Here is a 57,671-nt window from a genome sequence, read left to right as displayed (position 1 = left end):
GAAGTCAGGCCAGTGAAGTGTTCCCTCACCATATCCGTTAACTCGAAAATACAATCGAGATGTGTACTATCTGCCACAACCCGACTGCTTACATTCGGATTGCCGCAGTTCCTGAAAAATTCTTCCATACGGCTTACATCAAACAGTTCATCATGCTCAGCAAGCATGATTGTTACTGGAATAGAGATTTCTTTAAGTTGCCTTTCAGGATTACGAGGGGTAAGAGCGTTAGCCATATTAACGCTGTATGTCTGAACAAAGTCAGGCCTTGCATTAATAACCTCACAGGGGAAATTAAGCCTTACTCCTGCACGACGTCCATATAGAAAACCTGCACTCATAGCATTGATTATGAAGCTCAAACGGTTTATCGATGCAAAGGGAGAGGAAAACTCGCGGTTCAGAGCAGGAGGTGAAAAAGGACCTAATGCTGGGGCTAGCAAGATCAGGCTTTCAACAACCCTCGATAGAGAGTATCGGGTAAAGTAATTTATCAGCATACCGCCTCCACTGGAGTGCCCAATCAAGTGAATTCTGGCATCAGGAAAAGAGGTTCGGACATAATCAATGACGACATCCACATCACGCCAGATTTGAACAGGACTGGAAGCTTCTCCCCGGACACCTACCGAACGACCGTGCCCACGGATATCGACGAGACAAACACAGACGGGCAGATCGTAACTCAACTGTCGTGCAAGAATGTCGTAGCCAGCGTCAGAGTTGACCCCGCCACCATGGTAGACAATAAGAACCTCATCAAGGGCTGCCATTGGCCTGTATACCCGGATATATAAATCATTGATCCGGCTTTCGGTGATGTTATCAGAAGGGAGTAATGAAGCGTTAAATTGCTCATAGCGTTCGACAAAACGGGTGAAGTCAATCACGTCCTGAATTCCTTATTCAATCGGATTCACTACCTGTGAATTTGTGTCATGAAGCATGCACGATTTACTGTATGCATGAGAGTCTTTTTTACATAAAAGTGCCTGATGCACCGCCTGAAAAGCCCTCAGCGCGGTTCTGCAGCCCGAAGGCTGTTTTCGGTATTTTTCCTGTCCGAAATACTGACAAATGCCCCTGATAATTCCTGTATATCTGTATGGTTATGCAGTGAAAGCTATTCTCCACGGCTTAGTGCATGCAGATGCCGGAAACGTCCACTTCTGGCACAAAGCGGACAGTGTTTCCTGCCTCACGTATCGTGTTCCGATTAGCCAGAAATATCAGTTTCATTTTCCGGTACGCCAGCTCTGACACGGGTTGCCACCAGACTGGCTGCGAGTATAAAGACGAGGCATAACAGCGCCTGCACCCGAAGGGCAATATGGTTATCAATCAGAACGCCCATGATGACCGGAGAGGCACCACTGGCAAGCACGGTACCCGCCTCAACAGCCGAGCGCACCTTTGCCAGTTGCGCGGGGCCAAACAGCTGTACCCATAGCGCAGTCGCCAGTGTGGACGCAATGGCTGACGATATACCGGTCATGATGAGATAAAACGGCGTGACCCACACGCTGTTACTGAGCCACAGCGCCAGCATGCCAGCGCCCTGCGGCAGCAGAAACCACGGCAACAGACGGCGTGGCGTCAGCCGGTCTATCAGCGGACCAAATGATAACAGGGAAACCGCCTGCGTTATCGCGTAAGCAATAAACCACCCTGCAACCCACGACAGCGCCCATCCTTTCTCCTCTGCCAGACGCGCCTGATGGAAAAAGAACCCTGTGGTGATGAAAGGTGACGCCAGCACTGCGGGCAGAGCAAAAAGCAGATTCCGGTTCTTCCATACTGACGCTTCGCGAACCTTCTCTGCGCCCCGCTTTCTGAACGTCCGCAGCGGCTTTTCGGCAGCGCGCGGAAGGCAGCTGACAGCCAGCGCAACGCCGGCCACCAGAACCGCAGCGTTTATCAGCCAGGCAGTGCGCCATCCCGTCAGAGCGTTAATCTGCACGGCAGCCAACGGAAACAGCGCCTGTGCGAGCGACAGGCCCAGTGCGATAGCACCCAGTGCCTTGCCAGCATCAAGCGGAAACTGGCGCGCAGTCGCCGTCAGGGCGGTATGCACCATCAGGCCTTGTCCGCCGAGGCGAAGCAGGTAAAAGCCTGCACAGAGCGTCCATGCCGCCTGCGCACCGGAGACGAGCAGGCACGCCGTTATCAGCAGCAGGGTAACGGCCAGGGTGAATCGACGGGTAGTGGTGTAGTCAATCAGCCGGCCCGCCCATGTCAGGGTGACGGCACTCATCACGGTGCCCGCGGCATAAAGGCCGCCCAGTCCGCCGTCGCTGAGCCCGAATGCCTGACGCAGGTCCTGCCCGTAAAGCGATACGAAGTAAGTCTGTCCAAAACTCGACATGGCCATCAGTATCGCGCCAAAGGCGAGATGACTGCCGTGCTGATACATAAAGCGAAACAGCTGACGCATGGTATTCCCTGAGCACGGCTGACAAAGGCGCCGCACAAATGAACTGCTCCGGGACTTGTGTTCCGGAGGCTCGTTATGAAAAGGGTCTGCGATTGCAGGCCCGTAACGTTTACCGCAGCATCAGCAGCGGATAACGGCTTTCAGCCAGCATCGCCGTGGTGTGACTGCCGATAAAGAAGCAGCGCAGCCGGGAGTGTCCCCAGGCTCCCATCACGATCAGGTCCGTTCCGTTCTCCTGCGCGTAACGGCACAGCCCGCGCGAGACGGATTCATCCTGTATCAGCCGTGACTCTGCATCAATGCCGGCTGCCTGCAGGATGTGCTGCGCATCATGGAGTGAAGCATCGTCGCCGTTCACCATCACAACATGGCAGGCCAGGCCGCGAAGCAGCGGGCTCACGGTCAGCCGGGTCAGGTTTCGGCGGCTGGCCTCGCTGCCATCCCAGGCAAAAAGTACCCGGGATGGCGCAATAAACGTTTCCGGCACAACCAGCACGGGCGCTTTCTGCAGGCGGATGACGCTTTCCAGCTGGCTGCCCACCGTATGTTCTGCGCCCCGTCGTCCGATCACCATCAGCCTGACGTCATCCAGCCCGGCAAGGATTTCGTCCAGTGCGCCGTGCATCTGCAGCTGGCGTACCTCCGGGCGTCCCGCCCGGGCCAGCCGTTCAGCACAGCCGGCCAGAATAGTTTTCCCCTGCGCCATAAGCAGGCGGCTGCGCTCACCCTCTACGCGCACAAGCGCTTCGGTCAGCAGCTCTTTGCTGTCGATGCCAATGCTGCCGCTCAGGTCAGAGACGGCCGGATGACCGTCTTTTTCCAGCACGTGCAGCAGGGCCAGCGGCGCGGAAAGGCCGGCGGCGGCCCACGCCGCGTAGTCACAGACTGGCCCGGTTGACGGCGAACCATCCACGCAGGCCACAACGGTATTGTTCATAGCTGTAACTCCTGTCAGTTAGTGACCGCCCATCAGTTTTTCCGCTTCTTCCGGCTTGTCATGCACGCCGAAGCGGTCAACGAGGGTACGGGTGGCGTCGTTCATGCCCGGTATTTCTACCTCAGCGCCTTCGCGGCGGAACTTAATTACCGCCCTGTCCAGTGCGCTAACGGCGGTGATGTCCCAGAAGTGGGCGTGCGTGACGTCAATGACCACGCGCTCTGCCGCTTCCCTGAAGTCAAAGTGGCTCATAAAGCGATCGGCGGAGGCAAAAAAGACCTGGCCGGTCACGGTATAGATCCGTGTCTCACCCTCCCGTGACGATCTGACCGTCATAAAGCGTGCTACCTTAGTGGCAAAGTTCAGCGAAGCAATCAGCACCCCGGTCAGCACGCCGAAGGCCAGGTTGTCGGTGGCCACCACCACGACCACGGTTGCCAGCATGACCACGCTGGTCGAGAGCGGATGGCGGCGCAGGTCGGTGATGGATCGCCAGGAGAAGGTGCCGATGGAGACCATGATCATCACCGCGACCAGCGCCGCCATCGGGATCTGCGACACCTGATCGCGGAGGAAAATAATCAGACAGAGCAGCACCAGCCCGGCCGTCAGGGTGGAGAGGCGCCCGCGCCCGCCGGATTTTACGTTAATCACCGACTGACCAATCATGGCGCAGCCCGCCATGCCGCCGATAAACGCCGTGCAGACGTTGGCGATGCCCTGCGCCTTGCACTCGCGGTTTTTATCGCTCGGGGTATCGGTCATGTCGTCCACGATAGTGGCGGTCATCATTGACTCCAGCAGTCCCACCACGGCGAGACCGGCAGAGTAAGGCAGGATAATCAGCAGCGTATCCAGGTTCAGCGGAATGTCCGGAATGAGGAACACCGGCAGGCTGTCGGGCAGTTTGCCCATGTCGCCCACGGTACGCACATCCAGGTGCAGCCACATGGAGATGGCCGTCAGCACCACGATGCAGACCAGCGGGGAGGGAATGGTTTTATTGAGGTATGGAAAAAGATAGATGATGGCCAGGCCGGCGGCGGTAAGCGCATAAACGTGCCAGGTCACGTTGGTCAGCTCCGGCAGCTGCGCCATGAATATCAGAATAGCCAGCGCATTGACGAAGCCCGTCACGACCGAGCGCGACACGTAGCGCATCAGACTGCCAAGCCTCAGGTAGCCGGCAGCCAGCTGCAGCAGGCCGGTTAGCACTGATGCCGCCAGCAGATACTGCAGGCCGTGATCTTTCACCAGGGTTATCATCAGCAGCGCCATGGCACCGGTGGCCGATGAAATCATGGCGGGACGTCCGCCAAAGATGGCCATCACCACGGGAATACAGAACGCCGAGTAGAGGCCGACCTGCGGGTCGACTCCGGCAATGATGGAAAACGCGATCGCTTCAGGAATGAGCGCGAGCGCGACGACAATACCGGCGAGCACGTCACCACGGACGTTGCCCAGCCAGTCCTTACGCGTCGAGGACAGCAGCATAGTAATTTCTCAGATTTTAGATACAGTCAGCCCGTGAGGGCAAAAAATTCAGGGACGAAAAAGCACATCCGCAGACGGGATGTTTTTGAGTGCGCGACTGAAACTACTCAGTGCGACAGGGGAGGATGACGACTCAGGGTGGCGTAAGACGCATGATTTTTGAGTTCTCCTTTACGGCAAAAGGATGCCTTCAGGACTGCAATAAGCCAGCGAAACCCGGCGCGGGGCACTGACGGCGAAGCCTGTCCCTCTCAGGACAGGCACTAAACTATAAACAAAAACGGTGAGAGGTCAACGTTTCAGTAAGCGGAACAGGGCTGCGAACAGCGGTACCAGCGCGTATATTAACCATGTCTGCGCATGTCACCGCAGAAACACATGGAATCAGCCTGGTATTTATATATGAATTTATGCATATGTATTGACGGCATTTGCGCGTAAAGTCACACTGGCTTTTTACGCCAGCTACCCGGAGTTATCATGCCTCAGCTTTTTCCTCTTCAGCTTTTTAAGGGGCTGTCTGACGAAACGCGTTTAAAGCTTGTCCTGCTTTTGCGTGAAAAAGGTGAACTCTGTGTATGCGAGCTGACGCTGATACTGAAAGAGAGCCAGCCCAAAGTATCCCGGCATCTTGCGCTACTCAGAGACAGCGGCCTGCTTATCGACAGGCGTGACGGCAAATGGATCCATTACCGGCTGTCCCCTCACATGCCCGCCTGGGCTGCAGCCGTGATTGAACAGGCTTATCTGTGTCAGCAGGATGACATCCAGCATCTTAGCCGGCAGGCTGAGCGGGACAACGCTACGACCAATGGCAAACCTGTCTGCATTTAAAAATTTACCTATACATATATGCTTTTCCATATTTAACGTTTCTGGTTGCGCTGTGCTTATTCTGTGAGGTGCAGTAGTGAAGGAGGGACTATGTTTCTGGCAGGTGCAATTTTTGTTCTGACGCTGGTGCTGGTTATCTGGCAGCCGAAAGGACTCAGTATTGGCTGGAGTGCTGTTATCGGGGCTGCGCTGGCGCTGCTGACGGGCGTGGTGCATATCGGGGATATTCCAGCGGTCTGGCAGATTGTCTGGAACGCCACGGCCACGTTTATCGCGGTTATCATCATCAGCCTGCTGCTGGATGCATCCGGCTTTTTTGAGTGGGCGGCACTGCATGTTTCCCGCTGGGGAGGCGGCAGAGGCAGGCTGCTGTTCACGTATATTGTTCTGCTGGGCGCGGCGGTGGCGGCGCTGTTCGCCAATGACGGCGCGGCGCTTATCCTCACGCCGATTGTCATCGCCATGCTGCTGGCGCTGGGCTTCAGCCCAGGTGCCACGCTGGCATTTGTGATGGCGGCTGGGTTTATCGCGGACACGTCCAGCCTGCCGCTCATCGTATCGAACCTGGTCAACATCGTAACGGCGGATTTCTTTACGCTGGGCTTTAGCGAATATGCGTCCGTTATGGTGCCGGTGAATATTGCTTCCGTAGTGGCTACGCTGGTAATGCTGCACCTGTTTTTCCGCAAAGATATTCCGGCAGGTTATGACCTGACAAAGCTAAAAATGCCCCGTGACGCTATCCGTGACAGGCGGACCTTCAAAACCGGCTGGCTGGTGCTGATTCTGCTGCTGGCCGGTTTTTTTGCGCTGGAGCCGCTTGGCGTACCGGTCAGCCTGGTTGCGGCAGCGGCGGCCTTCATTCTCTGGCTGGTTGCACGCAAAGGACACGTTATCGATACCCGTAAGGTGCTGAAAGGTGCACCCTGGCAAATCGTTATCTTCTCGCTGGGCATGTATCTGGTGGTATATGGTCTGCGTAATGCCGGCCTGACGGATGATCTCTCAGCCATTCTGAACCGCTTTGCAGAGCACGGCGTCTGGGGGGCAACGCTGGGTACGGGCTTTGTGACGGCCTTTCTGTCATCGGTCATGAACAACATGCCCACCGTGCTGGTCGGGGCGCTCTCTATTGACGGCAGTACCGCTCAGGGCACGGTAAAAGAGGCAATGATTTACGCGAACATCATTGGCTGCGACCTCGGCCCGAAAATTACCCCGATTGGCAGCCTGGCAACCCTGCTGTGGCTGCACGTTCTGGCGCAAAAAAATATCACTGTTAGCTGGGGCTATTACTTTCGTGTTGGCATCGTGATGACCCTGCCGGTGCTTTTTGTGACGCTGGCCGCGCTGGCCCTGCGCCTGTCTGTTTAAACGTGATCCGGGCTGCGTGCATGCAGCGCCTGTATGGAGTATGACTGATGACTGACATTACTATTTACCACAACCCGGCCTGCGGCACGTCCCGTAACACCCTGGCGCTTATCCGCAATAGTGGCGTGGAGCCAGCAGTGATTTTATATCTGGAGACGCCGCCGACACGCGCTGAGCTGCAGACGCTGATTGCAGATATGGGAATCAGCGTGCGCGCACTGCTGCGCAAAAATACGGAACCGTTTGAGCAGCTGGGTCTGGCAGAGGATCGGTTCAGCGATGACGAACTGCTGGATGCTATGCTGGCTCACCCCATTCTCATTAACCGTCCGGTGGTGGTAACGCCGCTCGGTACAGCGCTCTGTCGTCCGTCTGAAGCCGTTCTGGATATTCTGCCTGATCCACAGAAAGGGGCATTGATGAAAGAAGATGGTGAACAGATTATCGATGAGCACGGAAACCGTATCGGCCACTGACACCCTGGCATTCCGCCAACAGAGCGGGAGAGGCAAAAACAGCTGGCCTTAAACGACGGCGGGAAGGGGTCAGTCTGTGCCTTCATCTTGCTTCCGACCAGAGCACCCGCACGCGCAGTTCTGCAACGGTCGGAGACATGTCCGGAGCGTTATCAGCGTCAGAAGTTGGTTTTATCAATAACGGCGACGTTATGCTTTCGGATTAATTTCCGTCATCAGCCATTGCTCAAAAGCATGCAGCGCCGTTTCATTTATGCCTGTTGAAGCCGGTTTTATTAAATGAAAGTTTTTGCTGAGTGAAGCAGACTCAGGCCAGGGAGCAATAAGCTCGCCGTTAGTTAACTCTTTTTCGACATATATCCGCGGCACCAGTGCAACGCCCTGTACTGACAGCGCTGCGGCGATAGACATTTCGTGCAGATCATAGCGGACTCCCTGCGCCGGGTTATCAAGTTCAATTCCGGTTTCCTGCGCATAGTACTGCCATGCCTGCGGATTCTGAAGACGGTGAATGCGAGGCAGCTCATTAAGCGGCACGCTCTCTTTTTTGTTCTTCAGAAGTGCCGGATGGCATACAGGCAGCAGCGTTTCCTGAAAAAGAAACTGCATATGCATACCTGCCCATGCCGGATGATCGAAATGTATTACCGCGTCAAAACCACTGCCAGCGAGAATAAAAGGATCTGTTCTGGCGGCGATGTTCACACTAATTTCCGGATACAGGGTATAAAAGCTTTTCAGACGCGGGATTAGCCAGCGGCATGAAAACGTTGGCAGGGCAGCAATCTCCAGAGTCTTACCGCCTTCTGGCACACCTATGACCGATTGCGTATCTCTTTCCAGCCGGTCAAGCGATTCGCGTATTTGATCTGCATAGCGGGCGCCAACTGAATTGAGCGTAACGCGACTTCCGCTGCGATCAAACAATCTGCAGTTTAACATGGACTCAAGGCGGGCTATTTGTCGACTGATTGCGCCTTCGGTAAGTGATAACTCCTGCGCTGCCCGCGCAAAATTTCCATGCCTTGCTGCGGCTTCAAAGGCAAGCATGGCTCGACTGCTGGGAATTTTTCTTAGCATTAATACGGCCTGATTATTGATACAAAATTCTTTACAGTGACAAAATATCATTAATCAGTGAATTAATTTCGATTTAAATCAGGAAAACAGTTGCTTAGCATGATGAAAACACATCAGGCAAGCGGGCGCCTGCCAGCACTATTATGAGGTATGTATGCACGGTGATAGTTTCCCGACCTGTCAGGTTGGCGGTTATCAGGTTATTGCGCTGAGCGATGGCACTATGGCGGCCACGCTTGATCTTCTTTCAGGTATTGACGTCGCAAAGGCTGCAAGTATCCAGTGCGCTGCCGGGATTGAGAGACAGGGTGATATCCATATTAACGGTTATCTCATCCGTGGATATGGACACACTATTCTGGTAGATGCGGGCGCTGGCGGGCAAAACAACGTGGGTGGGAGGCTTAAGGAGAAGCTGACGATGCTCGGCATTCTGCCTGATGTCGTAGACAGGATATTACTGACGCACGGTCATCCCGATCATATCGGCGGTCTGCTGCATGAAAACGGAGAGCCGGTATATAAAAAAGCTGATCTCTATATTCATCCCCTTGAAATTGCGCACTGGCAGGATAATGAAAAACTACAGAGAGCCAGTGAGCGCGGCAAACATAATTTTGCACTGTTCCGAAAAGTCCTGGCCGCCTATGCCGGGAAGATACGCCTGCTTGATGAAAATGAAGTTGTGCAGGGCATTCGCCCTGTATGGCTACCAGGCCATACCCCAGGACACACCGGATTTCATATTCATTCCGATAAAAAAGCGGTGTTAATATGGGGAGATGTCGTTCATTTTCCCTATATTCAGTCAGCAGTTCCCGCTGTTTCAATCATGTTTGATGTCAATCCTCTACAGGCTGAAGAGACAAGGAAAAAAGCGCTGCAACAGGCCGTGGATGACAAACTGATTATTGCCGGTATGCATCTGAACCAGACAGGATTCTGCTTTTTCCAGCGGTCTGGAGATGGGTATCTGCTTTGCAGGTTACATCAGGAATAAAAATACAGGTCACTCCCTGTCCGCTTTAAGCAAAAATCGGACGTTGACGTTGTTTATATAAATCTGGTTGGTGTTTTTTTGCATTAGTTCAGAGACGAAAAATAGTGTGTCGGCGATTTCCCCAGTGCTTTTCTGAACATTGTGATAAATGCGCTGACCGAATCATATCCCAGCGTTCCAGCTACGCGCTGCACGGACTGACCTTCTGCCAGATGGCTTAGAGCAATCATTAAGTGCAACTGCTGACGCCAGCGACCAAAGCTCATTCCTGTCACGTCTCTGACCAGTCTGGCAAGAGATCGTTCGCTGGTTGCAAGATCCGCAGCCCACTGTTTTAACGTTCTCCGGTCATCAGGCACATTAAAAAGTGCCTCAGCCATATACCGGATTTTAGGATGGTCGGATACAGGCAGGTGAAGCGCTTTAACCGGCACATCCGGTATATGTTCCAGCAGTACCGCTGCAAGCCTCGCGGTTTTATCGTCAGGTAAATAAGCATGTTCCTGCTCTGCCAGAAACAGAATCAGCTCGCGGACCAGAGGGGTAATGGCAAGGGTACAGCAGGTTTCCGGCATCGCTGCCGCGCCGGGTTCGATAAACAAAAAGCAGGTGGCCGCATTCTTCGTAACCCGGCAACTGTGAGGTATTTCTCCCGGTACCCAGACAGCATGTCCCGGCGGAACAATCCATAGCGCATCCTGAACCTCACAGCTTACTGCACCGCGTAAAGCGAGAATAAGTTGTCCTTTACGGTGAGCGTGTGGACTCTGCCCGGCATACTCGCCAGACGATAATACATGCAGGGCGACCGCAGCCTGACTGAAAGCATCAGCATCAAACTCATCCGGTGAGGTCACCGGTTTTTTATTAACTGGCATGATTTAGTTATATGTTGTCAGGTTATCTATATTCTGTAACTTATACCTCCTTTAAAGTCTTTCTTTTTTTAGAGAAAGCAGAATCTATGTCCCGCATTACGAACAAGTGGTCTTTTGTCATACTTGTGACCGGCATCCTCTTTATCGCCATTAACCTGCGTGTTCCTTTTACCGCTATCGCACCCGTTTTAGAGTCCATTCGCCATGATTTTGGGCTAAGTATCACAGCCATTGGGTTACTTAACTCGCTGCCTTTGCTGGCCTTTGCCGCTTTTTCCCCCCTGAGCGCATCCATTTCCCGCAAGTACGGCCTGGAACGAACCCTTTTTGGTGCCCTGATCGTGATTTCAGCGGGCATTCTGCTTCGCTCCACAGCCAGTGTCTGGGCGCTTTATGCCGGAACAGTATTGATAGGTATCGGGATTGCCCTGGGCAATGTCCTGCTGCCTGGCCTTATCAAGCGTGACTTTTCTGACAGGATGGCTTCCGTAACAGGGGCCTATTCCATCACCATGGGCGCGGCTGGTGCCATTGGCTCTGCCATTGTCATTCCTCTGACGCAGCGCTGGGGCTGGAACATCGCGTTAGCCATGCTGGTTTTTGCACCACTCTTTGCGCTGTTTTTATGGTTGCCCCAGTTAGCGAAGAAGCATCAGCTGCCAGCAGCGGGTGAGAAAAAAGCAGCGACCGTCGCGGTCTGGCGCTCGCCTCTGGCATGGCAGGTCACCCTGTTTATGGGCCTGAATGCGATGCCGTTTTATGTGGCGGTCGGCTGGCTGCCTGCCATTCTGACGGACAGTGGACTCTCTTCCGTTCAGGCTGGTGAGGTACACGGCATCCTTCAGCTGACCACTGCCATACCCGGCCTGATTCTGGCAGCCACGCTGCGTCGTCTTAACGATCAGAAATTAGCTGCTGCTGGCGTCAGCCTGTTAACCGCGGTGTCCTTTATCGGCATCCTGTATCTGCCGAATCTGGCCATGCTGTGGGCGGGGCTTCTCGGCTTCGGCTCAGGTGCCAGCATGATGCTGGGTCTGACCTTCATCGGACTGCGTACTAAAAACGTCGATGATGCTGCCGCGTTGTCAGGCATGGCACAGAGTGTCGGTTATCTGATGGCGGCGATGGGACCGCTGTTGCTGGGCAAAGTGCAGGAGCTGTCCGGAGGCTGGACGATGCCATTACTGATGACCGCAGCAATCGCAGTCGCAGGCGCCTGCACCGGAATGGCTGCCGGACGCAACGCTCACCTGGAACCTGCACAGCAGCCGGGCTAAATTCACCGATACAGCAGGGGAAACGATCGGGTCCTCTGCTGAGGGTGCTGTTGATTATTGTTCTAAAGGCGCTTCCTGTTACCGGCGCCCTCTTTTACCGGAAAGATTGCTTCTCACCTGCGCCTTCGTTAAAAAGTCCGGAAACCCAGTCAGCAAAAGCACGCACGGCGGGAGAAAGAAAACGCTGATGCGGATAGAGCATCGTCACCGGCACGGAGGGGGGCTGCCAGTCCGCCAGAACTTCGACCAGTTTGCCTTGCTGCAGATCCTTCGAAATCACATTCTCAGCAAGCTGTGCCAGCCCAAATCCCTCAAGACACAGTCTAATGTAGAGTCCCGTTTCGTTGACGGCTGCATTCCCCTCCACCGGAACAGAGAGGGTCTCAGCGCCTTGTGTAAAACGCAGTTCATTAGTGCGTCTTCCCGAACCGGAAAAGTAATGAATCGCCCGATGCTGTGACAACGTTTCAGGCGTTTCAGGAACACCGAACTCCCTGAGATAGTCCGGTGAGGCACAGGTCACCCAGCGAAACCGGCCAAGCGGACGGGCAACCAATGTAGAGTCAGTTAATTCACCGGTTCGTATGACGCAATCCACCCCTTCCTGCACAAGATCGACCTGCCGATCGCTCACACCAATCATCAGGTAAATATCCGGATAAAGCCGGTAAAAGTTTTTCAGGTTTGGCATGACGATGAAATGGGCGATCCCACCAGGCATATCAACCCGCAGCCGCCCCCGGGGACGGCTGATGGAATCACTCAGGCTGGATTCGCTATGTTCAATCAGCGACAGGATTTCCCGGCATTGCGCCAGATACTGCAGACCTTCAGGAGTAAGGCTGACCCGTCTTGTCGTGCGGTTCAGCAGACGTACCTGCAGGTACTTCTCCAGGTTTTTGATCGTGCTGGTAACAGTCGAAGAAGGCAGTGACAGCGTTTCTGCCGCGCGCACAAAACTTCCGGCTTCAGCAATCCGCATGAAAATCTGCATAGCCTGAATCCGATCCATCATCCTTTCCCTGAGTAAAAACTGAGTCTGATTATTCGCGAATTATGAATGATAAAAACGGTTTAGACATCTTTTTAAGGTTAATAGCGTCGCGTATCGTTTCCTTATTGATTAGGAAAGAGGCGGGTTAATGACCGATTACATCAGAAATATTGTTAACAATCAGAATGTCACGTTACAGGCTACGTTGATTCGTGGCGCGACGATACTGAGTATGGACGAGAGCGTCGGCAACATGGAGCGCGGTGACATCCTCATCAACGGCTCAACGATTACCGCCGTGGGTCAGAACCTTGACGCACCAGGTGCTCACGTCATTGATGCCACAAATATGATTGCCATGCCGGGGATGGTCGATTCTCATCGTCACGCCTGGGAAGGTCAGCTGCGTCGCATCAACCCTAACGCAACCTGTCTGGACGACTATAGCAATGCGACGCACTTTTCATTCGCCAGATATTACCGCCCGGAAGATATCTATGTCGGTAATCTTCTGACGGCGCTGGGCGCGATTGATGCGGGTATCACCACGATGATTGATAACTCACACAACAGCCGGACCGCAGCACACGCCGATGCCGCCGTTGAAGCCCTGCTTGATGCCGGTATTCGCGCTATCCATGCTTCCGGCGCGCCGGTGGCCGGTGAATGGGATAAGGCGCACTGGCCTGGCAACTGGCAGCGTCTGCAGGAAAAATATTTCAGGGATAATCCTGAGAGTCTTGTGACGCTGGGCGTCATGGCCCAGCTGGAGCCGGAATTGTGGGCTGAGGCCCGCAGGCTGGGGCTGCCGATTGTCACCGAGTTCTTTGGTGCTGAAATGGCCTCCGAACTCGATTCACTGCATCAGCAGGGTCTGCTTGGCCCGGACAATATTTTCAACCACTGCACAGCCCTGCCTGATAAGGGATGGGAGATTCTGCGCGCCGCCGGTGTCCGGGTCAACGTCTGCCCGCGCTCAGATTCGCACTATGGGATCGAAAGCGGGATGTTCGCCATTGAAGCCGCGCAGCGTCATGGCATCAATCCTGGCCTTAGCGTGGACAATGAAACGTCTTACAGCACCGACATGTTTATGGAAATGCGAGTGGCGTTCTATTTGCAGCGTGTGATGGGTATGCATAAGCAGCACTGCTGTGATTCCGGACATTCGCTGACAACGCTTCCGGCTGCGCAGCTGCTTAAATCGGCAACCGTTGATGGCGCGGTTTGTGCCGGGCTGCAGGATAAAATCGGGAGCCTGACGCCAGGCAAACAGGCAGATTTGATCTTGATTAACGCGGCTGACCTCAACCTTTATCCCAACGGAAATGCGTTTGGCACGGTGGTACATGCTGCTGAACGCAGCAACATTGATACCGTGATGATTGGCGGGCGCATCGTCAAGCAAAACGGCAAAGTGCTGGGTGTGGACAGCAAGCACCTTCGCGCCGCCATCGATGAATCACGTGAGCACCTTTTTGCCGCAGCAGGGTATCAGCCAGACATCTTTGCGGAAAAATTCCTGCCGCTGGTTCAGGCAAACTGACAGAGACAGACAGCATGAGCGCGATTTATTACGTGATAGCGTTTGCGGCAGGTCTGGGGATTACGCTTCAGACGACCCTGAACAGTCAGCTCGCAAAAGGGCTCGGCGGGGATCCTGTCACCGCCGCGTGGTTTTCCTTTACGGTCGGAGCGTTCAGCCTCGGAATATACTCGCTGCTGCGTGGGGGGCTCTTCATCTCCCTTGCAGCTATTCCTTCGCAGCCTGTGTGGAGCCTGGCGGGCGGACTGATCGGTGCCTGTGCATTATTCAGCTATGTCGTGCTCGCACCCAAAATTGGTTTTTCAGCCCTGCTTGGACTGGCGATTGTCGGACAGCTACTCTCATCGCAGATCATCGACCATTTTGCCCTGATGGGCGCGGTAAGGCGGCCAGTCTCGTTGCTGAAGCTGGGAGGAGTGCTGGTCATGCTGACCGGGCTCGCCATCATGCTTTTCGGCGACCGGCTCTCTGCACGTTTTCTGCAGTAATGCCTTTATTCACGTTTAGCAACCCGCAGTGGAATGCTGAATGGGGAGGGAACCGTGTTATCCGTTACCACCCGGATGGGACCACCGACACTATTCTGACCTCACCTGGGATCCAGTGCACCTGCCCGACACTTGCCGGTGAGAGGTTTACCCGTCTCTATTGCACCACTGCTTCTGTGGGACTTACTGTGCAGTCTGAATATGACGGTGTACTGCTCAAAGCTAAATCTGATGTCAGCCCCGGATTATCTGAAAACCGCTTTGCTGCACATACATTCCATCAGCTTTGATACTGATAAAACTTTGACAGTTCAGGCTCAAAGGCAATATCCGCTTCTGGCACAAAGCGGACGGGCGGCATTAAAAAACTCGCTTTGAGCGAGAAGCGGACGTCAGGATCGTGACAAACGGGTAGCTTTGCCCTATTAAATATAATCATGCTGTTATGAATCGGCCTCTGAGTCCCGCCTCATGAGAAACCCGTTAACGTATAGCGAAGCGGTGTCCGCTGCCTGTTTGCTGAACCCGCAGCTTTCAGCGCCGCCGCCTCTCATCCCGATTCGAACATACATTACGCAGCTATATTATAGCTTGCTAACTATATCCATACAGCGCAGATCTGTCCGGGTAAGACCTGATGGGAAGAGACTTTTTCTGACAAGAGTAAGGCCGCGTTTTTATAAAAAGATTGTGCATTCGACGCTGAAAATAAGGCTAATGTCTCCAACGCCTGTCTGCGTGCCTCATTTTAGATAGCGTTGATAACCAGGCTGCCAAAACCGTTACCAAAGTACTCTGTCAAAGTGAACACAGCGTCAACGCTTCAGCAGAAGCGGCGAGTCTGTCCTTCAGGGCTGTTGCTTACTGGTCTTGTACAAGCCTGTTATCCAAACTTAACTTAACGTCTCTGTTGCGAATCGAAGAGTTCTCAAAGTATAACAACTCATCAGGTCGGAAATTCTTAAGCGAGCAACAGGTAATAATCCATGATTTCTAAGTCTAATGCTGAGCATTATGTATGGGGTGATAAGTGCGATGGTTGGTATCTGGTAAACAGACAAGATATGCTGGTTATTCATGAAAAGATGCCCCAAAAACGTGTGAAAAGCGACACTAACACTCCATATCCAGGCAGTTTTTTTTCGTTCTGGATGGGGTTCTGACCATGGAACTGGAAGGGAAAGAGCATCGTATCGTTGCTCAGCAGGGCATTGAGATTCCCCCTGGCTCAAAACATCAGGCCAGAAATGGCACTGATGCTGCGGTCGAGTTTATCGTCATCTCCCATCCAACACTGCGTGGAGATCGTACAGACCTTACCGGGCAGTAATTTAACGAAGAGTGTCTGGCTGCGTTGCTCAAAACACCGCCGAGCCATTTCTTCAAACCCTTTTGCCGCACTTTTTTCATTTCAGCCAGAATAGTGAATTGCCAGGTCAATCATGGTTTTTTCTTACTGTGTATATCCAGTGGAGCAATAGCCTGTTGCAGATGTTCCAGAAACGCCTTTACTTTTATCTGCAGGTATTTTTTGCCGGAATAGAGCGCATATAGCACCAAATCTTCGGGCTGGCGGTTGCAGGTGATTTTAACGAGGGAACCGTTATTCACTTCTGACTCACAGGCATGATGAGGCAAAATGGCAAAACCCACTCCTTTCATTGCAGCGGCTTTAGCCATCTGTCCGCTGTTCACCTTGTAGCCGGACTGCACCTGAACGGTATGGCCGTGTTCAAATCTCCACGGCATTCCCTGAAGTACCGACATACTGGTAATGCAGGGGAGTTTGGTCAGTTCATCAATAGATTGCGGTAAGGGATAACGTTCCAGAAGTGTCGGGGCCGCGACCACACAGCTCGGCCAGCGAAGGATCTCCCTCGCAACCCAGCTGGAGTCCTTCAGTGGCCCACGCCCAAAGCGTAATATCAGATCAAAGCCGTCCAGCAGGCCTTCTGTTGGATCCAATTGCGTGTCACAGCTGAGCTGGATTTGAGGATGCCTGATGCAGAAGTCAGCGAGGATATCTGCCATGAATGGCAGATCTGGTGTAATGATCTTCAGGTGCCCTGTCAGTGAATCACCAGACAGGGCAGCTTCTTGCAAAGCATGATCTAATCCGTGAGTCAGCGGAGTAATGGATTGATATAGCTGTCTGCCGGCTGCGGTTGGCATTATTCTGCGCGTTGTACGCTCCAGCAGACGCACATGAAGGAGTTGTTCCAGTAAAGCCACATGTCGGCTGACATTAGACGATGGCAACTGAAGCTGCTCTGACGCGCGCTTAAAACTCAGCTTTTCATAAACAACCTGAAAGCTGATCAACCACTGCAATTCACATTTTTCAATCATCAATTATCCCGGAAAATGAGATTAACAAAGCTATAGCTTTGTATTTATCAACAATCAGAAGGTCATTACAATTTTTATTCCGTTTCGTACAAGGAGAATATTGATGACCAGACCTAAGAAAATTGCCATCGTCGGTGCCGGCATTGCAGGAATGGCACTTGGCATACTCGCGACCCGACAGGGCCATCAGGTCAGCCTGTTTGAGCGTGGAAGAAACGTGTCTGACATGGGCGCAGGCGTGACATTATGGCCCAATGCCATGTTCGTCATGCATAAGATGGGTCTGGACGAAAAAATTAAACAGACAGGAGGTGTACCGTGCATGATGCGCCAGTTTGATAGAAATGGTTGCCTCCAGACGCAATTCGACATTTCAGCAGTAAATTCACTTTGTGGTTTTCCGAGTGTGACAGTGTTACGGCGTGAGCTGATGGGCTTACTGGCCAGTGCGTTTGCGAGTCTGGGCAGAGAGATTACGTTCAATCGAGCAATCAGTGCAGCGGACGTAATGAAGCTAAGCCAGGCGTTTGATCTGGTCGTCGGCGCGGACGGTCGCATGAATTCGGTTGTCCGCCAGGCATTATATTCGGAAGAAGTCACACCTCGTTATCATGGTTTTGTGAATGTAATCGGGGTGGCAAGACAGCCAAAGTGCCTCCTGAACAATGCGATCGATGATTTCCGTGGTCAGGGTGAGCGTTTTGGAATCGTTCCGGTAAAGAATGAGTGGTGCTATTGGGCAGGGGCCTGGAACACGCCTGCTGATAATAAATTTTCTCAGGCATACTGGTACGATGAGCTAAATCAGCGCTTTCAGGACTGGCCTGAGCCGGTGCGGAAGGTGTTACTGTCATGCGACAGAGCATCTGTGAAGGGTATATTGGTGCATGATGTCGATCCGCTTCCTTTTTGGCATAAAGATAATGTCTTACTCATCGGGGATGCGGCTCATGCTTCTCTGCCCACCTCCGGGCAGGGAGCGTGTCAGGCGCTGGAAGATGCATGGCGTCTGACATGTATACTGGAAGAGATAGAGGATCCGGTCATTGCTCTGCAACACTTTTACCACCAGAGACACAGTAAAACTGCCGCAGCGCAGCTGGTGGGAAGGCAATTAGCGAAGAAAATTTTTTCTGAACAACCCGAACCCCTGCTGCCTGCATCCACTGTTTCCGTTGCACAACTCAGTCAGTTCTGGATGCAGGGTTTAAACCTATAGCCCTCTGAAACCAGATCAAAGAGAGGCGGTAGGGTTGCAGGTCAGGCTAAGAGCAAACGGGCGAAGTTATACCGTCATAACGCCGCAATGATTGCCGCTTCTATTTTTTCCGGTGAGGTGATGGGGGCAAAACGTCTTAACGGCTGGCCGTCGCGTCCGACGAGAAACTTCGTAAAGTTCCACTTGATTCGCCTGCCCGCGAGGCCAGGTAATTCCGTCTTAAGATAATCAAACAGCGGATGTGCTGCGGCTCCGTTAACCTCGGTTTTTTCAAACATCGGGAAGCTTACCCCGTAGTTAATATGGCACGTCTGCGCAATCTCACTGGCAGTGCCGGGCTCCTGCTTGCCAAACTGGTTGCAGGGGAAACCGAGTATCACCAGCCCCTGTGCCGCGTACTTCTGCCAGAGCGCTTCAAGGCCCGCATACTGGCGCGTAAACCCGCAGTGGCTGGCGGTATTCACCACCAGAACCAGCTTACCGGCGTAGTCAGACATTGAAACCGGCTCACCCTGCAGGCGGGTTGCGGAGAATTGGTAAAAAACGGTCATGCGGGTGGCCTCAGATCTCAACAGATTCTGCGATGATATCATCAACATCCTGCAGGGTTTACTGCTGTTAATGATAATCAGACGCCGCAACAGTAAAACAGGCATACTTCAGGTGCATTGTTGCACGAGGTGAGTGAATGGACAGGATCACAGCGCTTATCGTCTTTGCAGAGACGGCAAAGCGAGGCAGCATAACGGCGGCGGCAGAGCATCTGGGCCTGTCGCGGGCTATGGCATCACGCTACATTGCGCTGATGGAGGAGTGGACAGGTTCGCGTCTGCTGCACCGCACGACACGCAAACTCAGCCTGACCGTCGCCGGCGAGCAGGCACTGCTGCTGTGTCAGGAGATCAGGACGCTCGTCGACGGACTTACCGCGATGGGGCCGGGGATCACTGCCGTACCGAGAGGTAAACTGAAAGTCACCGCTGACGCCCTGCTGGCCGAGTGCTGCCTGACGGGCATGCTGATCGATTTTCTGCAAATCTACCCGGAAATAGAGGTTACTCTGCAGGTTACAGGCAGGTCGCTTGATCTGGCAGAAGAGGGGATCGATCTGGCTATCCGCATCGCCGCCACACTCGCCCCGGCGCTTTACGCGCGTCACCTCGGATACTGCTCCTCAGTGCTGTGCGCCAGCAAAGCCTATCTGGATAAACAGGGCACCCCCGGCAGCCTGCGCGAGCTGCAGGCTCATAACTGTCTGACCTATAGCTGTTTTGGTCATGCGTGGCGGTTTCATCATGAAAATGAAGTTATCGACCTGCCCGTAACAGGCAGTATCAGCACCAATGAAGCAGCGATTTTGCTGAAAGCGGTAAAAATGGGGGGCGGAATGGCTGTGCTCCCGCTGTTTGCCGTGCAGGAGGAGATTGCAGCGGGCAGGTTAGTCAGGCTGCTGCCGGAATATGAACCCAATCGGCTGGCGGTCAGTGCAGTCTATCTCACGCAGAAAAAGATGCCGCAGGCGCAGCGCGTACTGATCGACTATCTGGTCAAGCACCTCAGGCTGCCCTGAGGTGCGTCTCTGCGCTTCGACCATTAATAACCCACGGTAAAGCGCTGGTTAGCGTGCGCCGGGGTTTCAATCTCATCAGCCATCGCAATGGCGTAATCTTCAAACGAAATGCTGCTACCCTGCTCATTGGTCAGCAGCGTATCTTTCCCCAGGCGAAATTTACCGGTGCGTTCGCCCGCCGTGAACAGGGCGGATGGCGAAAGAAAGGTCCAGGTAAGGTCATGCTGCGCACGCAGTTTTTCCAGAAAGCGCACGCCCGCCTCAGCTTCCGTTTTGTACATTTCCGGGAAGGTGGGGGTATCGATCACTTTTACGCCTGGCGCAACTTCCAGGCTGCCTGCGCCGCCAACAACGTAATAGCGTTTTACACCTGACGCTTTTACCGCGTCTATCAGTTTATCGGGATCGCTGGCGCTGAAGTGTACTGAGCTGATCACGGCATCGTGCCCGGCCAGCACCTCTGCCAGCGCCTGCGGATCGTTGATATCACCCGCGGCCGGAATAACGCCTTCAGCTGGCGCAATCTTATCCGCATTGCGCGCAATAGCCGTTACGGTATGGCCGCGTGCAGTCAGTTCGTGAAGAATGCGGGAACCCGCCTGTCCGGATGCGCCAATCAATGCAATTTTCATTTTGCTGCTCCTGAGTGTTATCGGGCCTCTGAGGCCGTTGCTGATAACACACACTCTATCTGTACGCTGCAAAGGGATAAACAGCACTACAGGGGACAAACTGTTGCATAAAATGAGCGAATCACCTGTTTACGCTTAAGCCGGGGCAGGGCGTTGCGGGCGATTAAACGAGAGTGTGAAATATCTGAAATTATCGAATCTGGTGACGATGTCTCAGGATAGTGATGCTGACGCCGCATAATTTGGTCAGCCGTTGCCAGCCGGGTTGAGGTCTGTCAGCTATGATTGTTTCACCGGTTTAAAAAGGGAGAAATAGCATGAAATGTCCGGCATGTGGCTCAGAAGCTTTTGTTTACGACACGCGAGATGTACCGCTCAATACAGGTAATCCCGATGACATCGTACCCGATGTTAAAGGCAGCCATTGCATGGCCTGCGCCCAGGTGATTATGGATAAGGCTGAGGCTGATTCATATCTGGAAAAGGTTAATGCGCGGGAAGCTGCGGCAGCTGATACAAAGTGACAGAAGAGCCCGCACGCTGCGGGCGCTTCATGCCTTACAATCCTGTCAGCGTAATATGCTTTTTTATTGTCAGCGCTTTATAGAGGGCTGCAGCCAGGCCGCAGGGTTCAATTACGATAGTGCCAGCCAGCTTCTGTTCAGACGCCGTACTAAATGATTTGATGCGCAGCAGAGTATTAATCCCATTCACGCGCTCCAGCTCTAGCACAGCCAGCACCCGATGCTGCATTTCGCTTACCTCCGCCACTATTACGCTGACGCTGGGTGCCACGCTGTTATAGATGATGTGGCAGCGTACGCCGTTCAGATTAACGGTATCAATGATCTCATGATACAACGGCATGACTTCTTTGGTGCAGGGTACGGACGCAGCAAACATAACAGATCCCTCTAACGTGGAATTTTATTGTGCAGCCAGCATAGGCTATCTCTCCGGTGCGTAAAGGTACTGTTTTTGCAGGCAAAAAAAGCGTGCAGGCGTGATGATCACAAACGTTATCGCCGCCTTCATATTAGAGTGGCACTGATAAAAAGCGAAGCGTGGTGGCTTTATCGGGGATTAGTGCAAATTTGACTTAAAAAAACCCGCGCAGGGCGGGCAAATTATTCCAGAAATTACCATCTTCGTACGCGCGTGCATCGCATGTGCAGTGCGCACTCAACAGATTACAGTCTTAGTCTTAAGCTAACTTTAAGATTATTCTTTGCCCGAAACGATCGTGACTTTTATTGCGGCGCGTTTCTGAACGTTTCAGATATCAACGCAGAAGTGACGTAACCGCATCGCTCTGCCGCCATTGCCCGTCGTCGCGGGCAGGCGCCAGAGGAGATGAACAGGGCGCGCATCCGATCGCTGCAGAAACGGTTGCGCCGGTTTGCTCCCGTATTATGAAAAGGCGAATGCCGGTGCTGCGGCTGAGTCGCCGGTCGCTGCCGGGGCGGTTTCAGGCTCGGCGGTGAGAATAAATTTCGCCGCCAGCTGGCTGAGCATCTCTGCCTGATCCTGCAGGGACTGCGAGGCGGCAGAAGCCTGCTCCACCAGCGCGGCGTTCTGCTGCGTTACGTCATCCATCTGATTGACGGCCTGCTGAACCTGCATTATGCCCTGACTCTGCTCAACGGCGGCGGCGGCAATCTCGCCCATCAGAGCGCTGACCTGATGAATGGCATCATTCATTATCTGCATATTCTGGCTGACGTGGCTGGCCTGTGCGGCCCCGGCTTCAGTCAGGCGATGTGCGTTTTCAATCAGCACTTTAATTTCCCGTGCCGCAGACGTTGAACGCTGCGACAGGTTCCGCACTTCACCGGCAACAACGGCAAAGCCTTTGCCGTGTTCGCCGGCGCGAGCGGCTTCAACAGCAGCGTTCAGCGCCAGAATATTGGTCTGAAAAGCGATCCCTTCTATCAGCGAGACAATCTCGGTGACGCTGCGTGAGCTGCTGCGGATATCACCCATGGTGGTGAGCAGGGTAGTGAGTGACTGGCTACTCTGTTCCGACAGCGTACTGGCATGTTCTGCCAGACTGCTGGCCTGACGGGTGTTATCAGCCGTCTGGCGTACGGTTTCGCCCAGCTCGGTCATGCTGGCAGAGGTCTGCTCCAGCGAAGCCGCCTGCTCTTCTGAACGTGCCGAGAGATCCTGATTACCGGCGCTGATTTCTGCCGCTGCTCCGCTGACCGAACGGGACGCGTGCTGCACCGCCGACAGTGAGGTGGCCACGTTACCTATCAGCGTGTTGAATGCCTGAGCCATATTACCCACCTCATCGCGGCGCGTAGCGTCAGCATTCAGAGTCAGATCGAGATTATCACTGGCGCGCAGCATGACCTGACCGGCGTGGCTCAGGCTGCGACGAATGCGCAGCACTGTCAGGGTCGCGAAGATACCAAAAACAACGACCGTCGCGACCACGCCGGCGATGGTGGCCCACAGGACATTATGGAATGTTGCGCGGTTGGCAGCGCGCAGCGTATTGCTGATAGTGATGTTCAGTTCCAGCTGCTGCTGATAGCCGCGGATAAGCTCCCGGATAGCGGCGCCGATCCCCTGTTCGCCTTCAATCAACGCCAGGCTGACCGCGTTTTGATGCTGACGGGAGGCGCTGAGAAATGCCGGAAGGTGGTCGTTAACGCGTTGCAGGCTGGCGTAGGCGACTTCAGTAAGGCGCTTATCCTCCTCGCTCGATATCTCATGCGCGAGATAATAATCGGTATGCGTTTTCAGCAGCCCGAGCTGTTGATGAATGCTGCTTTCCACTACCGGGAGCGCGCGCTCATCAGGCTGAGACTGATGCTTATAGAGCAGCAACGCCAGCTGATTGCTCTGATCCACCAGCTCACTGAGATCTTTTATTGAAGGGATGGCATTGTCCTGGACGAATTCAAAGCGCTCCTGAAAGCCTGAGAGCAGGGAGATAGCCAGAAGAGCCTGTAGAATAATCGCGCCGAACAGCATAGAAAACGTGAGCAGCAGGCGTTGCGAGATGGTCATATTATTATCCTTAATAGCGTTACACCCCGGCGCAAAGGCACACAAAAAGCAGGGTCGATGGAGGTTCATCGGCAGCAGGATAAAATAGTTAAGGATTTTTTCGTGACGGCGTTAACAGTTAGTGCATCAGGCGGGTAAAAATGCGGAGCCGGCGATCGGCTCCGCGGGGGAATGGGTTACGGACGGCGGAACAGCGCCAGGCTGCGCCCTTCCAGTTCGAAATCCTGCTCCTGAGTGATGACCAGGCCCTCATTGGCGGTCTCTGACGTGGTCAGCTCCAGCACCCAGCCGCCTTCACCAAACTGCGGAATGCGGAACGGCACATTGCCTTCAAACGGGTTAAACAGCATCAGCACGTCGTGCCAGATGCCTTCTTCCGGCTGCAGATCGGGACGGCCAATATAGACGCCCAGCGTGGAGCCTTCTTCCCACTGCTCCGACTGCTGGAAACCACCGCCGGCGTTAAACCATTTGATGTCCATGCCGTCGCGCCAGCTTTCGCGGCGCAGCAGCGGCTGTTTAGCACGCAGGGCAATGACGCGTTTGGTAAATTCACGCAGCGCGTCAGCCGACGGCGGCAGGTTTTCCCAGTGGAGCCAGGAGATATCACTATCCTGACAGTAGCCATTGTTATTGCCCATCTGGCTGCGACCAAACTCATCGCCTGCAAGCAGCATCGGCGTACCGTGGGAGAAGAGCAGCGTGGCGAGGAAGTTGCGTTTCTGACGTTCGCGCACGGCGACAATTCCCTCATCTTCGGTTGCGCCTTCAGCACCGTAGTTATATGAGCGGTTATCGTTATGACCGTCGTTGTTATCCTCGCCGTTATCGTCGTTGTGTTTCTCGTTGTAGGAAACCAGGTCATTCAGCGTGAACCCGTCATGGGCGGTAATAAAGTTGACGCTGGCCCACGGACGACGACCGCGCTGATCGTAGAGATCGCCGGAACCGAGCAGGCGCGCGGCGAAGTCCGTCGAGACGTTGTCACCTTTCCAGTATTCACGCACCGTATCGCGATATTTATCGTTCCACTCCGCCCAGCCCGGCGGGAAGCCACCAACCTGATAGCCGCCAGGGCCGATGTCCCACGGCTCACCAATCAGCTTGAGTTTAGACAGCACCGGATCCTGCGTTACCGCGTCAAAGAAACCGCCGCGCTGATCGAAGCCCTCCGGCTCACGGCCGAGGATGGTGCCGAGATCGAAGCGGAAGCCATCAATATGCATCGATTCTGCCCAGTAGCGCAGCGAATCAGTCACCAGCTGCAGTACCCGCGGATGCGAGGTATTTACCGTGTTTCCGGTACCGGTGTCATTGATATAGTAACGATGCTGGTCCGGCAGGGTGCGATAGTAAGAGAAGTTATCGATACCCTTAAAGGAGAGCGTCGGGCCAAGCTCGTTACCTTCAGCGGTATGGTTGTAGACCACATCGAGGATCACTTCGATGCCGGCATCATGGAAGCTGCGCACCATATCGCGAAAGCCCTGAATGCCGCGCGGACCAAAATAACGTGTAGCGGGTGCAAAAAACGCCAGCGAATTGTAGCCCCAGAAGTTTTTCAGGCCTCTGTCCAGCAGATGCTGATCGTCCGGGAACCAGTGTACCGGCAGCAGTTCTACTGACGTGATACCCAGGCTTTTGATGTAATCCACCGTGGCTTTATTACCCATGCCATCGTAGGTGCCGCGCATGTTTTCCGGGATTAGCGGGTTGAGCTGTGTGAAGCCCTTAACGTGGGTTTCATAGATCAGCGTCTGAGACCAGGGAATGGAAGGCCGGTTCTGATCCTGCCAGTCAAACTCATTCGGGTTTACCACCCGGCATTTAGGCGTAAACGGACCGCTGTCGCGGCTGTCAAAGGTCAGATCTTTATCTTCATGCAACAGTTCGTAAGCAAAATGCGCTTCGTTCCAGTCGATATCGCCCTGCAGTTCCCGCGCATACGGATCGATCAGAAGTTTGTTCGGGTTAAAGCGATGACCGTTTTCCGGATCATAAGGGCCGTGCACGCGATAGCCATACAGCGCACCCGGCTGCAGGCCGGGCACATAGCCGTGCCATACTTCATGCGTATATTCCGGCAGATCAAAGCGGGCAATCTCATGCTGACCGCTCGGATCATACAGGCAGAGTTCAACCCGCTCAGCGTGTGCGGAGAAAAGGGCGAAGTTAACGCCTTCCCCATCAAAGTTAGCGCCGAGCTGATACCCTGTACCAGCCGTAATCTCAACAGGCTTACCGTTTGACATTTAATCCTCTCCATTCAGTGAACAGATATGCAGGCATAACTTCAGTTCCATCAGTCAGGGTTAGCTGCTGAGCAGGACCAGCGGTGCGCTGTAATTCAGGTTTTCCAGCGCGATACTGTCGGTGATAGCGTAGGTTTCTCCATTCAGGACGTTCAGCCACTTGCGGTGCGACAGCGTTTCGCTCAGCGCAACCGAGACGTCTGCCCACTGGGCATCAGCAAAGATCAGGCGCGGAGCAATTACAATCAGTGCACCCGTTTCAGACTGACGGGCATAGGCCACCACTTTTTCTGCATGTTCACCGCTGGCGTCCAGCGCTTCATAGTCGCCAAAACGAAAGAGCGCGGCGTGGTCGCGGCGCAGGTGAAGCAGGCGCATAACCATCTGCTGTTTCAGGCTGCCGCTCAGCCAGCCCTGCTGACTGGTAAAGTCAGGGAAGGCGTCAGCATCAAGCTGGCTGACCAGAGTTGCAAAATCGGGTTCGCGGCGGTTGTCCGGATCGACCAGGCTGAAATCGAGCGCTTCACAGCCCTGATAGATATCAGGCACGCCGGGTGCGGTAAGTTTGATCACCGTCTGGGTAAAGCTGTTCACCAGGCCGGCGCGGATAAACGGCTGCAGCGCCTGGGCAAAATCCGTGAGAAATGCAGCGTTTTCTGCAGCGAACAGGTGACGTACGTAATCCAGTACCGCATTTTCATAGGCTTCATTACTGTCTGCCCAGTCGGTGCGCAGCTTCGCTTCGCGCAGCGCCTTTTCCACAAACGGAATAAAGCGTTCGCACAGCGCGTCCAGTCCGGTGCGATCGTCCGGCTGCAGCGTCGCAGGCCAGACACCGGCCAGCGCCTGATAGAGCATCCACTCAACGGCGGGTTCCGGCGCGGGGCCATCCGCCAGCTCCTGAACGCGCTCCTGATTAAGCTGCTGCCAGCGCGTCACGTTCTCTGCCCACTCATCCGGCGCTTCGCTCAGGGTATAGAGCCGCGCGCGCGCATCCTCTCCGCGTTTGGTATCGTGCGTGGAAGTGCTGGAGATAGCGTCAGGCTGGTGCTGAAGACGGGTCTGCATCTCCTGATGAAAATGTGCCAGTGAGAACGCGTGCGGCAGCGGCTCTGCACCCACTTCATTAATCGCAAGCGCCACGTGATTGCGGAAAAACAGCGTATCTTCAACCGATTTCGCCATCAGCGGTCCGGTCAGCTGCTGGAAACGGGCGCGGAACTCCGCCGCCAGCGCTTCACCCTCTTCGCTGACTGCACCCAGCAGCAGCGCCTGCAGGAAACTGAGGGTAGCAGGGAACGCGCTATGCTTTACGCCCTCAAGCACGCTGAGCAGACGCTCTTCGCCCACCAGCGGCATACCCGCTGCCCGACCATAAGTGCGATAGACCGGGAAAGCAATCAGCAGCTCGCGCAGCGCCACGTGCAGCTCCGCCTCACCAAAATTGCGATGCTCCAGTCCGGCAGCATCGGTTGCCAGCGAGAGCAGCCGGCTGAATTCGCCGGCAAAATTACGGTCAACCATCAGCTCGCGCGCCGCGCGCAGACCGGCTTCAACGTCATTGCGCTCGCGCGTGGCTGACTCATAGGCGAGACGCAGCGTGTCGATTTTTGTATCGTCAATCAGCACATGCGAGAGCGCCGCAATAAACTCATAGCCGGTTGTACCGGAGACGGACCACTCTTCCGGCAGCTGTTCACCGTCGGCCAGAATTTTCTCTACGGTGATGTAACACCCTTCACCGGCCGCCGTGCGGAGCTGCTGCAGATAACCCAGCGGATCGGCGAGGCCATCAACGTGATCGACACGCAGGCCGCTAACCGCGCCGCTGCGCACCAGCGACAGGATAAGTCGGTGCGAATCCTCAAAGACCACCGGATCTTCGACGCGTACGCCTGCCAGCCCGGTGATCTCAAAAAAGCGGCGATAGGAGAGGGCGCTACGCGCTTCACGCCAGTTCATAAGCTGCCACGGCTGCTCCTCGTGCAGCTGAGTAATGGCGGCGGGGTCCGTCAGCGCCAGCAGTTCTGCTTCACGTCCCTGCCAGCTCGCAGGCGTCAGCGGATAGTAGCTGTCGAAATACGCCAGCGCCGGTTTACCGCTCTGCGGATCGGCTTTAATCGTGATCTCACCTTTTTCCAGTACGCGATCGAAATCGTCACCGAGAAACGGCAGCGTCAGTCTGCGCGACCAGTCGATATCAAAATAGCGCGCATACTGGCTCTCCTGTCCATGCTCAATCACATCACGCCACCAGGCATTCTCCAGTGAAGCCGCCATATGGTTAGGCACAATATCCAGGATCAGCTCCATGCCGGCGGCCTGCAGCGCTGCGCTCAGTCGATCAAAGCCCGCTCTGCCGCCGATAGCCGGATCGATTTCGTTGGCATCGGTGACGTCGTAGCCGTGCGTTGACTCTTTCGTCGCGGTAAAAATGGGTGAAGCATACAGATGGCTGATGCCCAGCTTCTGCAGGTAAGGCACCAGTTCCGTGGCACGATCAAAGGTCATGCCGTTGCGAAACTGAATGCGATAAGTGGAGGTCGGGATAGTCATGCTGCTGCTCCTGGTGCCAGACGGACAATAATGGCGTTCTGCGCGAGTTCATGTTGCTCCTGCGGCCAGGCAAACAGCGTTTCGCCTGGCATATCAGGAAGTGCCTGAGCAGTATTGCCCAGATTAAAAGCCATAGAGAGCGTGCCCTGCGGGAAGCGCCACTGCACGGCGACGTAGCCATCACCGGTCGCCAGTACCTGACCGCTGTGACCCCCGGCCGTCGCCAGCAGCGGAACCAGATGCTGCTGACGCAGCGACAGCAGCGTGCGCGTCAGCGCCAGCCAGGCTTTGCCCTCGCAGCTGGTCGTCTTCGCCCAGTCGAGCTTTGAACGCCGGAATGTCTCTTCCGCGTTGGGATCCGGCACCTCATCGTCATGTCCGGCATGGCCGGTAAACTCGCGTGCACGACCTTCACGCACCGCTTTCGCCAGATCGCCGTGAAAGTCGGTAAAAAACAGAAACGGATTAGTTTCACCATATTCTTCGCCCATAAACAGCAGCGGGATATGCGGTGACAGCAGCAGAGCCGAGTAGAGCACTTTGGTACGCGCCTCTCCGGCCAGCGTGATCAGGCGATCGCCCTGTGCCCGGTTGCCCACCTGATCGTGATTCTGAATAAAATCAACAAACGCCACCGGGGGCTGGCCTGCACTCGGTACGCCGCGCGTCTCACCGCTCTGGGCCGAGACCTCACCCTGATAGGCAAATCCCTCGGTCAGAATACGCGCGACTTTTTTCTCCGGCGCATCGGCAAAATCCTGGTAGTAGGCGTGAGTTTCACCGGTTGCCAGCACATGAATAGCGTTATGGAAATCGTCGTTCCACTCTCCGCTGAAGAGCGGAGTATTGCCCTGTTCATCGCGCGGATGCAGGAAGATCACGTTTCGTGAATCTTCCGTGGTGAGGTGTGCCGGACGGTCCGGGATTTCATGACGAATGCGCTCTGCAATTTCAATCAGCACATGTTTATCTGAGCTGTCTTCAATCTGATCGATAGCGTCAAAACGCAGGCCGTCGAGGCGATACTCTTTCAGCCAGTAGAGCGGCGCCTCAGAGATGTAGCGGCGGGCCGCATCCACATCGTAGGCGATACCGGCCCCCCAGGGGGTCTGGCGCTCTTCATGGAAAAACTGCGGGGCCAGCAGCGGCAGATAGTTGCCTTCAGGACCGAAGTGATTCAGCACAATGTCCAGCACCACGGAGAGGTTAAGCGCATGCGCCGCGTCAACAAACGCTTTGAAATCATCCGGGCTGCCGTAAGCGGTGTGTGGCGCATAGAGCAGGACGCCGTCATAGCCCCAGCCGCGATTACCGCCAAACTGCGACACCGGCAGCACCTCAATCATGGTGATACCCAGCTCAGCCAGCTGCGGCAGTTTTTCAATAGCTGCACGAAAGGTCCCTTCAGGCGTAAAGGTTCCGATATGCAGCTCATACACCACCGTCTCCTGCCATGGACGTCCGCGCCACTCGGTCTGCTGCCAGCGGTAGCTTTGCGGATCGATGACCAGTGACGGACCGTTAACCTCTGCTTTTTGCGCCCGCGAAGCCGGGTCAGGCACCACGCTGCCATCGGCCAGCACGTAGTGATATTCTGCACCTGGCGTCACCCCTGACTGTGACAGGGTAAACCAGCCATCTTTTTCCGCCTGCATAGGATAATCAGTACCGTTCAGGCGCAGGGCTACCTGCTGCTGACCCGGTGCCCAGAGACGAAAACGCACGGTGCCGTCAGCCAGGATTTCAGCACCCCAGGATTTTTCCAACGTTGTGGATTCCATTCTATTGCCTCGTTAAGCCCCGCGCGGGGCAATGGACGACATCAAGCGATTCGCATTCCCGAAATCATTTACTCTATGAAATAAAAGGCTAATCACCCCGGTAATGAAGAAAGGTCTCAGGTAAAGTGCTGAGTACCCTGAAAATCATAGCCTATATTTGGAAATATAAGTCCGGGCGCGCCGTAAAGTCGTTGCAGAAGTAAATTTTCCGATTTGTGCGGCAAAACATTTATTTTTTGCCGTCATAGGCTACGGTTATGGTTACGCATGTAAGCGATGCGCCAATAAAGCCAGACGGCTTTCACCGTCAAACAGGAGAGCACTTATGAACGAAGATCGCATCAGTGGAAACTGGAAGCAGTTCAAAGGAAAAGTGAAAGAGAAATGGGGTCAGCTGACTGACGACGATATGGACGTTGCCGACGGCAAACGCGATCAGCTGCTGGGCCGCATTCAGGAACGCTACGGCTACGGTAAAGACCAGGCAGAAAAAGAGCTGAAAGACTGGGAAGATAGCAACAAGTATCACTGGTAAGTCTCAGCTTCCCGGCACGTTCGTGCCGGGATATTTTGTTTCAGCACATCGCCTTTTCCCGCTACGTTTATTCCTCTCCCGCTGCTATTTCTGCGCTGGCACTCATCAGTCGTTATTATAATGGCCGCTTATGGTCGTCTTTATTTAAACTCAGCAGCGCGACAAAACTAATCAGTGCGGTAATCATCACGTACCATGCCGGAATATCCGAATTTCCGGTTTGTTTGATCAGCCCTGAAATAATCAGCCCGGCGCAGCCGGAAAATAACGCGTTTGAGAGGGCATAGGCGAAACCCAGGCCGGTGTACCGCACCCGCGTGGGAAACATCTCTGCCAGCATGGCGGGTCCCGGGCCTGCCAGCATGCCGACCAGCGCACCAGCCACAAAGACCACCAGCGCTTTCGTTAACAGCCCGGAAGCGGGATTTTGCAACACCCCAAGCAGCGGAAGGGCGAAGATCAGCAGCATAAAGGTGGCAACCAGCATAATGGTACGCCTGCCGATGCGATCGCTCAGCCAGCCGGCGGGCAGAATAGTGGCGGCAAAACCGAGGTTTGAGATCACGGCAATCAGCAGCGCCTGATTAAAGCCGGTATGCAGCGTGGTTTGCAGATAGGTTGGCATAATCACCAGATAGGTGTAGCCCGCCGCTGACCAGACCATCAGGCGGCTGATGGCAAGCGCAATGGCGCGCAATGTGGCGGTGAAAGAAGCGCGTTCCGGCGCCGGAGCCTGCCGCGCAGCGTTAAACTGCGGCGACTCATCCAGCCCGGCCCGCAGCCAGAGTGCAGCGCCTCCCAGCGGCAGCGCCAGCAAAAACGGCAGTCGCCATCCCCAGGCGAACATCGCCTCTTCACCGATAAGCAGCGGGATCAGCGCGACGGTCGCCGCACCGGCCAGCAGGCCGCACGCCACCGTTAGCGACTGCCACGCACCATACAGGCCCCGTTTGCCTGGCGGGGCGGCTTCCGTCATCAGCGACACCGCGCCGCCATACTCGCCACCGGCAAACAGGCCCTGCAGAATACGCAACAGCGTCAGCATTAACGGCGCGGCAAGACCGATAGCCGCATAGTCCGGCACCAGCCCGATAGCAGCCGTCACCAGCGTCATCATGATCAGTACGCCGATAAGCACCGGTTTACGTCCGTGACGATCGCCCAGCCGGCCAAAAATAATCGCGCCGAGCGGACGGAAAAAGAACGCCACGGCGAAGGCGGCCCAGGTCAGGATGATACTGGTGCCGGCACGCTCATCCGGCAGCTGGAAAAAGTGCCTGGCAATAATCGGGGCCATAAAGCCATAAACGGCAAATTCATACCATTCGATAAAATTGCCAACCGAACCGGCGACGATAATACGTCGATGCGCTGGCATCATCTGAGCAGGCATAGCCTATCCTTATAGACAGAAGCGTAGAGAAGAGAGCTGTAAAGCGGCATTAAGGCATAGATTTCAATGCGGTGTCTGTGAGGCGCACGCAATTGCAGGCAAAAAAAAGGCCACCCGAAGGTGGCCAGCGTGACAGCGTATCAGGCAGTTTTTTGCTGCTTTTTGTGTTTGCGCTGCCGGCGCAGTTTATCAATCAGGCGATGCGCTTCCGCACGGGTGGCGACCGCAGGCGATGACCCCTTCAGTGGTTTACGCGCCGTTTCGCTCAGCGTCAGCACCGTCAGCAGGCCAATAACTGCGGCGCCCATCATGTAGTAAGCAGGCATCATTTTGTTGTGCGTGGTATCCACCAGCCAGGCTGTGATTAGCGGCGTGGTGCCACCAAACAGTGAGACCGAAAGGTTGAAGCCAATCGCCAGCGCGCTATAACGGATATCGGTGACAAACAGTGCCGGCAGGGTGGCAGGCATGGTGCCGCTAAAGCAGGTATGCAGCAGACCCAGAATCGCCAGTCCGGCAAAAACCCAGTACATATTGCCGGTACCCAGCAGCATAAACGCAGGGATAGCCAGCACAATCAGGCCCAGCGCGCCAAAGCCGATAACCGGCTTGCGGCCGAGACGATCGGTAAAGTAGCCCCACATCAGCGTCAGTGGCATCATGATAAACATCACCACCATCACCAGCAGCAGGCCGGAGAGTTCGCTCAGGCCGAGGATCCCGGTAAGGTAGCTTGGCATATATGCGGTCAGCATATAGTTGGAGACGTTGAACAGCAGCACCAGCCCGATACACTTCAGCAGCGGTTTGCTCTGGGTACGCAGCATCTGCCACAGCGTCAGCGGCGGCTTGTTATGCTCCATCTCTTCACGCTGATCCATATGGTCTTTAAATGCCGGCGTCTCTTCCAGCTTCAGGCGAATATAGAGACCAAACAGACCGAGTGGTGCCGCGAGAAAGAACGGAATACGCCAGCCCCACGACATCATCTCATCATGCGGCAGGTACGCAATCATCCCGGTTACCAGGCTGGCACCCAGCAGATAGCCCGCCAGCGTGCCGAACTCCAGGAAGCTGCCCATAAAACCGCGGCGCTTATCAGTTGAATACTCGGCAATAAAGGTTGCTGCACCGCCATATTCGCCGCCGGTTGAGAAGCCCTGAACCAGACGGGCTACCAGCAGCAGAATCGGCGCCGCAATGCCGATACTGGCATAGCTCGGGATAAGACCAATACAGAAGGTGCCGATGGACATCATTACCATGGTAAAAGCGAGGACTTTCTGACGGCCAAAGCGATCGCCCAGCGGTCCGAACACCATACCGCCAATCGGACGCACGAGGAACGCGGCGGCAAAGGTACCAAATGAAGCGATAAGCTGCGCGGTATTACTGGCATCGGGGAAGAAGACCTGACCAATAATCACGGCCAGATAGCTGTATACGCCAAAATCGAACCACTCCATGGTATTACCAAGAGCAGCTGCGCCGACGGCGCGTTTTAAAAGTTTATTGTCGATGACGGTAATATCATCAACGGTCAGATCGGGTTTATTTACTGTTTCAGTGCTCATAGGCTTCCTTTGACAATGAAATAAAAGCGATCTTATAGCTTTCGCAGCCGGTTATTGCAGGGTGGAAAAGAAAGCTATAAGAGGCCGAAAGGCGAACACCTTAGGAGATAATTTTTCTTTACGCAACTTTGTGATGTATATCACTGGCAATAAGCGTAGCGCTGAAGTAAAGAACTGTCAAAAAGCGCGACGGCGGGATAACAGGTTATCGCGTTAATTGAGATTACAGAGAGATAAGACGCGATATTATGCTGGTCACCGAGCCTGTCTGGGCAGAAATATCGTAAACCAGAGATATTACTCTGTGATATACCGGTGGGCAAAAAAACGTCATTGGTTGACAGCTGCGTCAACTGCTGTCAGCTAATGTCAGGATAATTATCCTGGCCCTTCGCTTGCTGCCGCCAGCAGTGGCACAATAATGTCACTCAATGGCGTAGGCACGCCTTTGCTGCGTCCATACCGCTGTATAACCCCGTTGCGGCACTGCCACTCCAGCGGTCGACCCGCCTGCCGGTCAGCGAGAATAGAGGTGCTCAGATCGGCTGGTGCGCTCTGCAACCCTGCCAATATTTCGTGTGTGACATTGTCACTTAGAGTTGCCCCGCAGGCGCGCGCCACGTTAAGTGCTTCACTGAGATAAGCCAGCGCCAGTTCAGCAATATCTCTCCGGTTAAACATGCCTGCCCGGCGATTTGCCAGCACCATCAGGCCCGCTACCGCATTCTGTAACAGCTTGCGCCATGCCACAGAGTGAAAATCAGCGCTGAGATCGGTGCTGCAGCGCGTGCCCGCCAGAGCAGCAACGATGCGTGCTGCGCCTGGCGTATCGGGCAGCGTCAGCCGCGGCCGGGCGCGCAGCCAGACAGAGGCGTCCGCTTCGCGCTGAGCCGGAAACCAGACCACCGAAGGAATAATTTGCGCGCCATTCACCAGCGGCTGCAGCTGCGTCTGCTGTTCAATGCCGTTTTGCAGCGCGCACACCACGGTATTCTCATTGCATAATGCCCGCAGCCAGCCTGCACACTGCGCCACCTGAGTGGTTTTGACCGCAACAAACAGTAGCGTAACCGCATGACGGATAGCGACAGGATCGGTCAGCACCGGACCCGGCACCCGGATTTCGCCGTCGTCATGACGCAGCCTCAGGCATGCATGGGGCGTACGGCCACAGAGCAGCGGCGGGCGCCCGGCTTCATACAGGGCAGCTGCAACGGTGGTGCCGATAGCGCCAGGGCCGAGCAGTGCGACAGAGGAGTAATCTGACATATAAAGACTCCGGTTCAGGCTGATATTCTGCTGATAACAGAAGAGGGAAGTGCTAAGTATTATTCACGTTCGCGCAGTTGGCCGCCTGAAGCGTAATAAAACAGGTTTCTAAATAATTCTCTATGGCGGTCGCCTTTTTTTATCGGACAATCAGTAACGTAATTGTTTCCGCCGCTGCGCTGGCATCCTGATTCATATTAACTATGTTTATGACTCAAAGAATAAAAGGATGCTCTATGCGTAATCTTATATTGAGTGGATTCACCGTATTGTTGCTGTCAGGATGCGGCGCGAATAACAGTGCGTCACCGGTCAACGCTCCCGGTGCGCCCGTGGCGGGTAAAACCGCGCTGCTGGAGAGCGGCGCGGCCGCACTGCAGTCGCGCCCGCCGATTGATGCCATTAACACCTATCTGGATGGATTTCACTACTACTGTGGTGATAAACAGGGACAGATGGAAGCGCATCACTATGTTACCATTCTCAACGATGATGTGATGCAGGCAGTGATCTTCGACGGCAATAAAAAAGATGCCAAGCTGATGGGCGTTGAATATATCATCAGCGAGCGGCTGTTTAAGCAGCTTCCGGCGGGCGAGAAGAAGTACTGGCACAGCCACCGCTATGAAGTGAAATCAGGCTCTCTGATTGCGCCGGGCATCCCGGACGCCGCTGAACATGCGCTGATGGGCAAAATCGTCAATACCTACGGAAAAACCTGGCACACCTGGCATACTGACCGCGACAAAACCCTGCCGCTGGGCGAGCCAGCGCTGATGATGGGCTTTACCGCCGACGGAGAGATGAACCCGGCGCTGCTGCGCGATCGTGACCAGCGCTTTGCCGTCGACACGCAGAAAATTCGTGCGGCGCGCGCCGATCTCGACGCGCATCCGGTGGCCGCAGGCGCTGATAACTGCCAGCGCGTACATCAGGCGCACTGATCGCCACAAAATCTATCCGCAGCGTTCGCCCTGCGGATTTTTTTCGCCTGCCGCCCCCGAACCAGGTTAAAAAGAGAGATCGTTTTTCTCTGCCGTAAGGAACCAGACGTATTATGACGCTCAAACGTTATTTCACCAGCGACCAGCTGACGCTTACCACCCGGGTATTACGCTGTGAACCGCAGGATGATGGCCGCTTTCGTCTCATACTCAGTGAAACGCTGTTTCATCCGCAGGGTGGCGGACAGCCCTCCGATCGCGGAACCCTTGCCGGCGCGGCGATGCTGCAGGCGCTGCAGGAGGGCGACAATGTCGCACACTATACCGATCGGCCGGTTGAACCAGGCGAGGTGGAGCTGGTGGTGGATGGCGAGCTGCGCGAGCTGCACTCGCGTTACCACTCCGCGGGTCATTTGATCGCTTATGCCGGAGAGTCATTTGGCTGGCGTGGATATAAAGCCAACCACCGGCCAGGGGAAGGTCGCATTGTTTTTACCGCGCTGGATCAGACTCAGCCGGTTACGGCAGAGGCGCTGATGCAGCGGGCTGCAGCGCTGGTGGCGGGCAACTACCCCCGCGTGCTGGGTGAAGAGGCGGGAAAACGTATGGTGAGCTGGGGTGAACTGACCCCCTATGCCTGCGGCGGCACGCATGTGCTCAGTACCGGGGAGATCGGTGACATTGTGATTGGCAAAGTAAAAGAAAAGAAGGGTGAGCTCACGGTACAGTATAGCTTGAGCCACTAAGCGGCATCAGGGGGGACTCCGTTCCCGCCCTCATGCCTGCGGCGTTAGCCTTTTCTCAGCCGTGATCCGTCAGCGACTGCGCTGCGCAAATCAGCGCCAGATGGCTCAGCCCCTGCGGCATGTTACCGCGCCACTCATCGGTGCGAACATCGAACATCTCATTAAAGGTTTCAACGTTGCCACGCTGACAAAGTTTGTCGAGGATCTCTTCCATCGCCTGCTCTGCCTGTGGAATATCACCCAGCGCGGCCAGCGCTTCCACCAGCCAGAAAGAGCAGGCAATAAAGGTACTCTCCTCCTGTTCCACACCGGAGTAGCGATAAACCATTGCGCTGTTGTGTCCCAGATCCTGACGGATAGCGCGATAGGTCGCGCGCATGCGCTCAGGATTCACCTGGTTGCCGTAACGGTGCATCAGCGCCAGCGCCGCATCCAGTTTATCTTCGCTGTCCGGGTAGAAGAGATAAGCCTGTCTGGCCTCGCTCCAGCAGTGCGCCTCCACCCACTCGCTGATGCGATCGCGTTCGCGCTGCCAGCGCTCAAGCCAGGTCGGCTCAATATGTTTCGCCTCTGCCAGCGCCACGGCGCGATCCAGCGCCAGCCAGCAGGCCATCTTGGAATGCGTATAGTGATGCTGATCGGGCAGCTCCCAGATCCCGCAATCCTGCTGACGCCATGAATCAGCGCAATGATTCGCCAGCTCACCCAGCATGCGCGAGGTAGAGAGATCGAGAATGTGACCAGCCTGTATAAACAAATCGGCGGTGGCGAGCATGTCGCCATACATACTGAGCTGGAGCTGATCGCGCGCATTATTGCCGATGCGTACCGGCTGTGAATGGTGGTACCCCCGCAGCGGCGGATAAGATTCAGCCGGGACTTCATCCCCTTCGAGCGTATAACAGGCGCGCAGCGCGGTGCCGTGACGAATAATCGTTTTCGACAGCCATGAGAAAGCAGCCTTACAATCTTCCAGCGCGCCCAGAAACACAAACGATTTGATAATCAGGCAGGCGTCGCGTACCCACGCATAGCGATAGTCATAATTTTTTTCGCCGCCGATACCTTCCGGCAGGGAAGTTGTGGCCGCCGCCGCCAGCGCGCCGGTAGGAGAGTACCAGAGGAATTTCAGCGACAGCGCTGAACGCCGCACGTGCTTTTCATAGCGCCCCTGATAACTCAGGCTGCGCGTCCAGTCGCACCAGGCGGTGTGGCTGGTTTCAATACGGGTATCGATAGCGCTTAAATCCGGCACCGCCAGCGGTTCGCGCTCGGTGACCAGCAGAGCAACCAGCGCGTGACTGCCGGGCGAGGTTTTGAGCGTGGCAGCGATACGTTCATCGTCCCGCTGCGTAACATGCCACGCGTCACTGGTGCGCAGCATCGCCATCAGATCGGCAATATGATAAACATCGCCCTGTTCAGTGCAGTCCCGCCACGGCGAGCAGGTCTCAGCCAGCGTACCAAAGCGTAACGTCAGCGTCAGCTCAACGTGGCCCTCGATCCCTTCAACGCGCCGCGCCAGCTCACTCCACGGCAGACGACCGGCCAGCGTGCTGTTTAATGATTCAGTCAGCAGGACTGAACCCTCTGCGGTGATAAAGGTGGTTTCCAGCACGTTACTGTCAGCGCGATAAGCGCGTTCGGTGCGGAAGGGGGCTGCGGGTACAATCTGGAAAAACCCGCCAATCTCCGGATCGAGCAGGCGGTCAAACAGCGGGGCGGAGTCGAGATTAGGTGCACACCACCAGTCAATAGCCCCATCCGGTGCGATAAGCGCAACGGAACGGCCTTCCCCGATGGCAGCGTAATCTCCAAGGCGCGCAAACCCTTTCTCGCGCATCGGCGACTGCAAAATCTGGTTATTCATCATGCTTCCCTGTCAGCTGAAACGACAGCGTGGCTGCCACAGGGGCAGCCACGCTGATATCGGGCAGAATGTGCTATTACAGCGTGCCGGTACCGCCGTCTGAGCACCATACCTGGCCGGAAGTAAAGCCGTTCAGGTTTTCAGCAAAGGTGACATAGAGCGGCGCGATTTCCACCGGCTGGCCCGGACGGCCCATCGGTGCACCGGAACCAAACTGCTGCAGTTTCTCTTCCGGCTGACCACCGCACGCCTGAAGTGGCGTCCAGTATGGGCCCGGTGCCACAGCGTTAACGCGGATCTTCTGTTCCGCCAGCTGTTTAGCCAGCGCTTTAGTAAAGGCGGCAATTGAGGCTTTGGTCTGCGCATAATCCAGCAGAATAGCGCTTGGCTCATAAGCCTGAACGGAAGAGGTATTTATAATAGAGGCGCCCTCTGGCAGATATTCCAGCGCGGCTTTAGTGATCCAGAACATCGCATAGACGTTGGTCTTAAACGTTGCGTCAAAATCTTCCGTCGAGAGCGTGCGAATAGATTCATTAAACTGCTGACGTCCGGCATTATTAACCAGAATATCCAGGCCATCGAGTTTTTCAGCGGCTTCTTTAACCAGCTGCTGGCAAAACGATTCGGAACGGATATCACCCGGAATAGCGACGGCTTTACGTCCTTCAGCTTCAATCAGCTTAACCACTTCCTGCGCATCTGACTCTTCAGCAGGCAGATAGTTGATGGCAACGTCTGCGCCTTCACGAGCGTAAGCGATAGCCACGGCGCGGCCAATACCTGAATCGCCGCCGGTGATTAGCGCTTTACGTCCGGTCAGGCGGCCTGAACCGCGATAGCTTGTTTCACCGTGATCGGGACGCGGATCCATTTTACTGGCTAAGCCGGGGAAATCCTGCGACGGCGTGTTAAACGGCGGCTGCGGATATTCATTAGCGATTAGCGTTTTGTTAGTGAACGAATTCATAACGGGCTCCTTGTACAGTGAACGTGTAGAAAATAAGCCTGGCAGAGATGTGATATTTGTCACGTAAAAAAATTACGAATGAATTTTATTTGTGCAATATCCATGCAGTGGGGGAAGTTATTTTTCCTTACAATTTCACTAACGTAATGATTATTTATCCCCTCTTAGTCCACATTTATAAAATAAGCGAGTCGGCAATATTGCAGAGCAGAAAATTAGCTCTAAGCTCATTGAATAACTTTAATAAATTCCCGGCGTTTTACCGGGATAAACATAATGAGCACTGTCGTCAACGAGGCGAAAATGAGCGAAGCACTCTGTACCATTATTTATAACGGGGAACGGCTGAGTGGCGCAGCGGATCAACCGCTGATCGATTTTCTGCAGCAGCAGGGAAAAAAACTGCCGCACGTCTGCTACCACCCGGCGTTGCCGCCGCTGCAAAGCTGCGATGTCTGCTGGGTCAGGGCTGACGGAGAGCAGGTGCGTGGCTGTACCCTGCGGACGTATGAAGGCTTGCAGGTGGTCAGTGAAGGCGCCGACCTGGCTGCTGCACAGCAGGAAGGTATGGACCGTATTCTGAATCGCCATGAACTTTACTGCACGGTGTGTGAGCACAATACCGGCGACTGTACGCTGCATAATGCGGTAGCCGATATGCACATGCCGATTCAGTTCTATCCCTATGAACGTAAACCCTACACGAAAGATCACAGCAATCCGTTTTATACCTACGATCCCGACCAGTGCATTCTCTGCGGACGCTGCGTTGAGGCGTGTCAGAACATAGAAGTCAATGAGACACTCTCAATTGACTACAGCGCAGAACATCCGCGCGTATTGTGGGATGGCGGGACGGAGATTGCCGGATCGAGCTGCGTCAGCTGCGGTCACTGCGTCACGGTTTGCCCGTGTAACGCGCTTTTAGAAAAAACCATGCAGCCCGATGCCGGTCCGTTTACCCGCATGGATGAGGATTTAAAGCGGCCGTTTATTGATGCCATTAAAAAAATGGAGAAGAGTATCGGCATGGAGCCGATAACCGGCATCTCACTGATTGATGATGCTTTGCGCAAAACAGAAATTAAAAAAACCAAAACAGTCTGCACCTACTGCGGCGTTGGCTGCAGCTTTGAGGTCTGGACGCGCGATCGCCATATCCTGAAGGTGCAGCCGGTCGCTGAGGCGCCGGTAAACGGCATCTCCACCTGCGTAAAAGGCAAGTTTGGTTGGGATTTTGTTAACAGCCCGAATCGCCTGACCACGCCGCTTATCCGGGAAAACGGAGCATTCCGGCCTGCCAGCTGGGAAGAGGCGCTGAACCGGGTGGCGGAAGGGCTGCGTGCCGTAGCGCATCAGCACGGCGGCGCAGCAATTGGATTTATTGGCTCCAGTAAAGCCAGTAATGAAGAGGCCTATCTGACGCAAAAGATCGCGCGCCTGATTTTTGGTACCAACAATGTCGATAACTCTTCACGCTATTGTCAGAACCCGGCTACCCAGGGGCTGTTCCGCACCGTGGGTTATGGCGGCGATGCCGGCACGCTGCGCGATCTGCAGCAGACCGATCTGATTATCACCGTGGGCAGTAATCTTGCAGAAAACCATCCGGTATTCGCCTCGCACATCAAACAGAGCCATAAACATCACGGGCAGAAACTGCTGGTCGTGGATCCGCGTAAGCATGAAATGGCGGAGCGCGCCGACTGCTATCTGCGTATCCGGCCCGGTACCGATATGGTCTGGGCCTCTGCGATGGCAAAATATATGTTCGATCATCACTATGCAGATGACGCGTTTCTGGCTGAACGCGTTAATGATGTTGACGCCTACCGCGCCTCGCTCGCGCCGTTTACGCTTGAGATGGCGAGTGAAGTAACCGGTCTGAGCGTGGAGGCGCTCACCGAGGCAGCGGAGATGATCGGCCAGGCAAACAGCGCCTGTATTCTCTGGGCGATGGGTATCACGCAGCACAGCCACGGTGCCGATGCCAGCACGGCACTCTCTAACCTGCTGCTGGTGACCGGCAACTATGGTCGCCCCGGCACCGGTGGCTATCCGATGCGCGGCCATAACAACGTGCAGGGGGCCAGCGACTTTGGCTGCCTGAGCAATGTTTACCCCGGCTATGAAAGCGTAACGGATGATGCGGTTCGCGAGAAGTGGGCGCGTGCCTGGCAGGTTGCGCCGGAAGCGCTCTCTGATGAAGAGGGGCTGGATAACTTCCTGATGATTGAGCACGCCCACGATAAGCAGCTGCGCGCAATGTACATCATCGGCGAAGATACCGCCTTTTCAGACGCTAACTCCACCAAAGTGGATGAAGCGTTCAGCCAGCTCGATTTTATGGTGGTGCAGGACATTTTCATGAGCAAAACCGCGCGCTACGCCGACGTGGTGCTGCCCGGCTGTCCGAGCCTGGAAAAAGAGGGCACATTCGTCAATACCGAGCGCCGTATACAGCACTTCTCCCCGGCGTTTGCTCCACTGGGTGAGAGCCGGCCTGACTGGCAGATTCTGACCGATCTCGCCGCGCGTCTCGGGCATCACTGGCGCTATCCAAACCCCGGCGCCATCATGGCGGAGGCGGCGGGCATTGCGGATCTGTTTGCCGGTGTGAGCTATGAACAGCTGGTAGGCTGGCAGTCACAGCTCTGGCCGGTGAAAGCAGATGGCAGCAGTACGCCGCTGCTCTATACCGACGCATTTGCGTTTCCGGATGGTAAAGCGCGTCTCTATGCGCTTGAGTGGCAGCCGCCAGAAGAGCAGCCGGACGCAGAGTACGATCTGCTGCTGAATAATGGCCGCATGCTGGAGCATTTCCAGTCCACAAACCAGACCGGGCAGGGCGGACGCATCATGTCGCTGTCACCCAACTGGTTTGTGGAGATCTCGCCGCAGCTGGCGGAAGCGCGTCAGCTGCAGGAGGGTGACTGGGTTGAAATCCGCTCGCGGCGCGGCGCGCTGGAGGTGCCGGTGGTGGTGACCGATCGTGCCGCAGGGAACGTGCTGTTTATCCCGATTCACTATGGCAAACCCGGCGTCAATGGTCTGACCGGTAACCACCACGACCCGGATGTGAACACGCCGGCTTACAAAGAGATTGCCGTCAGCCTGCGTAAACTGGCGCGTCAGCCTCAGCCGCATCCGCTGCCGTTGCATAACTTCCGTCACGGTCAGCGCACGCCGCTGGATCACCTGCCGGTTGAGGTGAAATGGCAGCAGCCGGAGTACCGTTTGCCCCCTGAACATGTTTCGCACCCGGAGAAAAGCTAATGGCCGAACCGCTGGACTACCAGCCTGAACCTGCGCGCACTGAACCTACCGCGCAGGAGTCACTCAATACGCTGCTGGAGAATCTGCATCAGCACGGCTTTCTGCGTCTCGCCAATGACGTGGTTAAAGCGAACAACGACATTGGTAAAATTCTTGCCGGCGGGCTGAATCGCCCCGGTACTCAGAACGCCATCCAGAACATTTCGCTGCTGTTTATGATGCTGAGCACTATTCCGCCCGAGCGGTTTAATCATGTACTGCTGGCGCTGCGCGATGCGCTGGTCGCGATGAAGCCAGCGAGCGAGTCTGTTCAGCAGGAGAAAGCTGCGCCCGGCATCAGAGGGGTAATGAAACTGCTTAATGATGAAGACCTGTGGCAGGGTGTGCGTCCGCTGCTGTCGGCGCTGGAAGTTTTTTCGCGCGAGATGCAGAAAGAGGAGGAGACCCCGATTACCCGCTACAGCGGTAAGCCGACCCGTGAATAGTCAGGAGTGGGTGCTGCTGATTGCCCGTGGTCAGTTTGCGCTGACCATGGGCATGCACATTACGCTGGCAGCGCTGACGCTGGGCCTGGCGCCTTTCCTGGTCTGGTTTGAAGCGCGCTGGCTATGGGGGAAGCGCCCTGAAGCGCGGCAGGCGCTGCAGTTCTGGATCAAAATTTTTGCCCTGACGGTGGCTATCGGCACCGTCTCTGGCGTCGTTATGGAATTTCAGTTCGGCACGCACTGGTCCGGGCTGGCGTCACGCGCGGGCGGGGTGATAGGCCCGCTGATGCTGTACGAAGTGCTTATCGCCTTTTTTCTGGAGTCCGCGCTGACCGGCGTGATGCTGTTTGGTTTTGATCGGGTTAAGCCTGGCGTCCATTTCACCGTGACCTGTTTTGTGGCGCTGGGCGCCGTGCTGAGCGCGTTCTGGATCCTTGCGGCTAACTCCTGGATGCAGACGCCGGTTGATTTTCATCTGACCGATGATGGCCGTCTGCTGCCCGACAGCGCGTGGACGCTGCTTGCTGCTCCCTCCTTTGGCTGGCGTCTGGCTCATATGCTGCTCGCCTCGGCAATAAGCGTCAGCTTCCTGCTGGGCGGCGTAGCCGCGTGGCGCTTGTGCCGTCAGCCGGATGAAGCGGCCAGTCGTCTGATGCTGCGCAGCGCGCTGACGGTAACGCTACTGGCGGTACCGGCGCAGATTGTAGTGGGCGATCTGCATGGTGAAAATACGCGCACCTGGCAACCGGCTAAGCTGGCTGCCATCGAGGGGAGCTGGCACGCTCCGCCGCCGGGTCAGGGAGAGCCGCTGCGGCTGTTTGCCATTCCGGATCAGCAGGCGCAGCGCAACCACGCTGAACTGGCGATCCCGGCGATCGGCTCCCTCTACCTGCGTCACAACCTCAGCGGGCATATTAAAAGTCTGAGCGAGTTTCCGGCAGAGGCGTTGCCGCCCGTGTTACCGGTGTTTTTTGCGTTTCGCCTGATGGTGGGATGCGGCGTACTGATGCTGGTGGTTAGCCTGGCGGCCAACCTGCAGCGCTGGCGCGGTCGTTTATACCATTCACCGCGCCTGTTGCGTCTGCTGACGCTGATGTCGCCTGCCGGGTTTTTGGCGCTGCTGGCTGGCTGGGTGGTCACGGAAATGGGACGTCAGCCCTGGACGGTTTATGGCGTGTTACGTACTGCTGACAGCCTTTCGCCGCTGTCGCTCAGCAGTACATTGGTCATTTTTATCGCTATCGTGCTGGTCTATACGCTGGGTTTTGCGGCTGGCCTGCTCTATTTAGTGCGTCAAATCAACGCACCGCTGCCTGACGATGCCGACGTGGCAGCCGAGCACGTTGAAACACCGGCCTGAGGAGCTGATGATGCTTGCCGATCTCTCTGCCGCCGTGCTGATTTTTTCACTGCTGATGTATCTGGCGCTGGATGGCACCGATCTTGGCGTGGGCATGCTGTTTTACGCTTTCGACACGCCACAGCAGCGGCAGTGGATGGCACACAGCCTGCTGCCGCTATGGGATGCTAACGAGACCTGGCTGGTGCTGATGGCCGGGGGAATGCTGGCGCTTTTTCCTGCGCTCTATAGTCTGCTGCTGCAGACGCTGATGGTGCCGGTATTTCTGCTGCTGCTGGCGCTGTTTCTGCGCGCGCTGGCGCTGGCGTATCGCGCGCAGGTGAGTAGGGCATGGCGTGTCTGGCTTGACCGTCTGATGATAGCCAGTTCGCTGGCCGCAGCCTTTTTGCCCGGCTGGATAAGCGGCCTGATCCTGGTTTCGCGTCCGCCTGCCGGAATTATGATCGATCTCTCGCTGGCACCGCTGCTGTGTGGCGCCGGCGTGGTGGCAGTCGATCTGCTGCTGGGCTGCTGCTGGATCTGCTGGCGTCTGGGTGAGGCGGCGGGAGAACGCGCCCGGTCACTTGCCGTGCTGGCATGGACCTGCGCGGTGATATGTCTGACAGGCGTGATACTGCTGGAGCCGACGCTATGGCAGCTGAGCTGGCAGCGCGCGCCTGGCCAGCTTATTCTGATTGCGATCCCGCTGCTGATTGTGCTTCAGGCCATATTACTCTGGCGCGAAGCGATGGTGGCGCTGCTGATGACAACGCTGCTGCTTGTCGGCGCAGTGGTCATCGCCCTGGCGTTCGGCCTCTATCCGTGGCTGCTGCCGTTTCAGCTGCGTATTCAGGAAGAGGCCTCGTCGCCGGTGACGCAGGGCGTGGTGCTGACCGGCATGCTGATTTTCCTGCCGCTGACGCTGGCCTACCACAGCTGGTCCTTTTGGGTATTCAAACGCCGCCATCAGCGCTGAGTTTACGGCTGGTCAGCGGGTATACGCATAAACCAGGTTCCCTGCAGCTGCATGCGTAAAAAATCGCGAAACAGTGTTTCCAGCGTCTGCTGAGGATCGACGTCAGCGAAACGCTGCGGATAGAGCGTTTTAGCCATAAATTCTGCTGCAACGACGTGCCACGGGCTGAGATAAAAATTCATCCACAGCGCGCCCGCCTGACCATTATGCAGCGCCTTCAGCCCGCGCAGCCCTTTCTGCTGTCCGGTCAGCTGCTGAAAACTCTGCAGTGCAACATCAGGCGCGATCTCCGGTCCGAGCTTCAGCCGGCCACTGCTCTGATTGTCGCTAAAACCGGTAGCAAAGTAGTAGTCAGGCTGCGCGGCAATCACGCTCTCTTCACTCAGGCGGGCAAACACACCCTGCCGGGTACGGGCGGCGATGTTGTCGCCTCCGGCCAGGCGCAGAAGCTCGCCCAGACTGCCGTTGATTGCCGTCACGCAGCACTCATTGCGGCGTCCCAGATGCAGGTGCAGCAGCACTTCAGGGCGCGCACCGTGAAAATCAGCAAGCCGCTCCTCAATGACCCGCATATGGGCGGCGTAAAACCGGTTAAATGCGGCTGCCCGCGCCTGCTGATTAATTACATCACCCAGGATCTCCACGCTGCGCCGGGTATTCTTCAGCAGCTGAACGCGCAGGTCGATCTTCACGACCGGAATGTGTGCCGCCTGCAGTACCGCAAGCAGACGCGCGTCAGCATCATCATAGCGTGCCAGGCTGGGTAAAATGACGACGTCGGGGCGCAGCGCAATAATCTGTTCCGGGTTGATCGCCGCCGGGCCACCGCTGCCAAGTGACGGAACCGTCTCTATTTGCGGAAAACGCCGCGCAAAGCTGCGCCACATCTGCGCATCATATTTCTGCAGATCGCGTGGCCAGCCCACAATGTGCTGCAGCGGATTATCAGGCGCCAGCAGCGCCAGTGTGTAAAGCATACGGCTCTCGCCAAGCACAATACGCTGCGGGCGATCGGGTATTGTCACCCAATGACCGTCAATATCGGTAAGTGTTTTTGCCTGCGCCAGCGGGCTTAGCAGCAGCCCGGCTAACAGCAGCAGGCTGGCGAAAAAGAGTGAATCAGAACGCAATGCTCGCCTCCGCCACCAGATTGCGGGTCTCGCCTTCGCGTACGCGCAGGTTGCCACCGCTGGAGGTGTAGTAGTGTTTATCAAACAGATTATTCAGGTTCAGCTGAAGCCGGGTTTTATGTCCGGAAAGGGTACTGTTCCAGGCAATAAAGGTGTCGGCTACCGTATAGTCAGGCAGGGTAAAGCTGTTCTCCGGATCGCCCGCGCGTGAACCGACATAGCGGGCACCCCCCCCGATGCGGAAATCACCCGGAATGCCGGGCAGCGCCAGCGTGTGGGTGAGCCAAAGTGCACCGGCGTGACGGGGAGCGTTCTGCAGCCGGTTGCCGTTATTGGCCCTGTTTACGCCATCGTCAGCGATCTCCGCTATATCATAGCTGTAACTGGCGCTGATCTCCCAGCCGGCAGCCACTTCCCCGTTAAGCTCCGCTTCAGCGCCTGTGGATCGCGCCCGGTTGATAGTGCGCGTGGTGCCATTGATGCTGAGTGACATATCGCGCTCATTAATGCGGTAAAGCGCCAGGCTGGCAAACAGCGTCGGCGTGATTTGCCACTTGCTGCCCGCTTCCCAGCTGGTGCCCTGTTCAGGTTTGCCCACCCGTCCCGCATCATCCACCTCGGTTGAGGGGGTGAACGATTTGCTGACGCTGGTGTAGAGCGATATATCCGGTGTCAGTTTGTAGATCGCGCCTGCCTGCGGCAAAAATTTGTTGCCGCTGCTCTCCAGCGTCGGCACGATTGGGTCGGCTCCCTTTGAGGCGCGCTGTTCATAATGCTGATAGCGGCCGCCCGCCACCAGGGTCCAGCGATCGTTAATCGCTACGCTATCTTTGGCGTAAAGCGAGCGGCTGTGAATGCGGTTCAGCAGCCGCGCATTTGCGCGGCGCTCGGTAGTGGCATCCGTGACCGGCGCAAGCAGATCGTAATGCGGTTCGGCAAGCGTAAACCCGCGATTTGCTTTGCCCTGATACTGCCGCGCCCGCAAGGTCTGATTCATCTCATAATCGGTGCCCGCCACCAGCGTGTGCGTCATGCCGGCAAGCTGCTGCGTACCGGTCAGATCCCAGGCGATATATTTTGTCTGATGATTAAAACCGCGATTGGCGTCAGCGCGACGCGTCACAACCCCGCTGTCCGGATCGATGGCGGTAACGCGCACTTCATTATTATCATACTGGCGCTGGTTCCAGCCCAGCGTCACACGCGTGCTCCAGTCGTCACTAAGCTGCCAGTCGTAGTGGGTATTCAGCGTTTTATTATGGCCCCAGGCGTGGCCAGCTTTATCATCCAGCCGATCTTTGTAGCCGATATCAACCGGGCGGTTATGGATAAACGCCGTACCGCGATCGTAAGGAATATCATACTGGTAATCTTCGTAACTCAGCAGAAAGCTGGCTTTCTCGCCATACCACTGCAGCGAGGGTGCGATGAGCCGGTGTTTATCACGACCAAAATTGCGCCAGTAATCCTGGTTCTGCTGCTCTGCGACCAGCCGGAAAGCAAAACCGTTATCCAGTGGTCCGGTGATATCGAACGTACCGCTGCCGCCGCCGCCGCTGCTGGCGGTCCGGCCGCTCAGCGCGGTACGCCATTCATAAAGCGGTTTTTTGCTGATGATATTGATGACGCCGCCCGGATTCTGGATGCCGTAGAGCAGTGAAGCGGATCCTTTCAGTACTTCAACCCGCTCCGTTGCTGCGTTGACATTGAGGCCCTGACTGCTGCGTATGCCATCGCGATAGATCGAACCGTCGCTGTTGCCGCCAAACCCGCGGCGCACAAAGCCATCTTCCGTGCCTGCCAGCGTATTACCTTCGCTTACGCCGCTGACAAAGCGCATCGCCTCCGTCAGGCGACTGACCTGGTAATCCTCCAGCTGTTGCGGCGTTACGATGCTGACTGACTGGATCTCATCAAGCCGCGCAACGGGCAGTTTGCTGCTGACGGTGCTGCTGCCGGCGCTATAGCCGGACGCGGTTTCACTATCAGCCTGAACCGTGAGCGTGATTTCCTGCTCTGCGGCATTGGCCGTAACGGAGACAGGGATAAGCCCCTGCAGCGCAACATATAACGCAGGGCGTAACGCCTTTGGCACAAAAGTAGAGGAAATAAGCATGTCAGCAAACCTGGTAAAGACGGAGTGTTCCGTCATAAAGCCATCGGCAAAACCTGCCGCGCGCGGGCAGGCAGAATAATCATTCAGCGGCCACAATGCAGGCTTGAATGTAATTGAGAATCATTCAAACATGAAAGAATGTAGTAGTAAACGGATATAATGCAGGCAATACTACATTTATCCGGAATCCGTCTAATGACGGTATATTTAAATATTAATTTTATAAATCAATATTTTAATCATTAAAATGCGAAGAGGTTTCTCGTTCTGTGAGTAAAGTGAATAGGGCGCATCTCATTATCACGAGACCAGTCACTACAACATATCCGCCTTTCACAGCGGGTAATGTCAGGAGCCTCAGCCCATGGCGCTGAAAAAAAAGGGTGTCCGGACAGACATTTTTGCGACCGCTGCCGGGCTCGTATCGCCAGTCTCTCCCCCCGGCTGCAGACGGTCGCCCGCTATATTGATGCGCATCGTGAGAGCGTGGCGGAAGCGACGGCTATCGATATTGCCGCCGCAACGGGAACGTCTGATGCGACGGTGATCCGTGCCGTACAGGCGCTGGGCTTTACGGGCCTGCGCGATCTTAAACTCACGCTGGCGGAGTGGGCGGGGCCGGCCATTAACTCTGCGGCAAAGATGAGCGCGACCGTTAGCGAACTGGCCTGCGATATTAATGCCAGCATCGATTTTGTGCTGCTGGGACACCAGCAGGCGTGTCACGCGCTGGCACAGCCCGAAAACCGTCAGGCGGTGGCACAGGCGGTGGCGTTGCTGAGCGAAGCGCGTCAGGTCGCCCTCTTTGGCATCAACGCGTCAGGTATTCTTGCGGACTACAGCGCCCGTATGTTCAGCCGTATCGGGCTGCCCGCCACAACCCTGAACCGCACCGGCATTGCGCTGGCAGAGCAGTTGCTGAGCCTGCAGCGTGGTGATGTACTGGTGATGATGGCGCAGAAATCGGCGCATCGTGAAGGGGTCACGGCGTTAAAGGAGGCGAGAAAGCTGGGCATTCCTGTCATTCTGCTGACGCATGCGATGGAGTCTGCCTTTGCGCGCGAGGCTGATATCGTGATCAATGTACCACGCGGCGGGGAAGGAGGACGCATGCCGCTGCACGGGACCGTGCTGGTCTGTCTTGAAATGCTTATCCTGTCGGTTGCCTCAGTCAATGCCGGACGCACGGTGAAAACCATGAAGCGGATTCAGGAGCTAAACCGATCGCTTAAGCCCGGTACTAAACGCTAAGTGTGAACCGATCGTGAATATCCGGCGCGCGCAAATTTCACGAAAAATAACACCTGCCGGTGCGGTTTTATCGCTATAAATGCAGGCAAAAGAAGGAGTTCTTGTGCGTGCATTTCTGACAACTATTACCCTGTTTATAACACTCGTTCTGACCAGCCCGGTTAGCCTGGCGGCAGACGCCATGGCGTTCTGGTCAGCATCGCGGCACGGGGCCAACAGTTTTAACCGGCTGCCGCCTGACAGCAAATATTTTACGGCTCTGCATGACTACGGTGCCAGCTGGGTACGGCTCTCCTGGGATAAGTGGCCCACGCAGCAACGCGATTTTTTGCTGGGTAACGCAGATGAGTATCGCGGGCTGGACGCCGGCGATCTGCAGACGCTTATCCACACCCTCGACCGCGCCTGGGCAGCGGGCCTGCGCGTGGTTATTACGCCTCTCTCTCTGCCCGGCATGCGCTGGGCGCAGAATAACGGGGGAAAATTTGACGATCGGCTCTGGCAGGATAAAGCCTGGTGGGAAGCCAGCGTGCGCTACTGGCACGATCTGGCTGCTGCTCTGCACCATCATCCCGCTATCGCCGCCTATAACCTGATCAATGAGCCCGCGCCGGAAAAAAATGGCGGACTGGCAGAGCACGCCAGCAGCGAGGCGATGGCGCGCTGGTATCAGCAGCAGCGTGGCGGAAGCCGCGATCTGCCGGCGTTTTATGCCGCGCTGATAGCCGCTATTCGTGAAGCAGATGCCGTTACACCGATAATGGTCGACAGCGGCTGGTATGCCGCCGCCGATGCGTTTGACTACTGGCCTGAGGCGCTGCACGACACGCGCATACTTTACAGCGTGCACATGTATGAACCCTATGCTGCGACCAGCGCACCCAACGCCCGGCGCGAAAAACCCTGGCCCTATCCGGGTTACGTACCTTTCGGCGAGGATATGCAGCAGTGGGATGCGGCGCGTGTCGCGGACTATCTGGCACGCCCTTTTGAATGGGCTGCGCGTAACGGGATCGATAAGCGGCAGCTGGTGGTTAGCGAGTTTGGTTGCGTGCGCACGCTGGCCGGTTGTACCCGGTACCTGGAAGATGTGCTGACGGTGCTGGACAGCCATGACGCGCACTGGGCATTTTATAGCTTTCGTGAAGATAGCTGGGACGGCATGGATTATGAACTGGGTCGTCAGAAAGTGCCGTGGCGCTACTGGCAGGCGGCAGAGAAAAATCTGCCCGATCCCCTGCCGCGCAGCGCCACAAAAGAGTTTGAGCCGATACGCAAGCGGCTCGCCGGTCAGTAAGGCGTGCCGGGCCATGCGGCCCGGCACGCCCCGCCTCAGGCGATAGTTTTGCGATTGCTGAGCAGATCTTTCACGCTCTCTGCTACCCGCTTGCCCGCCAGGAAAGCGTGATCCGAATTGTAATACTCCCATTCGCTGTAGCGCCCGGCCAGATGGATACTTTGCGTGGCCAGCCAGCTACGGATCAGCGCCACGTTGGCACTGCGCGCATGATCGTAAACGACATAGGCGTACGGCATGTTTACGATACTACTGGTGAGGATCTCATCATCCTCATTGATAATGCCTACCCGGATACAGTCATCGATACAGCGCTGGATCAGCGCTTCACCCTCACAGGGCAGCGGTTGATCGTCACGCCAGGTGATTTCACAGGTCAGACCGAATCCGCCCGGAGGATTACAGTGCGGGCTGGCATTACCCTGCAGAAAGATGCGATGGAACAGCGTGTCTCCCGGATAGTAAATCCAGTGTTTTTCACTGATCGCCGGACGTCCGATACCAAGATTAACGCAGCACACAGAGGTATGACGCAGCTGAGAAGCCGCCTGCTGTACCGCCTGCGGCGCGCGGGCGCCCATCAGGCGCACCAGTTCCGGTAAGGGCAGCGTGCTGATGAGCTGGTCATACTGCAGATGCCTGCCGTCGCTGAGCGTGACGCTGCGCGACTGCGGCTGAATCTCGGCTACCGCCGTTCCGGTCTCCAGCGTACAGCTAAGGTGAGGCAGGAAACCGTTCATCAGCGCCTGAAAGCCGCCGCGCAGCGGATAGCCGAAGCGCGCGTTGGGCCCGACCGGTTTCTCCAGCGGCGCAAGCGCACCGCTGACGATCTGCGCCAGATCCGGCAGGGGTACGCGACCGCCCAGCCACGAGGTCTCCATGCTGGCCAGCGGCGTTTTCCACAGTTTACGGTTATAGGGAACGGCAAAATGACGGGCGATGCCTTTGCCCCAGACGCGATAGATAAAATGTTCAAAATCTTCACTGTCGCGCTGTTCAGTGATGCAGCTCTCATCCGCTACCACGCCGTCGGCGCAGCAGTCGCGCGATGCGTCTGCGCCAGGCAGTATGGCGGTATCGTTTTCTGCCGCGCCGTAGCGCGCTTCAATCGCGCCCAGCACACATTCACTAATCACCTCCGCCGGCAGGCCGTGCAGCGCTGACTGGAACGGGTAGCGCGTATAGACATCGTGGCTATAGACCCAGGCTTCGCGCATCTGCCAGTGCTGATTCTCACCCAGCAGCAGATCGTAGAGCTCCAGCACGTAGGGATCGTTGGAGAACATGATGTGACCGGCATAGTCGAAGGTAAAACCCTTATCTTCGATTGACCGGCACCAGCCGCCTGGCGACTCATTTTTCTCCAGTACGACGGCCCCTTTACCGTAATGATAACCGGCACTCAGGCCGGTAGGCCCTGCGCCGAGGATAAGACATTCAACCGGATGCAGCGTGACCGGCTGCGTGCGTTCAGCGGGTGCAGCGGCCTGCGTCGCAGGCTGTGCGGGCTGACGTTTAATGGCGCAGAGGTGCTGCTGCATCTGCGCCACCGTATTATCCCAGGACGTCGCGGCGACTACGGCAGCCATCGCTTCAGCCTGCATATGACGCCGTTCAGCTGTCTGGCGCAGAGCGTGTTCGCAGCCCTGAATAAAGGCTTCCTGCGAATCGGCTATTGTCACGACGTCAGCATACTGGCGCGCTACGTCAGCGATCGCTGTGCTGACAATCGGCAGCTGCGCGGCCATGTACTCCAGAACCTTTGTCGGGCTGATAAAGCGCGTGGAGGCATTGAGCGCAAACGGCATCAGGCAGACATCCCAGCCCGCCAGAAACTGCGGCAGGGCGGCATAAGGCTGCTGTCCGAACCAGTGCAGGTTTTTACGCTGCGGCAGCGTCGCAGGCTCGATCTTGACCACCGGTCCCACCATGATGATCTGCCAGTCAGGGTGCGCGTCAGCCAGCGCGGTGACCAGCGGCAGATCCATGCGCTCATCAATCACACCGTAGTAGCCGAGGCGCGGTTTAGGCAGAAACTGCTGCAGCGGATGGCCGTTGCTGCGGGCGAGCGCCTGTGCAAAGTGCCCGGCATCCACGCTGCTGGGAAAACAGTGAACGCGCGAGTGACGATCTTTTTTCGCTTCATACAGGCTGCGTCCGCCGGTAAAGACCAGGTCAGCGCGGCTCAGAAGAGCCGATTCGCGCTGCTGCAGCTGACGCGGCGCCTGGTCAAACGCGGAGAGTTCATCCATACAGTCATAAATGATCCCGCGGCTGTTAAACGCGCTAAGCAGCGGCAGCGCCATTGGGGTGTAGAACCAGACCAGCGGTTCAGTGCCAGGCTCCAGCAGGTTGCTGAGCAGCGGCTGCAGTAGCGCAATCTGGTCGTCATGAAAACCGGGGGCGTGTATCGGCGTATGCGGCTCGACCACGGTGACATTGGCCGCCGGCTGCGAGGTGCGCAATCCTGCTTCACCCGCCTGATAAACCGGCTCTTCAATAAAAATAATCCGGTGGTGCTGTGCAAGGCGTGAGAGCACATGCTGCGGCCGCTGAAACACAAATCCCCAGCGCAGATGACTAAATACCACCAGTACAGATTGATTCATGGCGAACTCCTTTGGCCCAGCGGCCGGTGTGAGAAACCCCTGAAAACGCGCGAGTGCGCGTTGTGATTGCCGCAGCGCGGCAGCATAAGCGTGGTTAAGCAGGCGAACGTTTTGCGAATCGCTATCCCACAGACCGCTATGCGGCCAGTGCGTAATATCTTCCCAGAGAGGCCGATCGATAATCGGGTAAAGGCAAATGCCGCGAATATCGCAGCCTGCCAGCTGCGCCTGCGCGACCTGGTCGGTAATATGGGTTATCCAGGCCGCGCGGCCGCTGCCGACGTGGCTGGTTTCTGCCAGCAGCAGGGGGCGCTGATAGCGCGCCGAGAGACGGGCAAGCATGTCGGATAACGGAATGCGCCGGGCATCATCCAGATGCCACTCCAGCCGCTGGCCGGTCTGCGCCAGCCACTGGTTACCGTGATAATAGTTGGCTCCGATCAGATCCAGATAGCGCGGCGACCCGCCCAGCTCCGGTTCACGCAGCCCTGCCAGCATATCCCACGCCTGATACTGCGCGGCCGTCAGAGCGGCGGCGTGCTGTTGTGCGTGCTCGCTTTCATCCTCCGGCACCACATGAATAACGGGATCGCAGTGCAGAAAACGTACGCGCGGATCGACGGCCAGAATGGCATCACAGCCCGCCAGGGCAGCGCGTACCAGCTGCCGCTTAATGGCATCGGGATCGCTATCGGCGTTGTTACCAAAGAGTCCTACTGAAATACCCCAGGCGAAAAAAGAGAGCTCGTTAACCGGTGAGTAAACCGGGGGCACGTCACGGTAAAATCCGGCCAGACAGGTCGCAACCTGATGGCAGAACCGCGCAAAACGCGGCACAAATTCAGGTGAGAACAGGGTGAGATCGTCCGGCCAGCCATAGTGGCTCAGCGTCCAGTTCACCTGAATACCCTGCTCGCTGGCCGACTGCATGCAGCGGGTCAGCCGGGCAAAGGTACGCTGTGGATCGGCTTCAGCCAGCCGCCAGCCCACGCTTTCACGCACTGACCGAATATTAAATGCAGCGAGCGCGGCATAATCCGTTGCAATATGCACGTCGTGTGCATTGATTACATTCATATCAAGTGCAATCCCGGCGGGATTAATATGATCGGCACCCTCAAAACCGGCCTGCCAGAAGCTGGAAAATGGCAACATTTAATTCTCCTGGAAAACAGGACAAAACAGCAGCCCTGTAAAGTAAATTACAGGACCAGCTTTAGTTGAAATTTATCAGGGCTGTGACTGGATTAATAAAAAGGCTGCCAGCGGGTTACACGACAACGTCAGGGCAGCGGTAAAAATTTATAAAGGTTGTTTGAGGAAATTATAGTCAGGTGCCGGGTTTCAGCAACCCTGTGAAGTTGCTGAAAAAAAAGCAAAGCGGCAGCCAATGCTTTGCTTTATTGACTGCTGATCCTCTCTTTTTTCGGCGAATAACACCATTTTTCAATGGCTACAGTAGAAAAATGGAAAAATTACTATTTCAGCGAAGGATAATTTATTCGCAGCGATTTTTGATTTGCGCTTCACGTTTTTTAATCCAAAAAAAAGCTGCCGTTATGTTCAACATGTTGAATGGCATAATAATTGCGCCTGACGGTTTTTATTTGCAGCACTTTTAGGTTTAATTTTTGCGGCTCTGATTAGGCTGCAGAGAAAAAATTGCGTTACGTATTAAACCAGCCGCTGAGCAAAAGCTGCTTCGGCCAGCGCTGCAAGGTAGTGTGCAGCAGGCAACAGCACATCATCGTTAATGCGAAACGCAGGGTGATGCAGAGGCCAGGCTTCACCGGTGCCAATCATGATAAATGCGCCGGGTATGTGCTGCTGATAGTAAGCAAAATCTTCGCCAATCGGGGTGGCAGCAATTTCACGTGCGTCCAGCCCGTTAAGCGCTGCCTGCTGCAGGGCAAACGCTGTCCAGTGCGCATCATTTATCACTGCGGGTGGCCCGGCCTGCCAGGTGATTGCTATTTCAGCCGCAAACGCTGCGCTGATACCTTTTACCAGTTCACGAAATCGCTGTTCAATACGTTCGCGCGCTGCGGCGGAAAAGGTGCGCACGGTGCCTTCCAGCCAGGCGCTTTCCGGAATGACATTCCACGTGCTGCCGCTGTGAAGCTGGGTAATCGAGAACACAGCATTCTCTGCTGAAGGGAGGTTACGGCTGATCAGCGTCTGGACTGCAGAGACAATGTGCGCGGCAATCACAATAGGGTCGTTACCCTGATTCGGGTGTGCGGCATGGCTGCCGGTGCCGGTGATCTGTAGCGCAAAGCGGTCAACGGCGGCGGTCAGGGCGCCCGCCCGGCTGCCCGCCACACCTGCCGGCAGAGAGGGATCGTTATGGAGACCAAATATGGCAAACGCATCCTGCAAAGCACCGCTGGCAAGCACCGCGGGTGCGCCTTCACCGGTCTCCTCTGCTGCCTGAAAAATAAAGCGCACCTGTCCAGCCAGCTGTGTTTCGCGGGATTTCAGCAGAATGGCTGCGCCCAGTATGGCCGCACTGTGAAAATCGTGACCGCAGGCGTGCATGACTCCGGGATGCGCTGAAGTAAACTCTACTCCGGAGTGCTCTTCAATCGGCAAGGCATCAATATCGCCCCGCAGCACCACCAGCGGACCGGTTGCGGGACCCACTTCAGCGACCAGTCCGGTTGTCAGCGCCAGGGAGAGAATACGGATATTGTGCGCCTCCAGCTGCTCACGAATGCGTTGTGTGGTGGCAAATTCCTGGTTTGACAGCTCCGGGAAACGGTGCAGCTCCTGCCGGAAAGCGACCAGCTGTTCTGTTAACTGCGTTAATTCTGACGGCGACATAGTTTGTTCCTTTCTCACGATTACGCTGCGCGGCGTGCAGCACGTTATCCGGGGAAGGTAACAGCAGAACGAGTGAGCGTTATATCTCAATACCCGCAATGATATTGCAATAAGTGAATAACAGCAGCGGCTGATCGGTTCAGGGTTATAAAGAAGGGCAGGAAGAGTGGCGAAACCAGCCCCGGGGAAATGAGGCTGGGAAATATGCGTGTCAGCTAATCAGATTAAAAAATCGTCCAGCGATGCGCCGGCATCAATAGCACTCTTAATCGGAGAAGGCGTGCGGCCCTGACCGGTCCACTGCTTTTCATTACCTTCTTCATCGGTATATTTATACTTAGCCGGACGCGGCGCGCGTTTGGCTTTAGGTTTAGTTTCTGCCTGGTTTAATTGCGCAAGTTCACTAATATCGATGCCATCATTCATCAGCATCTCTTTGTATAACGCCAGTTTTTCTGCTTTTTCGCGCTGAGCAGCATTATCTGCTTCAGCTTCTTCACGGCGTTCTGCAACGACCACAGCGAGCTTTTCCAGCATCTCATTTAATACCGCTACTTCAATATCACGCGTCTGAGCACGCAGTGTACGAAGATTATTCAATGCCTTTAGTGCATCGCTCATGAATATAACCCTTATTACTGATGTGAAAATTTGAAAGCGCGCATTCTACGATATTTTTTCTCAAATTAAAATATGCATCATGGCGTTAAATCAGCTATATCGCACAATTATCAAACTCATTGAGTTATCACCTGCATCAGAAATTTATTAGCCGCAAACTGAATATTTAACGGACACCAGAATTTATAAAGTGGTCACGCTACCGGCAGTACGCCAGGGTCGCATCAATACGACAGGGGTCGCATTAATGCGACC

At 55.7% G+C, this 57,671-nt stretch carries 45 protein-coding genes and 1 pseudogene (1 of these 46 running past the window's edge); 21 read left to right on the top strand and 25 right to left on the bottom strand.

Translation table 11 applies throughout. The features are described from left to right. The 4 genes from B4056_RS08165 to B4056_RS08150 all read right to left on the bottom strand — a co-directional run. Positions 1-890, bottom strand: partial view of an alpha/beta hydrolase gene (locus B4056_RS08165; protein WP_094110840.1) — the 5' portion only. It extends 13 nt beyond the left edge of the window; the window shows 890 of its 903 coding nt (coding positions 1-890); its start codon is at positions 888-890; its stop codon lies beyond the left edge, outside the window. Between the two features lie 326 nt (positions 891-1,216). Continuing rightward, the gene (locus B4056_RS08160; protein ID WP_071668278.1) at positions 1,217-2,434 is read right to left on the bottom strand and encodes an MFS transporter; all 1,218 of its coding nucleotides are present in this window, start codon (positions 2,432-2,434) and stop codon (positions 1,217-1,219) included. Between the two features lie 109 nt (positions 2,435-2,543). Then, positions 2,544-3,371, bottom strand: coding sequence for a universal stress protein (locus B4056_RS08155; RefSeq protein ID WP_288654370.1), 828 nt, complete (start codon positions 3,369-3,371; stop codon positions 2,544-2,546). A gap of 18 nt (positions 3,372-3,389) precedes the next feature. Beyond that, positions 3,390-4,868, bottom strand: coding sequence for a SulP family inorganic anion transporter (locus B4056_RS08150; RefSeq protein ID WP_084798731.1), 1,479 nt, complete (start codon positions 4,866-4,868; stop codon positions 3,390-3,392). A gap of 480 nt (positions 4,869-5,348) precedes the next feature. Between B4056_RS08150 and B4056_RS08145 the strand changes: the two genes are divergently transcribed. The 3 genes from B4056_RS08145 (at position 5,349) to arsC (ending at position 7,552) form a co-directional block, all read left to right on the top strand. Next, on the top strand, positions 5,349-5,702 hold the full coding sequence (locus B4056_RS08145; RefSeq protein ID WP_065647628.1) for a metalloregulator ArsR/SmtB family transcription factor: 354 nt from the start codon (positions 5,349-5,351) through the stop codon (positions 5,700-5,702). Positions 5,703-5,792: 90 nt separating this feature from the next. Continuing rightward, entirely contained in the window at positions 5,793-7,076 is a 1,284-nt protein-coding gene (locus B4056_RS08140; RefSeq protein ID WP_288654366.1) for an arsenic transporter, read from the top strand. A 47-nt stretch (positions 7,077-7,123) separates the two neighbouring features. Further along, positions 7,124-7,552, top strand: coding sequence for a glutaredoxin-dependent arsenate reductase (gene arsC / locus B4056_RS08135; RefSeq protein WP_065647630.1), 429 nt, complete (start codon positions 7,124-7,126; stop codon positions 7,550-7,552). A 189-nt stretch (positions 7,553-7,741) separates the two neighbouring features. On the opposite strand, the gene B4056_RS08130 is transcribed toward arsC, so the two are convergent. Continuing rightward, positions 7,742-8,632 carry a LysR substrate-binding domain-containing protein gene (locus B4056_RS08130; protein ID WP_071668281.1) on the bottom strand — a complete coding sequence of 297 codons (891 nt, stop codon included), beginning with the start codon at positions 8,630-8,632 and terminating at the stop codon, positions 7,742-7,744. A gap of 154 nt (positions 8,633-8,786) precedes the next feature. On the opposite strand from B4056_RS08130, the gene B4056_RS08125 reads away from it, so the two are divergent. Next, a complete protein-coding gene (locus B4056_RS08125) occupies positions 8,787-9,632 on the top strand; it encodes an MBL fold metallo-hydrolase (protein ID WP_288654362.1) in 846 nt (281 codons plus the stop codon). Between the two features lie 83 nt (positions 9,633-9,715). On the opposite strand, the gene B4056_RS08120 is transcribed toward B4056_RS08125, so the two are convergent. Beyond that, on the bottom strand, positions 9,716-10,510 hold the full coding sequence (locus B4056_RS08120; RefSeq protein WP_071668283.1) for an AraC family transcriptional regulator: 795 nt from the start codon (positions 10,508-10,510) through the stop codon (positions 9,716-9,718). Between the two features lie 86 nt (positions 10,511-10,596). On the opposite strand from B4056_RS08120, the gene B4056_RS08115 reads away from it, so the two are divergent. Further along, a complete protein-coding gene (locus B4056_RS08115; RefSeq protein WP_094110845.1) occupies positions 10,597-11,787 on the top strand; it encodes a CynX/NimT family MFS transporter in 1,191 nt (396 codons plus the stop codon). A 94-nt stretch (positions 11,788-11,881) separates the two neighbouring features. On the opposite strand, the gene B4056_RS08110 is transcribed toward B4056_RS08115, so the two are convergent. Further along, on the bottom strand, positions 11,882-12,799 hold the full coding sequence (locus B4056_RS08110) for a LysR family transcriptional regulator (protein ID WP_071668284.1): 918 nt from the start codon (positions 12,797-12,799) through the stop codon (positions 11,882-11,884). Between the two features lie 130 nt (positions 12,800-12,929). On the opposite strand from B4056_RS08110, the gene B4056_RS08105 reads away from it, so the two are divergent. From B4056_RS08105 to B4056_RS08090, 4 genes and pseudogenes are all read left to right on the top strand, one after another. Further along, entirely contained in the window at positions 12,930-14,327 is a 1,398-nt protein-coding gene (locus B4056_RS08105; protein ID WP_071668285.1) for an amidohydrolase family protein, read from the top strand. Between the two features lie 14 nt (positions 14,328-14,341). Then, positions 14,342-14,815 (top strand): DMT family transporter, encoded by a 474-nt coding sequence (locus B4056_RS08100; RefSeq protein WP_094110846.1) that lies wholly within the window; start codon positions 14,342-14,344, stop codon positions 14,813-14,815. Next, positions 14,815-15,105, top strand: coding sequence for an SMP-30/gluconolactonase/LRE family protein (locus tag B4056_RS08095; protein WP_223811793.1), 291 nt, complete (start codon positions 14,815-14,817; stop codon positions 15,103-15,105). The genes B4056_RS08100 and B4056_RS08095 overlap by 1 nt, the downstream gene beginning before the upstream one ends. A gap of 696 nt (positions 15,106-15,801) precedes the next feature. Continuing rightward, positions 15,802-16,145 (top strand): annotated as a pseudogene (locus B4056_RS08090) (cupin domain-containing protein). Positions 16,146-16,255: 110 nt separating this feature from the next. Here the strand turns inward: B4056_RS08090 and B4056_RS08085 are convergent. Further along, positions 16,256-17,164 carry a LysR family transcriptional regulator gene (locus B4056_RS08085; protein WP_169713296.1) on the bottom strand — a complete coding sequence of 303 codons (909 nt, stop codon included), beginning with the start codon at positions 17,162-17,164 and terminating at the stop codon, positions 16,256-16,258. A gap of 103 nt (positions 17,165-17,267) precedes the next feature. Between B4056_RS08085 and B4056_RS08080 the strand changes: the two genes are divergently transcribed. Further along, positions 17,268-18,383, top strand: coding sequence for an FAD-dependent monooxygenase (locus tag B4056_RS08080; protein ID WP_094110847.1), 1,116 nt, complete (start codon positions 17,268-17,270; stop codon positions 18,381-18,383). A gap of 74 nt (positions 18,384-18,457) precedes the next feature. Here the strand turns inward: B4056_RS08080 and B4056_RS08075 are convergent, their stop codons facing one another. Next, positions 18,458-18,934, bottom strand: a complete 477-nt coding sequence (locus B4056_RS08075) for a glutathione peroxidase (protein ID WP_094110887.1) — start codon at positions 18,932-18,934, stop codon at positions 18,458-18,460. A gap of 137 nt (positions 18,935-19,071) precedes the next feature. Here B4056_RS08075 and B4056_RS08070 point away from each other — a divergent pair, with 137 nt between their 5' ends. After that, complete coding sequence (locus B4056_RS08070; RefSeq protein WP_094110848.1) at positions 19,072-19,953, top strand: LysR family transcriptional regulator; 882 nt, start codon at positions 19,072-19,074, stop codon at positions 19,951-19,953. Between the two features lie 23 nt (positions 19,954-19,976). Here the strand turns inward: B4056_RS08070 and B4056_RS08065 are convergent, their stop codons facing one another. After that, positions 19,977-20,585 carry an NAD(P)-dependent oxidoreductase gene (locus B4056_RS08065; protein ID WP_094110849.1) on the bottom strand — a complete coding sequence of 203 codons (609 nt, stop codon included), beginning with the start codon at positions 20,583-20,585 and terminating at the stop codon, positions 19,977-19,979. 317 nt (positions 20,586-20,902) lie between these two features. Between B4056_RS08065 and B4056_RS08060 the strand changes: the two genes are divergently transcribed. Further along, positions 20,903-21,109, top strand: a complete 207-nt coding sequence (locus B4056_RS08060; protein ID WP_094110850.1) for a type II toxin-antitoxin system MqsA family antitoxin — start codon at positions 20,903-20,905, stop codon at positions 21,107-21,109. Between the two features lie 34 nt (positions 21,110-21,143). On the opposite strand, the gene B4056_RS08055 is transcribed toward B4056_RS08060, so the two are convergent. The 5 genes from B4056_RS08055 to treZ all read right to left on the bottom strand — a co-directional run bounded on the left by B4056_RS08055 (position 21,144) and on the right by treZ (position 30,192). Then, positions 21,144-21,488, bottom strand: a complete 345-nt coding sequence (locus B4056_RS08055) for a hypothetical protein (RefSeq protein WP_071668292.1) — start codon at positions 21,486-21,488, stop codon at positions 21,144-21,146. 507 nt (positions 21,489-21,995) lie between these two features. Next, positions 21,996-23,603 carry a methyl-accepting chemotaxis protein gene (locus B4056_RS08050; protein WP_094110851.1) on the bottom strand — a complete coding sequence of 536 codons (1,608 nt, stop codon included), beginning with the start codon at positions 23,601-23,603 and terminating at the stop codon, positions 21,996-21,998. 176 nt (positions 23,604-23,779) lie between these two features. Continuing rightward, on the bottom strand, positions 23,780-25,855 hold the full coding sequence (gene glgX / locus B4056_RS08045; protein WP_094110852.1) for a glycogen debranching protein GlgX: 2,076 nt from the start codon (positions 25,853-25,855) through the stop codon (positions 23,780-23,782). Between the two features lie 60 nt (positions 25,856-25,915). After that, positions 25,916-28,411 carry a malto-oligosyltrehalose synthase gene (gene treY, locus B4056_RS08040; protein WP_288654355.1) on the bottom strand — a complete coding sequence of 832 codons (2,496 nt, stop codon included), beginning with the start codon at positions 28,409-28,411 and terminating at the stop codon, positions 25,916-25,918. Then, on the bottom strand, positions 28,408-30,192 hold the full coding sequence (gene treZ / locus B4056_RS08035; RefSeq protein WP_113655246.1) for a malto-oligosyltrehalose trehalohydrolase: 1,785 nt from the start codon (positions 30,190-30,192) through the stop codon (positions 28,408-28,410). The genes treY and treZ overlap by 4 nt, the downstream gene beginning before the upstream one ends. Before the next feature lie 325 nt (positions 30,193-30,517). On the opposite strand from treZ, the gene B4056_RS08030 reads away from it, so the two are divergent. Next, complete coding sequence (locus B4056_RS08030; RefSeq protein WP_065647325.1) at positions 30,518-30,727, top strand: CsbD family protein; 210 nt, start codon at positions 30,518-30,520, stop codon at positions 30,725-30,727. A gap of 115 nt (positions 30,728-30,842) precedes the next feature. Here B4056_RS08030 and B4056_RS08025 read toward each other — a convergent pair whose 3' ends face one another. The 3 genes from B4056_RS08025 to B4056_RS08015 form a co-directional block, all read right to left on the bottom strand. Further along, positions 30,843-32,120 carry an MFS transporter gene (locus tag B4056_RS08025; RefSeq protein WP_288654352.1) on the bottom strand — a complete coding sequence of 426 codons (1,278 nt, stop codon included), beginning with the start codon at positions 32,118-32,120 and terminating at the stop codon, positions 30,843-30,845. A gap of 140 nt (positions 32,121-32,260) precedes the next feature. Continuing rightward, positions 32,261-33,694 (bottom strand): glycine betaine/L-proline transporter ProP, encoded by a 1,434-nt coding sequence (proP, locus tag B4056_RS08020; RefSeq protein WP_094110856.1) that lies wholly within the window; start codon positions 33,692-33,694, stop codon positions 32,261-32,263. A gap of 378 nt (positions 33,695-34,072) precedes the next feature. After that, positions 34,073-34,963 (bottom strand): oxidoreductase, encoded by an 891-nt coding sequence (locus B4056_RS08015; protein WP_113655244.1) that lies wholly within the window; start codon positions 34,961-34,963, stop codon positions 34,073-34,075. Positions 34,964-35,199: 236 nt separating this feature from the next. On the opposite strand from B4056_RS08015, the gene B4056_RS08010 reads away from it, so the two are divergent. Continuing rightward, positions 35,200-35,907 carry an OBAP family protein gene (locus B4056_RS08010; RefSeq protein ID WP_052246560.1) on the top strand — a complete coding sequence of 236 codons (708 nt, stop codon included), beginning with the start codon at positions 35,200-35,202 and terminating at the stop codon, positions 35,905-35,907. A 113-nt stretch (positions 35,908-36,020) separates the two neighbouring features. Then, the gene (locus tag B4056_RS08005) at positions 36,021-36,653 is read left to right on the top strand and encodes a hypothetical protein (protein ID WP_094110858.1); all 633 of its coding nucleotides are present in this window, start codon (positions 36,021-36,023) and stop codon (positions 36,651-36,653) included. Between the two features lie 55 nt (positions 36,654-36,708). On the opposite strand, the gene B4056_RS08000 is transcribed toward B4056_RS08005, so the two are convergent. Together B4056_RS08000 and B4056_RS07995 are read right to left on the bottom strand one after the other, a co-directional pair. Continuing rightward, positions 36,709-38,523: a glycoside hydrolase family 15 protein gene (locus B4056_RS08000; RefSeq protein WP_113655243.1), complete on the bottom strand. Its 1,815-nt coding sequence runs from the start codon at positions 38,521-38,523 to the stop codon at positions 36,709-36,711. A 76-nt stretch (positions 38,524-38,599) separates the two neighbouring features. Further along, entirely contained in the window at positions 38,600-39,493 is an 894-nt protein-coding gene (locus tag B4056_RS07995; RefSeq protein WP_040113858.1) for an SDR family oxidoreductase, read from the bottom strand. Between the two features lie 303 nt (positions 39,494-39,796). On the opposite strand from B4056_RS07995, the gene fdhF reads away from it, so the two are divergent. The 4 genes from fdhF to B4056_RS07975 are packed head-to-tail and all read left to right on the top strand — an operon-like array spanning position 39,797 to position 45,569. Further along, complete coding sequence (fdhF, locus tag B4056_RS07990; protein WP_094110888.1) at positions 39,797-42,769, top strand: formate dehydrogenase subunit alpha; 2,973 nt, start codon at positions 39,797-39,799, stop codon at positions 42,767-42,769. Beyond that, the gene (locus B4056_RS07985) at positions 42,769-43,254 is read left to right on the top strand and encodes a DUF1641 domain-containing protein (RefSeq protein WP_040113859.1); all 486 of its coding nucleotides are present in this window, start codon (positions 42,769-42,771) and stop codon (positions 43,252-43,254) included. Before fdhF ends, B4056_RS07985 begins: the two co-directional genes overlap by 1 nt. Further along, entirely contained in the window at positions 43,247-44,614 is a 1,368-nt protein-coding gene (locus B4056_RS07980; RefSeq protein WP_071668299.1) for a cytochrome ubiquinol oxidase subunit I, read from the top strand. The genes B4056_RS07985 and B4056_RS07980 overlap by 8 nt, the downstream gene beginning before the upstream one ends. Positions 44,615-44,621: 7 nt before the next feature. Continuing rightward, positions 44,622-45,569 carry a cytochrome d ubiquinol oxidase subunit II gene (locus B4056_RS07975; protein WP_158530709.1) on the top strand — a complete coding sequence of 316 codons (948 nt, stop codon included), beginning with the start codon at positions 44,622-44,624 and terminating at the stop codon, positions 45,567-45,569. Between the two features lie 2 nt (positions 45,570-45,571). Here B4056_RS07975 and B4056_RS07970 read toward each other — a convergent pair whose 3' ends face one another. After that, on the bottom strand, positions 45,572-46,699 hold the full coding sequence (locus tag B4056_RS07970) for an ABC transporter substrate-binding protein (RefSeq protein ID WP_094110860.1): 1,128 nt from the start codon (positions 46,697-46,699) through the stop codon (positions 45,572-45,574). After that, positions 46,689-48,815 (bottom strand): TonB-dependent siderophore receptor, encoded by a 2,127-nt coding sequence (locus tag B4056_RS07965; protein ID WP_288654347.1) that lies wholly within the window; start codon positions 48,813-48,815, stop codon positions 46,689-46,691. Before B4056_RS07965 ends, B4056_RS07970 begins: the two co-directional genes overlap by 11 nt. A 345-nt stretch (positions 48,816-49,160) precedes the next feature. On the opposite strand from B4056_RS07965, the gene B4056_RS07960 reads away from it, so the two are divergent. Both B4056_RS07960 and B4056_RS07955 read left to right on the top strand, forming a co-directional pair. Then, positions 49,161-50,066 (top strand): MurR/RpiR family transcriptional regulator, encoded by a 906-nt coding sequence (locus B4056_RS07960; protein WP_288654345.1) that lies wholly within the window; start codon positions 49,161-49,163, stop codon positions 50,064-50,066. Between the two features lie 103 nt (positions 50,067-50,169). After that, the gene (locus B4056_RS07955) at positions 50,170-51,363 is read left to right on the top strand and encodes a glycoside hydrolase family 5 protein (RefSeq protein WP_223811795.1); all 1,194 of its coding nucleotides are present in this window, start codon (positions 50,170-50,172) and stop codon (positions 51,361-51,363) included. A gap of 35 nt (positions 51,364-51,398) precedes the next feature. Here the strand turns inward: B4056_RS07955 and B4056_RS07950 are convergent, their stop codons facing one another. From B4056_RS07950 to B4056_RS07940, 3 genes are all read right to left on the bottom strand, one after another. Next, positions 51,399-55,127, bottom strand: coding sequence for an FAD-dependent oxidoreductase (locus B4056_RS07950; protein ID WP_288654342.1), 3,729 nt, complete (start codon positions 55,125-55,127; stop codon positions 51,399-51,401). A 519-nt stretch (positions 55,128-55,646) separates the two neighbouring features. Then, positions 55,647-56,795 (bottom strand): amidohydrolase, encoded by a 1,149-nt coding sequence (locus tag B4056_RS07945; protein ID WP_288654340.1) that lies wholly within the window; start codon positions 56,793-56,795, stop codon positions 55,647-55,649. Between the two features lie 219 nt (positions 56,796-57,014). Then, entirely contained in the window at positions 57,015-57,416 is a 402-nt protein-coding gene (locus tag B4056_RS07940; RefSeq protein ID WP_071668305.1) for an H-NS family nucleoid-associated regulatory protein, read from the bottom strand. Between the last annotated feature and the right edge of the window lie 255 nt (positions 57,417-57,671).

It is taken from the genome of Pantoea sp. UBA7232, from assembly GCF_002473195.1.
In the GTDB taxonomy this organism is placed as follows: domain Bacteria; phylum Pseudomonadota; class Gammaproteobacteria; order Enterobacterales; family Enterobacteriaceae; genus Pantoea; species Pantoea eucrina.
The sequence above is the reverse complement of the archived record's forward strand: the minus strand, read 5'-3'. Positions and strand labels throughout refer to the sequence as shown.

Coding starts and splice junctions, on each gene's coding strand:
- B4056_RS08155 (WP_288654370.1), bottom strand. CDS start 3,371: ATGAACAATACCGTTGTGGCCTGCGTGGATGGTTCGCCGTCAACCGGG.
- B4056_RS08095 (WP_223811793.1), top strand. CDS start 14,815: ATGCCTTTATTCACGTTTAGCAACCCGCAGTGGAATGCTGAATGGGGA.
- B4056_RS08160 (WP_071668278.1), bottom strand. CDS start 2,434: ATGCGTCAGCTGTTTCGCTTTATGTATCAGCACGGCAGTCATCTCGCC.
- B4056_RS08055 (WP_071668292.1), bottom strand. CDS start 21,488: ATGTTTGCTGCGTCCGTACCCTGCACCAAAGAAGTCATGCCGTTGTAT.
- B4056_RS07965 (WP_288654347.1), bottom strand. CDS start 48,815: ATGCTTATTTCCTCTACTTTTGTGCCAAAGGCGTTACGCCCTGCGTTA.
- B4056_RS07950 (WP_288654342.1), bottom strand. CDS start 55,127: ATGTTGCCATTTTCCAGCTTCTGGCAGGCCGGTTTTGAGGGTGCCGAT.
- B4056_RS08110 (WP_071668284.1), bottom strand. CDS start 12,799: ATGGATCGGATTCAGGCTATGCAGATTTTCATGCGGATTGCTGAAGCC.
- B4056_RS08075 (WP_094110887.1), bottom strand. CDS start 18,934: ATGACCGTTTTTTACCAATTCTCCGCAACCCGCCTGCAGGGTGAGCCG.
- B4056_RS08060 (WP_094110850.1), top strand. CDS start 20,903: ATGAAATGTCCGGCATGTGGCTCAGAAGCTTTTGTTTACGACACGCGA.
- B4056_RS08125 (WP_288654362.1), top strand. CDS start 8,787: ATGCACGGTGATAGTTTCCCGACCTGTCAGGTTGGCGGTTATCAGGTT.
- B4056_RS07985 (WP_040113859.1), top strand. CDS start 42,769: ATGGCCGAACCGCTGGACTACCAGCCTGAACCTGCGCGCACTGAACCT.
- B4056_RS08080 (WP_094110847.1), top strand. CDS start 17,268: ATGACCAGACCTAAGAAAATTGCCATCGTCGGTGCCGGCATTGCAGGA.
- B4056_RS08150 (WP_084798731.1), bottom strand. CDS start 4,868: ATGCTGCTGTCCTCGACGCGTAAGGACTGGCTGGGCAACGTCCGTGGT.
- treZ (WP_113655246.1), bottom strand. CDS start 30,192: ATGGAATCCACAACGTTGGAAAAATCCTGGGGTGCTGAAATCCTGGCT.
- B4056_RS07995 (WP_040113858.1), bottom strand. CDS start 39,493: ATGAATTCGTTCACTAACAAAACGCTAATCGCTAATGAATATCCGCAG.
- B4056_RS08120 (WP_071668283.1), bottom strand. CDS start 10,510: ATGCCAGTTAATAAAAAACCGGTGACCTCACCGGATGAGTTTGATGCT.
- B4056_RS08115 (WP_094110845.1), top strand. CDS start 10,597: ATGTCCCGCATTACGAACAAGTGGTCTTTTGTCATACTTGTGACCGGC.
- arsC (WP_065647630.1), top strand. CDS start 7,124: ATGACTGACATTACTATTTACCACAACCCGGCCTGCGGCACGTCCCGT.
- B4056_RS08015 (WP_113655244.1), bottom strand. CDS start 34,963: ATGTCAGATTACTCCTCTGTCGCACTGCTCGGCCCTGGCGCTATCGGC.
- B4056_RS08130 (WP_071668281.1), bottom strand. CDS start 8,632: ATGCTAAGAAAAATTCCCAGCAGTCGAGCCATGCTTGCCTTTGAAGCC.
- B4056_RS08065 (WP_094110849.1), bottom strand. CDS start 20,585: ATGAAAATTGCATTGATTGGCGCATCCGGACAGGCGGGTTCCCGCATT.
- proP (WP_094110856.1), bottom strand. CDS start 33,694: ATGAGCACTGAAACAGTAAATAAACCCGATCTGACCGTTGATGATATT.
- B4056_RS08085 (WP_169713296.1), bottom strand. CDS start 17,164: ATGATTGAAAAATGTGAATTGCAGTGGTTGATCAGCTTTCAGGTTGTT.
- B4056_RS08100 (WP_094110846.1), top strand. CDS start 14,342: ATGAGCGCGATTTATTACGTGATAGCGTTTGCGGCAGGTCTGGGGATT.
- B4056_RS08050 (WP_094110851.1), bottom strand. CDS start 23,603: ATGACCATCTCGCAACGCCTGCTGCTCACGTTTTCTATGCTGTTCGGC.
- B4056_RS08005 (WP_094110858.1), top strand. CDS start 36,021: ATGACGCTCAAACGTTATTTCACCAGCGACCAGCTGACGCTTACCACC.
- B4056_RS08145 (WP_065647628.1), top strand. CDS start 5,349: ATGCCTCAGCTTTTTCCTCTTCAGCTTTTTAAGGGGCTGTCTGACGAA.
- B4056_RS07960 (WP_288654345.1), top strand. CDS start 49,161: ATGTCAGGAGCCTCAGCCCATGGCGCTGAAAAAAAAGGGTGTCCGGAC.
- B4056_RS08000 (WP_113655243.1), bottom strand. CDS start 38,523: ATGAATAACCAGATTTTGCAGTCGCCGATGCGCGAGAAAGGGTTTGCG.
- fdhF (WP_094110888.1), top strand. CDS start 39,797: ATGAGCGAAGCACTCTGTACCATTATTTATAACGGGGAACGGCTGAGT.
- B4056_RS08070 (WP_094110848.1), top strand. CDS start 19,072: ATGGACAGGATCACAGCGCTTATCGTCTTTGCAGAGACGGCAAAGCGA.
- B4056_RS08025 (WP_288654352.1), bottom strand. CDS start 32,120: ATGCCTGCTCAGATGATGCCAGCGCATCGACGTATTATCGTCGCCGGT.
- B4056_RS08030 (WP_065647325.1), top strand. CDS start 30,518: ATGAACGAAGATCGCATCAGTGGAAACTGGAAGCAGTTCAAAGGAAAA.
- glgX (WP_094110852.1), bottom strand. CDS start 25,855: ATGTCAAACGGTAAGCCTGTTGAGATTACGGCTGGTACAGGGTATCAG.
- B4056_RS08105 (WP_071668285.1), top strand. CDS start 12,930: ATGACCGATTACATCAGAAATATTGTTAACAATCAGAATGTCACGTTA.
- B4056_RS07975 (WP_158530709.1), top strand. CDS start 44,622: ATGATGCTTGCCGATCTCTCTGCCGCCGTGCTGATTTTTTCACTGCTG.
- B4056_RS08140 (WP_288654366.1), top strand. CDS start 5,793: ATGTTTCTGGCAGGTGCAATTTTTGTTCTGACGCTGGTGCTGGTTATC.
- treY (WP_288654355.1), bottom strand. CDS start 28,411: ATGACTATCCCGACCTCCACTTATCGCATTCAGTTTCGCAACGGCATG.
- B4056_RS07940 (WP_071668305.1), bottom strand. CDS start 57,416: ATGAGCGATGCACTAAAGGCATTGAATAATCTTCGTACACTGCGTGCT.
- B4056_RS08010 (WP_052246560.1), top strand. CDS start 35,200: ATGCGTAATCTTATATTGAGTGGATTCACCGTATTGTTGCTGTCAGGA.
- B4056_RS07945 (WP_288654340.1), bottom strand. CDS start 56,795: ATGTCGCCGTCAGAATTAACGCAGTTAACAGAACAGCTGGTCGCTTTC.